Origin of the sequence: Trichocoleus sp. ST-U2 (genome assembly GCF_039961875.1) — a bacterium.
In the GTDB taxonomy this organism is placed as follows: Bacteria; Cyanobacteriota; Cyanobacteriia; order Cyanobacteriales; family FACHB-T130; genus FACHB-T130.
In genome coordinates, this window is sequence record NZ_JAMPJY010000041.1 from 1 (window position 1) to 54,859 (window position 54,859).

The following is a 54,859-nucleotide window of genomic DNA, read 5'->3' on the forward strand; positions in this document are numbered from 1 at the left end:
GTATTTCATTAGCTTTACTTATGAATTACCAGGGGTGAGCGTAGAAGACAGGTGAGCGAGCGCATAATTTCAGACCTCATATTACCCCAGCGACGACTTTTGCAAGAGGTCTAATAAAGCTGTTGCTAAGTGTGTTAAAGAAGCAGTGATGTAAAGTTGGGATACTCCGGCATCCAAATTCTTCACGCTGAGCCTCGAAACCAGGAAACTGGCTCCCATTGGTAGATAGGCGCTTTCCCAAGGCGCGATCGCTACGTCGAGAGTTGATCTAAATTCAAAAACGCGATCGCTCTGAGTAACAATTTGGATAATTTACGACTTTCCTCGCCAGCAACTACACTGTAGATTTTGAGGGTCAGACGTAAATACCTGCAACAGAGGTGAGCCATGTATGTATTGATTGGTGGAGCAGGACTGGTCGGGCTGGACTTAGCCCAACAATTAGTAGAATTAGGACACACGATTGCCGTCATCGATACCGATCCCACCGCCTGCCGGTATGCTCGCGAACAAGTCGGAGCGATGGCTTTTGAAGGCAGTGCCGTCAGTACGCAAGTGCTAATAGAGGCTGGAATTCGCAAGGCAGATGCGGTTGTTGCTGCCCTCCGCGATGATGCTTTAAATCTGGCAATGGTGACACTTGCCAAGCACTATGGGGTTTCCCATATTGTGACTCGGATGCGCCAAGGTGATTTTGCCGAACCTTATCGGATTGCCGGAGCGCATCATGTCATCAGTACGGTTGACCTAGCCGTGACCACAATGGTGAATGCGATCGAATATCCCCAAGTGGAATCGATGATGCACTTTGAGCAGGGTCAGGTAGAAGTCTTCAAACTCAAAGTTCCACCGGAGTCTGACATTGCGGGACATACCGTGTCACAAGTCGCTCAGGATTCTCGATTTCCCAGTGGTTCTTTAATTATTGGCTATCAATCCCATTCCCACACCGATCTCGTCATTCCAAATGGAAAGACCGTGTTAGAGGCGGGAGCAACCGTGCTAGTTGTTACGAAATCGGAAAAGTTACATCAAGTGATTGATTTCTTAGGATTGTGTTCTAGTCATCTTCCAAACTTAGAAGTTGCTCGTTAATGGTTTTGATGCGTTCTTGCACCACTTCTTCTGAGAGAATTCGTCTGCGGAGGGCGTCATTGAGTACCTGCTTTTCTGCCAATAGTAATTGCCGACGAATCGTGTCTAATTTTAGGCGATCGCTACTTTCATCAGCAGAGTCTTCGGGACGCTGATTATATATCTCCCGCAAGGTTCTTTCAGAAGCTGCCACCCGCACCTGATAAGCGGCTCGCATCTCTTCGTAGATTGATTTTGGTAAAACTCCCGATTTCAGGAGACTCTCCAATTCATCCTGCGCTGCTTTGGCAGTCATCAATTGAGCTTGCAATTCTTCGATCTGCTGCCGTGATTCGGAATGGCGATCGAGCTTTAACCGTCGTACAAACCCCGGTAAACTTACTCCCTGTCCTACTAACGACAGCAGCACAATCCCTAAGACAATCACAACCAGCTTATCTCGTCCTGGCAAATTAGCCGGTAAGCTTAACGCCAAGGCAGTGGAAAGCGAGCCTTTAATATTGCCCAAAAAGAGAACGTGCCGCCATTTCACCGGAATGGGTTTGTCAAAAAAACGCACTAAGTCCAAGAGTGGATAAACGGTGAGCGCCCTCCCGACTTGGTAGGCAATCAGTGCGAGAAGAACGGCTGGAAGCGTCTGCCAAAGGGTGATGAGATTAATCTCTAAGCCGATGAGTAAGAAAATAAAGGTATTAACACCAAACCCGGCAAATTCCCAGAAGCTAAACAAGGTGACTTGAGTGGAAGCAGAGGTGCTGCGAGAAACCCCCAGGTTGCCCACAATCAGTCCTGCTACCACAACCGCAACCACACCGGATACGTGGAAAAATTCGCCTAATTGGAAGGCTCCCAGCGCTACGGCAACCGTGAGTAGAATCACGCTGAGGGGATCGTCTGCTTGGCTAAATAAACCAATACTGAGATAGCCCAAGGCTAAGCCAACTAAGATTCCGCCGACAATTACGAACAAAAATGCTTGTACGACATCGAGGGGCGTTAATGAGCCGGTTGAATTTGCAGTCAAGATTAGGCTAAATAAAACCAGCGCCACATCATCGTTGACTAAGCTTTCACCTTCTACGAGCGTAACCAGTCGGTGGGGAACAGATACTTCCTTGAAAACCGCAATGACTAAAGCGGTGTCTGTAATTGACAAAATAACCCCAACCAGCAAGGCGGGAACCCAATCTAAGCCGAGTTCTAGTTTCAGCAAGACTGAGGTGATGGCAGCGCAGAAGGGAAATCCCACTCCTGCTAATAAGGCAATGGGTTTAAATGTGCTGCGTAGACGACTGACGTCGGTATTAATTGCCGATTCAAACAGTAGAATCGGCAAAAAAAGATTAAAAATCAGAGAGGAATCGAGACGGATGCGACCTGGCAAAAGCTCTGTAATCGCTAACCCTGCCAATACTAACCCTGTAATGTAGGGAATCCGAAATCGTCGAGATAGTAAGGCAACTCCTGTGGCAACCAACAACAAGACGATCAGAAAAATCACTAATTCAGCAACATTTCCCTGATTCTCGCTGCCTGTGACCGTTGGGACTGCCATGAGCGATCGCTCGCTTAGCCACTGCATAGCGCGTACTCACAAGTGATGAACGATACACCAAGGGTCAGGTTCTACAAAACTGCCCTTAGTATCTTAAAGGATGAGCTACGATGCTTTTGTTCTGAGTTAGCAGTCGTCACCTTTAAAGGTACGGCTTTCGCGGGCTTTGGCTGCGGTTGATGCTTCCAGAGATTTTCGCCTGCGATCGCAGGCTTGGTTGGTTTAGCCCCTGGCAGAAGCTTGTGGGTTTATATGACAGGTTTGGGAATCCGATGAAAAAACTCTTAGTTACAGGTGCCAGTGGTTTTTTAGGATGGCATCTTTGCCAGCTAGCACAACCAGAATGGGACGTTTATGGAACTTATTTTTCTCATTCTCTAGAGATTCCTGGCGTAAATTTGCTGAAAATTGAGTTAAAAGATTATCAGGAACTCAAGCATCTGTTCCAAGAGATTCAGCCAGATGGAGTGATTCATACCGCCGCGCGATCGCAACCTAATTTTTGCCAACAATATCCTGATGAATCCTACCCGATTAATGTTACTACATCTTGTAATATTGCCGGACTTTGTGCGGATGCTTCGATTCCTTGCGTTTTCACTTCAACTGACTTAGTTTTCGATGGCTTAAACCCTCCCTATCGGGAAACAGATCCAGTGTCTCCTGTCAATGTTTATGGAGAGCAAAAAGTGATGGCGGAACAAGGGATGTTAGAACGTTATCCGATGACCGCTGTTTGCCGAATGCCTTTAATGTTTGGGATGGCAACGCCTACCGCTACAAGTTTTATGCAGCCATTTATCCAAATCTTGAGAGAGGGGAAAGAACTCAGTTTATTTATCGATGAATTCCGAACGCCAGTCAGCGGAAAAACGGCAGCAAAAGGGCTTTTATTGGCATTGGAGAAAGTAAACGGAATCCTTCATTTGGGCGGGAAAGAGCGGATATCGCGCTATGAGTTTGGACGCTTATTAGTGGAAGTTTTGCAACTTCCTGAAGCGGGGCTTAAATCTTGCCGACAAGAAGATGTGAAAATGGCTGCGCCAAGACCAGTGGATGTTTCTTTAGATAGTTCCAAGGCTTTTGAACTAGGATACTCGTCTTTATCTGTGCGGGAAGAGTTAGCGGCATTACGGGAGAAGGTTTGAGATTAATTGTTTTTTAAAAAGTTGTCATTTGGAACCTCACCCCCAGCCCCTCTCCGCCTGCGGAGAGGGGTATCGGAGGCAGGGAGGAATAAGTTTGAGGTGGCTTATGAAATGTACATACTGAGTATTAAAAATATTCACTAACGAGCCTGATATGCTTGCCAAAAATACAGCCCATTGGTGGCAAGAAACAGTGGCATTACTACCGAAAAAAAATCTACGCTCAATTCAGCAGAATGTCCCAAACTTACCTGGATAATCTGCCATTCTATAAATGCAAGTATCCACATAACTTCTGCCTTATTCCAGTCTAATAAATTAACGGCTAGCTGATATTGTTTGGCGACATTTTGCTCTGTAATTCCCCAAATATAATTAAAAGTATGGGGAAACTGACGCAGCACTGTAAACGCTACATAAACTAAAATAGATAAGCTGGGGAAAAGCCAGATTAATTGTTTGCTACCCGTAGCATTTGGTTTGCCTCCCATCTTAAAATGGATGGGAATACTGTTGGGTAGATTTGGCCAAGATTGTAGGGTAATTACAATGATGCAGAAAAGCCCTGCAACTGCGGCTATTTCTAACATCCAACTAATAGGCGATCGCGCTATTGTCAAAATCGGTCGTTGATTTGATGGATTCCTCGTCATAGGGTTAATTGCTAGGCGAGAACGGCATATATTTAACACACAGTTTATCTCTAAAGTCAATCGCTATAATTGGATAAAAATTAGTAAAGCCATCAATCTTAACATTGGCAGATAGAGGGTTGATGGGCTACAACCAAAAGGCAAGCATAGCCAACCTGTGACAGATGGTACTTGGATTTACAGCAGCAAAGATTGCAGAAATTGCCTTTGGCGGAATCATAGAGGGTGGCGCTGGTAAGTTGACGGAAATCGCCATTAAAAAGTTAAATCTGCTACGCCAGAAGATTTGGAATCAATTATGGGGTAATCCGGAGGCAGAAAGAGCCATTAAAGCCGTTGAGCAAGGCTCGAAGTCCGAATTAGTACAGGTTACTGAATTATTTGCAGGCTTGCATGGATAAAGAGCCAACCTTTGCCCAAGAGATTCAAGCACTTGCCAGGGAAATTAATGACAGCAACCTGGAAGACAACAGCAGTATGAATCAGAGTAACTACGACAGCAGTAAAGGCTATCAAGTCAAAGCTGATACAGTTGGGCATATTGGTGACGTTATCAATAACCCCTGACTGCTTGTAGTCAACCAGGGAACAAACCCTCCACCAGTTCAAAACTCACCTAATCTTGATGAAATGCGCCCCAGCTTGAATTGTTGGCAAGGGCGCACGGAGGAACGGCAGAAAATCGGAGAATGGATAGCGGATGGAAATATCCGGCTGATTGGCATTACGGGTTTGGGTGGCTTTGGTAAATCTACCCTGGCTGCGAAAATCTATGATGACGATAGCGCTGAGTTTGATAAAAAGTTCTGGGTAGATGTCAGTCGCCGCGTGACTTTTACTGAGTTGGCGCGGCGAGTTTTGCTGCGGTTGGGACTTTCCCCGCCAACTGTGGAGGCAATTCCAGAATTGTCGCTGGTAGATGCGTTGGTGAACCATCTGCGGGAGGGGCAGCATTTACTTGTCATTGACAACCTGGAAAGTCTGCTGCAACACGATGGGCAATGGTTGGATGCTATTTACCAGCAGTTTTTTCACGGTTGGCTGGGATGTGGCGGTAAGAGTGTGATTCTGGTGACAACGCGGGAACGCCCGGATTTGCCAGAGATTAACTTGAAATGGCTTCCTTTGCCGGGATTGTCCCCAGCAGAGGGGGCAAATTTGTTAACGGTTTTGGGGATTCTGGGGACTGAAGCAGAATTGCTAGAGTTTGCGAAAAAGGCAGAGGGACATCCCCTACTGCTGACGCTGGTTGCAGGTTTTTTGCGGGCAGAGGAGGAATCAGATCCGCAGATTAGCTACTTACAGAGGTATGGTTTGGCTGACGTAGCCCAGCTAGTGACTGACGAGAAGCTAAAAGGGTTGCATCGGGGCAAAATCGATATTTGGATGCGTCAGGTGTTAGATGCCAGCTTTACCCGACTCAGTGACAAGTTGCAAAGATTGCTACTAAATTTGAGTGTTTATCGGATTGCCTTTAATGGGGCGATGGCAGATGCCCAGTTACCAGGAGAAGAGGTATCGGAACGGGATTTAAGGCAGTTGGCTAGACGTTCGCTGTTGCAGGAGGAAAGGGACAAGAATAGGGGGCGATGGTTTCAGTTTCACCCGTTCATTTTGGCATATGTCAAGCAAAAGGCGGGCGATCTAACCGAGGCGCACCAAAAAGCGATTAACTACTATCTCTTAAATGTTAAACAAGGCGCTTGGCAGACGAAAGACGATATAGCAGAATACCTAGAAGTTTTTTATCACTGGTATGAACTTAAAGAGTATGCCTCAGCCTTCGACATCCTTCGCTTCTGCAACGATTTTCTAACTTTACGAGGTAACAACACTGTCCTAGTTGAACTGTACGGGCAGCTAGTTGAAGCATGGCAGCAAAATAACTCCGACAGTTGGGAAATTGCAGCTTCTTTTAATAATTTGGGAAATGCTTACAATTCCCTGGGAAAATACCCGCAAGCAATTGATTACTATCAGCAGTCCCTGGCAATCACACGGGAGATTGACGATCGCAATTGGGAGGCAACTTCTCTGAATAATTTGGGCAATACTTATGGTTATCTGAGACAACACCCACTAGCAATTGATTACCTTGAGCAGTCTCTGACAATATTCCGGGAGATTGGCAATCACAAGGGCGAAGCGAATTCTCTCAATAGTTTAGGCAGTGTTTCCAATTCTCTGGGGCAGTACCCACAAGCAATTGATTTCTATCAACAGTCCTTGGCAATAAAAGAGGAGATTGGCGATCTCAATGGGAAAGCTGCTTCTCTGAATAATTTGGGCAATACTTACGGTTGTCTGGGACAACACCCGCAAGCAATTGATTACCATCAGCAGTCTCTGGCAATATTCCGGGAGATTGGCGATCGCAAGGGTGAAGCGAATTCTCTCAATAGTTTGGGCAATGCTTCTGATTCTCTGGGGCAGTACCTACAAGCAATTGATTACCTTCAGCAGTCTCTGGCAATAAAACAGGAGATAAGCGATCGCAATGGGGAAGCGAATTCTCTCAATAGCTTGGGCAATGTTTACGGTTCTCTAGAACAATACCCAAAAGCAATTGATTACTATCAGCAGTCTCTGAAAATATTCTGGGAGATAGGCGATCGTAATGGAGTAGCTGCTTCTCTCGCTAATTTGGGTAATACTTCCAATTCTTTGGGACAATACCCACAAGCAATTGATTACTATCAGCAGTCTCTGGCAATAACACGGGAGATAGGCGATCGCAATGGGGAAGCGAATTCTTTATTTAATTTAGGATATGCCTTGGCAAAGCTAGGGCGAAAATTAGAAGCCATTGGTGCTTACCAAGATGCCCGCAATCTGTATCAAGCAATAGGGCTGGATGCAGATGTCCAAGATGCTGAGAATGCAATTCAAATCCTTTCCAAAAAAACTAAGATTTGGATGAATTTTCCAAAAGCTATAGTCAGCTTTGTATTGCGATGGGTTTATCGCCTATGGCGACTGCTACACACCTTTCTCAGGCAGCGATGAGTCAAGGACTATACCCCTTTTACGTCGTCTACGCCTATGTCGTTCAAAAAAGATGCGATCGCACTCATCACCAATCAACAAGTGCGATCGCGTTTTCTTTCAAACAAGACTAGCCTTGTGAATAAGCTTCCATCGGGAGACAAGCGCAAACAAAATTGCGATCGCCAAAAGCATTATCAATGCGTCCGACAGTAGGCCAGAACTTGTGTTCTCTCGTCCACGGCGCAGGATAAGCAGCTTGTTCGCGGGAATAGGGATGATTCCACTCGGAAGTCATTAACGCTTCTGCGGTGTGGGGTGCGTTCTTCAAGACATTATCTTGAGCGTCCATCTTACCCGATTCAATTTCCGCAATTTCCTGACGAATTGAGATCATGGCATCGCAGAAACGATCCAGTTCTTCCTTCGATTCGCTTTCTGTGGGTTCTACCATCACCGTACCTGCTACAGGCCAAGATACAGTCGGGGCGTGGAAACCATAGTCCATTAAGCGCTTGGCGATGTCATCCACTTCGATACCCGCAGACTTTTTAAGCGATCGCAAATCTAAAATACACTCGTGCGCCACCAAACCATTCTGCCCTTTGTACAAAACCGGATAGAAAGCTTCTAAGCGACGGGCGATGTAGTTGGCATTGAGAATCGCTACTTTTGTCGCTTCTGTTAAGCCTGCCGACCCCATCATGGCGATGTACATCCAAGAAATGGGGAGGATGCTGGCGCTCCCCCAAGGGGCGGCTGCAACGGCACCGATGCCTTGTTCGCCGCCAGTTGGGACAACCGAGTGCCCCGGTAAAAATGGCACAAGATGCGGCATTACCCCAATTGGCCCCATTCCTGGCCCACCGCCGCCGTGGGGGATACAGAAGGTTTTGTGCAAGTTTAAGTGACAAACATCTGCCCCAAAGTCTCCCGGACGGCACAAACCGACTTGGGCGTTCATATTCGCCCCGTCCATGTAAACTTGTCCGCCGTTGGCGTGGACAATATTGCAGATTTCTTTAATCGGTTCCTCAAAGACGCCGTGAGTGGAGGGATATGTCACCATCAAAGCGGCGAGTTCATTACGATGCTTCTCGGCTTTGGCTTTGAGATCGTCTACATCAATATTGCCTCGATCGTCGCAAGCGATCGCGACCACTTTCATCCCACACATGACCGCACTGGCAGGATTTGTCCCGTGGGCAGATTGGGGAATCAGACAGACATTCCGATGTTCTTCCCCGCGACTTTCGTGATACTGACGAATGACTAACAGTCCCGCATATTCGCCTTGAGATCCGGCATTGGGTTGCAGAGAAATGCCCGCAAATCCGGTGATTTCAGCTAACCACGCCTCAAGCTGCTGGAACAGAATTTGATAACCCCGCGTTTGCGAATGGGGGGCAAAAGGATGAATTTTGCCAAATTCCGCCCACGTTACCGGAATCATTTCCGCCGTCGCATTCAGCTTCATCGTGCATGAACCCAAGGGAATCATCGATGTTGTCAGCGACAAGTCTTTCGCCTGGAGACGGTGCAAGTAGCGCAACAACTCGGTTTCTGAGTGATAGCGGTTAAAGACGGGATGAGTTAAATAGCTGCTTTTACGGGCAAAAGGTTCCTCTTTTAGGGACGAGGTTACGCCCTTACCCAAATCTTCCACCGTAAAGGGCAACTCATGTGTCCCAGCGAAAATTTCAAATAGGTCTTGCAAGTCCTGTACGGTTGTGGTTTCGTCCAAACTGATTCCGACCGCATTTGCATCCAGAATCCGCAAGTTAATCTGACGAGCTTGGGCATCTGCGAGAATCTCTTCGAGAGTACGTTTGCCCAACTCTACCCGCAACGTATCAAAAAATTGCTCTGCACCGATGCTGTACCCCAGCCGCTTCAATCCTGACGCCAGAATTCCCGTTAGCTTATGAATATTCTGGGCAATTTTTTTCAGTCCCGCTGACCCGTGGTAAACGGCATACATACTCGCCATTACCGCTAGGAGAACTTGAGCGGTACAAATATTACTGGTCGCTTTGTCGCGCCGGATATGCTGTTCGCGGGTTTGCAAAGCTAAACGCAGCGCTGGCTTGCCGTTGGCATCCTTGGAGACTCCGACAATTCGCCCCGGCACCTGCCGCTTATACTCTTCCTTAGTGGCAAAGTAGGCTGCATGAGGTCCCCCGTATCCGAGGGGAATTCCAAAGCGCTGAGTGCTTCCTACCGCAATATCTGCCCCAAATTCTCCCGGTGGTGTCAGCAAAGTTAGGCTCAAGGGATCTGCTGCCACGGTGACTAAAGCACCCACGCCATGAGCTTTTTCGACAAAACCCCGATAATCGTAAATCGTGCCATCCGTGGCAGGATATTGCAGGATTGCCCCAAAGATTGCTTGCTCAAAATCAAAGCTCTGATGAGTGCCGACAATAATCTCAATGCCCAGCGGTCTCGCCCGTGTTTGCAATACTTCAATCGTTTGGGGATGGCAGGCACTAGAGACAAAAAAGGCGTTCGCCTTGGTTTTACAGAGGCTATAACTCATCGTCATCGCTTCTGCGGCTGCGGTTGCTTCATCGAGCAAGGAAGCATTGGCAATTTCCAGACCTGTCAAGTCAATAATCATTGTCTGGAAATTCAGCAGCGCTTCTAGTCGCCCTTGGGCAATTTCTGGCTGATAAGGGGTGTAGGCGGTGTACCAGCCGGGGTTTTCTAAAATATTCCGTTGAATGACTGGCGGGGTAATGCAGTCGGAATAACCCATGCCAATCAATGAGCGAAACACCTGATTTTTGGAAGCGATCGCTTTCAATCGACTTAGCGCTGCGTACTCACTCTGGGCTGGGGGAAGCTGGAGCGAATCTGTTTTCCCAGTTGCCCCATTCAGAGAACGCGATCGCCGGATTGCCTGCGGAATCGTTTGGTCGATTAAGGCATCTAGGGTCGAGATCCCCAATACCTCAAGCATTTGCTGGACTTCATCCGGGCTAGGGCCGATATGTCTCTGTACAAAAGAAATCGGCTCTCCCATTTCTTCTAGCAGATGCTGACGGCTAGACTCGGTATGAGGGATAGAAATTACCACAGGTTGCTCTCCAGACGCGACTATTTCATATTTTGCAATAATTTTTCGGGGTCAGGCGCTGTAGAAACACCGATTTGCCGCGTCTCGAAGATACTGCAATTTTAGATTTTAGATTTTGGAAGGAATTACCTATAGGACTTACGCAGAGATCCCCCTTGCATCCCCCTTGAAAAGGGGGACTTTTCCGGTTCCCCCTTTTTTAAGGGGGGTTAGGGGGGATCTAGGTTGCAAGCTTTCAGTGGGTAAGTCCCGATCTACTCTCCTTCTACCTGGGAGCGATACTCATCCGCCGATAACGCCTCATCCAGCTCATCCGGGTCGTTAATCCGAACTTTCAAAAACCATCCTTCGCCGTAGGGATCTTCAGATACGTGTTCCGGAGCTTCCACGATGGCAGTATTGCGTTCTATAACAGTCCCGCTGACCGGGGCATACATATCTTCAACGGCTTTCACCGATTCAATTGTCCCAAAACTCTCTCCCTTTGAGAGGGCGTCTCCGATTTCTGGCAAATCCAGAAATACAATATCGCCCAGCTGATCGATTGCAAAGGCGCTGATGCCAATAGTGGCAATTTCACCCTCCAGTCGCACATACTCGTGAGAATCCAGATATTTTAGGTCTTCAGGATATTCCAGAGCCATTGCACTTCCTTCCTCAAATACGCGCTCAAATAGCTTTAACCAGCCATTAAGTTTACAGCTTCAAACCGTAATATCAGAAACATTATGGATAAGAAAAAGCTTAAACGCCTGCTTTTCGGTGAATTTTCTGTTAAAAGACTTATGCGCTCTGCCATTTTCATCTACGCTTTTCTTTGCTTCTACGCCTATTTCTTTTCCGATAGGATGATTTTTGTGCCCCAGCCGTCCAGCTATCGGGACAGTAGCGAGATTCTCAAGCTAACCACAACGGATGGCGTGCAAATCTCGGCAGCTTATCTGCCCAATCCCAATGCCACTTACACAATTTTATATAGTCACGGTAACGCCGAAGACTTATTCGATGTGCTGTCGGTGCGTCAAGGTTTGCGGGACATGGGCTTTGCTGTCTTCGCCTACGATTATCGCGGTTATGGAACCAGTCAGGGAACGCCTACCGAGCGCAATTCTTATCGAGATATCGACGCGGCTTATACTTATCTGACTCAGCAACTAGGCGTGCCACCGAATCGAATTATTGCCTATGGGCGTTCGGTGGGAAGTGGGCCAGCGGTGGATTTGGCTTCTCGTCAACCGCTTGCGGGTTTAATTGCGGAAAGTGCTTTTGTTACAGCATTTCGAGTCCTGACGCGCATCCCGATTGTGCCGTTTGATAGGTTCCGCAATCTCGACAAGATTAAAAAGGTGCGTTGCCCAGTCTTGGTCATGCACGGGAGGCGGGATGAAGTGATTCCCTTTTGGCACGGGGAGCAACTTTTTGCGGCTGCTAACGAACCGAAGCGCTTTTTGTGGGTGGATGAAGCCGGTCACAATGACTTTGGCTGGGTTGCAGCACAGAAATCTGAGAAAGCTGTACGGGAGTTTGCCCAGTTGGTAGAGCAGTTTCAGCGCAATCTGCCCAGAGGCTGAAGCTTGGGGATAGGCATACTCCCCGCAGGCTTGACGGAAGGAGCGCTTGAAGCCGTACAGATAACCTGAATTACTGACTCCCCGCCAAGTCGGCAACCACGCCCTCTAATCCAGCCACCACCCGCGCCAAGCGGTCGTAATCAATTTTATCGGGGGTATCTTGTGAAGTGTGATAGTTGGGGTAACGGGAGGGTGCGGTGTCTGTGACGATGATACCGGGATAACCTTGCTGCCAGAAAGACCATTGATCCGACCAGCCGACGCCGGGAATGCTTTCTGGGAGGGCGGCTCCCTCGGAGGGGAATTTGGCATGACGACGGAAAGATGCGATCGCTTTCCTTAACAAATCAGCAGAGGTTGGGTTGCTCACAAAGGCAATAAAGTTACCCTGCGAGGGATAAAACAGGCTTAAGGGAAATGGGTATTTCTGGGTTCCTGGCTTGTCGGAGTAGTAGCCGATTGTTTCCAAACTGAGCATGGCGACAATATTTTCACCGGCGTTGCGGCATCGTTTGGCATAAACGACGCTTCCCATCTCCGGCGTCTGGAAAAATGGCGGTTCTTCATTCACAAACTCAACGAAGCGCAGAGTTCGGGAGGTCTTTTTTCCCGCAAAGGCACGCGCCAACTCTAGGACGGCTGCGGCACCCGTGCCGTTATCATTGGCACCGGGACTTCCAAATACAGAGTCATAGTGACCCCCAATCACCACAATCTCGTCGGCTCGATTTGTCCCGGCAATCTCGGCTTCTAGGTTGTAGTAGGTATTCTCAGCAATTTTGTATCCTTGCCGTTGAACTTTGTAGCCAGCACTGCTCAACGATGCTTCCAAGAAATCAGCCGCCGCCGCCAGATTCTTATAGTTTGAGAAGTTGTGTTCTCCCAGTTCACCGGCAATCTTTTCCACATCCTGTCGGAGGGCATCTCGCAGCGTTTCCTCCTGGGGAGTCAGCGGCGGCAATGCAGCTTGGTAACTGACTCCGGGCATCCAAATCGCGCTAAACCACGCCCAAGCGATCGCAATGCCCAGAAGAATGCCAATGATGGCGAGTCCGATCAATGCTGCCCGATTCACCAGCCACCTTCTCCATCCACCTCGGTTCGCCATAAATTTACTTGCTAGGAAGACGGCTGGGGGAGCGATAAAAAGGTTTTTTAACCACAACGGCTGGATAAGCTTTGCCCCGGATTTCTACCTCCAATTCCTGACCTATCTGAGCCAGATTCGGAGGAACATAGGCGAGGGCGATGGGTTGTCCTACCGTTGGTGCTAAGGTGCCGCTGGTGACAACGCCGATGGCTTCACCTTTGGATAGCACCGGGTAGCCATGACGCGCAATAAAACGCCCCTGCATTTGCAGCCCTACCAAGCGTCGTTCTACGCCATTTGCCTTCTGCTTTTCTAAAACTGGACGCCCGATAAAATCGCCTTTCGTATCCAGATGAACCAGCCAACCCAATCCAGCTTCTAAAGGGGTGGTGCTTTCGTCCATATCTTGCCCGTAGAGGCCCATTGCCGCTTCCAGGCGCAGGGTGTCTCTGGCACCGAGTCCGCAGGGTACGACGCCAGCAGTGAAGAGACTGCGCCACAAGTCTACTCCCACTTCTGGGTCTACCATGACTTCAAATCCATCCTCTCCGGTGTACCCAGTCCGGGCGATGAAAGCTGGCTCATTCAAGACGGTTGCTTCCAAATGTCCAAATGCCTTAATCGGCGTCAGGTCTTCCTTGACAAATTCCTGAAGATATGCGACCGCTTGTGGCCCCTGAACGGCAATCAAAACTTTTGCCAGGGAAAGATCCTCGAAATCAACTTGAGAAGATTCCAGTTGGGCAAACAGCCATGCTTTGTCTCTGGATCGAGTGGCGGCGTTGACAATCATCGCTCCTCGCTGCTCGCCGTCTGCATCTTCGCCCTGATAATAGAAGATAATGTCGTCTAAAATGCCGCCTTGAGAATTCAGCAGGACGGTGTACTGAGATTCACCAGCTTTCAAGCGGCCCAAATCTGAGGGAACGAGAGGCTGTAAGTACGAAATCAGCTGTTTCCCTTTGAAGGTAAATTTCCCCATGTGGGAGATGTCGAACATTCCCGCTGTGGTGCGGACTGCCAAGTGTTCTTGTCCGATTCCGGTGTATTGTACGGGCATTTCCCATCCGGAAAAGGCAGTCAATCGGGCTTTTTGTTCTAGGGCAAGTTCATATAGGGGAGTACGGGCAAGCGCAATAGCCGTCTCTGGATGCAATTCATCTGACTTAGCCACAGATAGTCATTCCGTCGCAGGTGGATATCTTTTATCCTACGGGATGCTTCTTACTTGAGCAGTATAAAACGGCAGGTAGCGATCGCGAAGCGCTGACTTGTCAGTTCGCACTCTCTTGATGTGTCGGATGCGATCGCGAAGCGCTGACTTGTCAGTTCGCACTTTCACTCAGTACCTCTAATTTTTGTAGCTTGGCGATTGGAAATCGCAGCTACACAGACGAAACCCGCCTTCGCGGGTTAAATAAAATTTATTAGTCCGCGCAGGCGGACTTTGTTTGTATAGCCGCGAATTACATTCGCCAGGGCATATTTGGTTCCCAGGATGTCCCAGATGCGATCGCTCTCATCCTGACGAATTATCCTCTGATTCTTCCATCATTGCTATCATTTGCGCTAATATTTCCTGACCTAGAGGATGCTCCCGCAACGCCTCTATACTCAACCGATTCTCCATAATTCCCTGCATCCAAAAAATGGCTAAATTTTGTTTAATTGTCACCGTATTAGGATGATTTTCTCCTAAACTACGCTGACAAATTTTAATTACTTGCAGATATAAAGGCTCCGCTTCGCTGTAGCGTCCTTGACTCCGGTAGAGACCCGCTAAGTTGTTGAGACCGCCGGCAATTTGTGGATGGTCGGCGAGGAGACTTTTTTTATCGATGTCAATTGCTTGCAAATACAAAGGTTCCGCTTCGCCGTAGCGTCCTTGACTTCGGTAGAGACCCGCTAAGTTGTGGAAGTGGGTAGCAATTTGTGGATGGTCGGCGGGGAGACTTTTTTTATCGATGTCAATCGCTTGCAGATACAAAAGTTCTGCTTCGCTGTATTGTCCTTGACTTCGGTAGAAACCTGCTAAGTTGTTGAGACCGCTGGCGATGTGTGGATGATCGGCGGGGAGACTTTTTCGCTGGATGTCAATTGCTTGCAATAACAAAGGTTCCGCTTCGCTGTATCGTCCTTGACTTTCGTAGAGAACAGCTAAGTTGTTGAGACCGCCGGCGATGTGTGGATGGTCGGCGGAGAGATTTTTTCGCTGGATGTCAATTGCTTGCAATAACAAAAGTTCCGTTTCGCTGTAGCGTCCTTGAGAATTATAGAAATTAGCTAAGTTGTGGAGACCGCTAGCAATATCTGGATGGTCGGCGGGGAGACTTTTTTTATCGATGTCAATTGCTTGCAGATACAAAGGTTCAGCTTCGCTGTAGCGTCCTTGAGAATTGTAGAGATTAGCTAAGCTGTGGAGACTACCGGCGATGTGTGGATGGTCGGCGGGGAGACTTTTTCGCTGGATGTCAATTGCTTGCAGATACAAAGGTTCAGCTTCGCTGTAGCGTCCTTGAGAATTGTAAAGATTAGCTAAGTTGTGGAAACTGGTGGCCACATTGGGATGGTCGGGGGAGAGACTTTTTTTATGGATGTCAATTGCTTGCAATAACAAAGGTTCCGCTTCGCTATAGCGTCCTTGACTTCGGTAGAGTTCGGCTAAGTTGTTAAGACTGGCGGCGACAGTGGGATGTTCTAAACCAAGACGGCTTTCAGTTACTTCTACACACTGCTTTAACCAAGGTTCTGCCTGCTGATAAAATCCTTGACCTTGATAGAACCAACCTAAGCCTGTGAAAGACCAAATTAAATCCTTATCGCTAATATATTCAACCAGATAGTTAGCCGCTTCTTCAATATGGGGAACTACTGGACTGAGATTGATAATATCCCCGCGAGTTGGTTGGTATTGAATATCCCTTACCTCTGCCACCATTGCCGCTGTAAATTGGCGTTTCATCTCCTTAGCTTCCGCTGACTGATTTAGCTTCTGCTGGAAAAATTGACGAATCAACGGATGCAAACGGTAAGTTTTATCACTTATGCTTTGTAACAAATGGAAACTTATTAAATCCCTTAGCGCTTTTTCCCAGATTTCTAGTTCTTCATCATCCTCTATCTCTAAAGTTAGTGGAATTGGAGCCAAAGCATACAAACTTAACCAAGCACCTTTAGATTTTGCATTCTCATCCAACTGTTCCCAACTTAAATCAAAAGCCGCCGCCACTCCCGATTCGTACCGCATTAACGGATCAGCTTTTTGGATTGCTTCGTGTTCCAGCCGCTTTTTTTCCAACCGTGCCAACAGTTTTTCTAGAGATAAATTTGGCTGTCGATCCAGATATCTCCCGACTAACTCCAACCCTAACGGCAGATATCCCAACCATTTACACAGTCTTCTCGCCACCCAAGCTTCGCATTTTAGCCGTTCCCTGCCAATTATTGATTCTAATAACTTCATCGCCGCCAATGGTTTCAGCACATCTAGCCGTAACTGTGGCAAAAATGACCCAAACTGAAATCTCGTCGTCAGCAACACTTTAAATCGAGATAATTCCTGTGGTAAGTAAGGCTTGACTTGTTGTTTGTAGTCGGTGACATCATCTAACACAATTAAAACATCGCCGGGAAGCCATTTCTCCCAACAAAACTCCAATTGTTCCGCTAATTCCCAATCTTGCGGTGGGTTGATATCAAATTTCAATTGGAAAAATCTAACAATGCCAGTTCCCGTATTTCCCTGTGCAGATAGCCAGCAAACGCCACCCGCGTAACTTGATAAATACTGTCTTGCATACTGAGTAGCGAGTTCAGTTTTACCTACACCACCCATCCCAGCCAAAGCAGCGATGGCGACTTGCTTATTTTCCTGCAATAACTTGTGAAGTTCTAACAATTCTTCTGTGCGTCCGACAAATTCTTTGGCACCACTGGGAGGAATATTATTCGCAACAGATTTCGATTCCCCTTCCACGTTTTTAAGGGCAGTAGACGTAGCGGTTAGGTTATCGGTTTGCAGCTTAATTTTCTTGGCAATAGTTTTAGATTTTGGCGGTCTTTTCTTTTCCCACTCAATATCAAATTGCCTCAGATTCGCCTCTTTATCTTTGTGCCATAGCTTCAAAGTAAAGTGCCAATCTTCCGAACCTTGAGTTGAGACACGGTTATCTTCTAAAACTTCTAAATAATTTTCCAGAAGATTTAGCGCTTCCCTAACTTGCTCTGGGGTTAACTTACCTTTGTATTTGTCTTTTGCGGTCAGTTCTTCCAGATATCGGCGCTTTGTCCTAATTACCAACTGCGTCTCGCTTTGCGGTTTGAAATCAATTCCGAGTTTATCGCCATCTTCAAATTCATCATTCACATAAGCTAGCAACGCCTCAAACAGACGCTTCACCCGCGCCTTGACATCATCACCCAGAGAACGTCGCGCCATAGATTAAGTCCAAAGATTTTGCCACAAAGTTTGGGGATAACCCTAAACTTCCCACCTACCCCAAACTGCTTATCGCTTATTATAACTAGCTTTCAGCAGTTGCCCAGTCTGCTTTGCTTTCAGCTACAGCCCCAAAAATACCTTGCATTCAACCCCAATAAATGCAGGTTGAATCAAGATGAAACTTTCCCCAAAGCAACGCCGAGACATTGTTCTTTTTGTGATTGCAACAGCAATTGGACTAATCAACAACCCATTGGGTATTGTCCTTGATATCTGCTTCCTAATCTGGCAACTGATGGAAGACGACGAATAAAAATGAGTTTTGTGGAGTACGCGATCACCTTCTTCCCTCTCTTCCTTCGCGTCCTCTGCGTCTTTGCGGTTCATTAAAAACGCGCGAGCGCAAAACTCTTACTCCCCTCTCCGTTAACGGAGAGGGGTTGGGGGTGAGGTTTATTCTTATGGAGCTAAGCGGATTCGAACCGCTGACCCCCTCAATGCCATTGAGGTGCTCTACCAACTGAGCTATAACCCCTTACGGTGCTTTATGATTATGCCTTAAAAATTCGCAAGTCGTCAAGTAAAATTTCCGCAACGATAAATTAATAAAACGAGCAAGGGTGTTGAGCCAGATGGCTGATATAACCCATGTAGCTGTTCATCAGGAAATATACGACTAGCATGGCGGCTGCCGATAGCGCCACCAGGGTGCCAGCAAGCATTAAGGAGAACTCCTGTTGGTCGAAGGCTTCCTGCATCAGGTGCAGCGACCACGCCACCAGAGCCACATCAAAAATTAAAATACCAACTAACATAATTTACGTTTTGTAACACTTCCTTTATTCTAATATATACAACCGAACAGATTGATGCTACAAAGCCAAAGCCGCTTCTTCCAGAAGGAAGAAGTTTCGCCTTTACAAAAGCCGCACCGGCACCTGATGCTCTGCGAGATAGTTTTTAATTTCTGATACAGTGAGTTCTCCGTAATGCAGGAGAGAAGCCAGCAGAGCCGCTTCCGCTTTCCCTTCCGTTAAGGCGTCATAAATGTGACTCGTGTTACCAGCACCACCGGAGGCAATTACTGGAATTTGTACTTGTTCCGCTATAGTGCGCGTAAGCTCTAAGTCATAGCCAGCTTTAGTTCCATCGGCGTCCATACTTGTAACGAGCAGTTCGCCCGCGCCGCGTTGCTCGACTTCTTGCGCCCAATTGATCGCATCGATGCCTGTGTTTTCCCGCCCACCCCGCACGTAAACATCCCAACCGGGATTGCTGGGATCTTGCCGTTTCCGTGCATCAATTGCTACAACGATGCACTGGTTGCCGAAGCGATCGCTCGCCCGATCGATCAACTCTGGATCGCGTACCGCCGCCGAGTTAATGCTGACTTTGTCTGCGCCAGCCCTTAACAATTGTTTAATATTTTCTAAGGATTGAATTCCCCCGCCCACGGTAAGGGGGATAAACACCTGCTCAGCGGTGCGATATACCACATCCAGAATGATGCCCCGGTCTTCGTGAGTGGCAGTAATATCCAGAAACACCAACTCATCCGCACCCGCCTGATTATAAGCTTGTGCCAGTTCCACCGGATCGCCAGCATCCTGGAGATTGACAAAGTTAACCCCTTTGACAACTCGCCCCGCTTTCACATCTAAGCAAGGCAGTATTCTTTTTGCAAGCATGACAATCCTCTGGTTCCCCGATGTAATGATAATGAAAGCCTATACACTCTAGACCTTCTGTGTCTTCATGTCTTGGTATTGTTTTTAAAATAAATTTTTAATCATGGCGATAATTTCTTCTAAACAGCAGCCTCAAGAACCCAATGGGAAACCCCAGGAACGCCGGAAGCCAGGGGGACGCCGCAAATCTCAGCCAGAAGAGACGGTTGAAGAGTTATTACAGCCAACTGTCGCAATGGACGAAACCGAGAAGCAAGAAGAAGGTCTGCGACCCCAGCGACTAGCTGAGTATATCGGGCAAAAAGACCTCAAGGGCGTTCTAGAAATTGCGATTCAAGCAGCAAAAGGCAGAGGCGAGTCGATGGATCACTTGCTGCTGTATGGTCCGCCGGGTTTAGGAAAAACCACAATGTCGTTGATTTTGGCGACGGAGATGGGAACCACTTGTAAAATCACCTCTGCACCCGCTTTAGAGCGTCCCCGCGATATTGTGGGGATACTAATGAGCCTGAAGCCGGGAGATATTATATTTATTGACGAAATCCACCGCTTGAGTCGGATGACCGAGGAATTGCTTTATCCGGCAATGGAGGATTTTCGATTAGATATTACGATTGGCAAGGGTCAAAGTGCGAAAACTCGCAGCTTGCCGCTACCGCCGTTTACGCTAGTGGGAGCAACGACGCGGGTAGGTTCGCTGTCGTCACCGTTGCGCGATCGCTTTGGTTTAATTCAACGGTTACGCTTTTATGAGTTGGATGAACTGATTTTGATTGTGCAGCGGACGGCTGAAGTGATCCAAGCCCCGGTTACACCAGATGGTGCTGAAGAAATTGCGCGTCGTTCCCGTGGAACCCCCCGAATTGCTAATCGCCTTTTAAAACGGGTGCGAGATTTTGCTCAGGTAAAAAAAGTTGGGGAAATTACTAAACCTGTTGCGGTGGAAGCTTTGGAAGTCTTCGGTGTAGATCCAATGGGTTTGGATTGGGCAGATCGGTTGATGCTGACCGTCATGATAGAACAATTTAATGGGGGACCTGTAGGCTTGGAAGCGATCGCCGCCGCCACAGGGGAAGATGCCCAAACGATTGAAGATGTCTATGAGCCGTATTTATTGCAGATTGGCTATTTGCACCGAACGCCTCGCGGTCGCATTGCCACTCCCGCAGCCCGAAAGCACTTAGGATATGATTCGTCATTATTCTAAGGATAATAAGCTAAAGACAAATGACGAATACAGCAGTAGTAGGATGGGCATTGCCCAGGAATTAGCTTTCTGCTGGGCAGCGCCTATGCTACCAAAATCTAAAAGCCAAGATAATATGATTCGTTGGATTCTGACTTTACTGAGTGTTCTGTTTATTACTGTTTCAACTGGGTTCGTGAATGTGCCGCTAGCGATCGCCCAAGAACAACCTTCCACTTACACGGAAACTGAGTTGCAGGAAGGAGACGAACTAGCGGCTAAAGCATTTACTGCGACAAATGCCGGTGATTTTGTTACGGCTGAAGGGCTTTGGACACAACTGATTGAGCGATTTCCCGCTAATCCGGCTATTTGGAGCAATCGGGGAAATTCCAAGGTAAGCCAGAATAAATTGTCAGAGGCGATCGCTGACTTCAATAAATCTATTGAACTCGCCCCGAACGCCACCGATCCCTATCTGAATCGCGGTACGGCATTAGAAGGACAGGGAAAATATTTGGAAGCGATCGCTGATTACAATCGGGTGCTGGAAATCGATCCCAAGGATGCAATGGCTTACAACAACCGAGGAAATGCCAAGGCAGGATTGGGTGAGTGGGAGGAAGCGATCGCTGACTACAAAAAAGCAGCCGATCTCGCTCCTAATTTTGCGTTTGCCAGAGCCAATTATGCGATCGCGCTGTATCAAATGGGCGAACAAAAAGAAGCGATTCGCACTATGAAGAATATTGTTCGTAAATATCCCCAGTTTCCTGATATGCGAGCTGCCCTTACCGCTGCTCTCTGGGAACAGGGAAATCGGGGTGAAGCCGAAAGTAACTGGGTTGCGGTTGTCGGAATCGATCGTCGCTATAAAGATATTGACTGGGTGAAAAATGTCCGCCGTTGGCCTCCAGTTATGGTTGCCGCCTTAGAGAAATTTCTGAGTATACAATAAAGGCGATTGCAATTAGCGCCAAGGTTTGTGCCACAAATATCAGAAAACCGCCTTCTTTAAGAAAGCGGTTTTTTGATTGAGGAATTTTCCGTATAGAGTTTCTGTATAGAGATAGCGATCGCGTTTAGTGAGAAAGGGCGATCGCGGTTTTGATTCACTTCTAGGGATGACCTGGAAGCAAATCAAAACTTTTCTACAGTTCCAAGGTAATCTGCTTTGCCACGGTTCCCCCTCACCCTACCAGGTAAAAAAGAATCACCCATTCAGGTTAGCGATCGCCTTTTCTAACAATCGATAGACGCCGGAGGAGTCATCACAAAAAACAAAAGCTCGAAGAAAGAACTTTTACCTTTTGTCTTTCTACCCAATCCCCCCCATGACTGGGTGGAAGTAAAAAGCCAACGCCAAAATTGCATAAGCAGCCAATAGCAGCGTACCTTCTAACCAGTTCGACTTGCCATCAGAACTAATCGAATTGGCAATGAGTACCGACACCGCTACTGCTACCAATTCAAAGGGGTTGAAGTCCAAATCCATCGGTTTGTGCAACGCCCAACCTGTCAGAACGAGAACCGGAGCCACAAATAAGGCAATTTGCAAGCTAGAACCCACCGCCACTGAGATAGAAAGATCCATCTTATTTTTCATCGCTACGGTGACAGCGGTGGCGTGTTCGGCAGCATTGCCAATAATCGGAACCAGGATCACCCCTGTAAACAGCGCCGTCAGACCCAGTTGGGAGGTGGCTTCTTCCAAGGAGGAAACCAATAGTTCCGACTCCGCCGCAACCAGTAGTGTTGCGCCTAATAGCACTCCAATCCATAGGGGCAGGTTAACTTTATGTTCGGGATCTTCTGGAGCGAGATTTGACTCAGCTAACTCAGTGAGTATCTCCTGTTCTGCCACACCCGCATCGTAGAGATAGCTGTGGGTCTTCATCGAAAATAGCAGCGTCAACCCATAGACTCCGATTAACACTACGGCAACGGCGACCGAAAGTTGCTGGACGATGGCTTCATCAATCCCGGTGGAGGTATAGTCCATCGCGGTTGGTAACAGCATTGCAATCACTGCTAGGTTCATTGCCGAGGCATTTACCCCTGCCACCATTGGCTGAAATTCCTGCTCTTTGAAGCGCAAGCCCCCCAATAGCATGGAAAAGCCCATGACCAGGAGTAAGTTGCTGATAATAGAGCCGGTGATACTCGCTTTGACGACATCCACCAGCCCCGCGTTGAGGGCAACGAGGGAGATAATTAGTTCGGTGGCGTTGCCAAAAGTAGCATTCAGCAGTCCTCCCAAGGAGGGGCCAAGAACAACCGCGATTTCCTCTGTGGCGGTGCCCATCCAAGCGGCAAGGGGAATGATCCCCAGACAAGCGGTGATGAAGACGACTGACGATCCCCATTCCAGAAAGTGGGCCGTAATGGAAATAGGGATAAACAACAAAAGAATGGAAAAAAGCGTGTTTAGAGACAGCATCCAAATTATTCGTATTTAGCTCGTGTCTAGGATAGCCGCTTGTTGAGTGTTCTGGCTTCTTTCAGTCTTTGAGTATGTAACAGAATATTTCTTTAGATGCAGGATTCCTTAAGCAAAGTTAATTTACTATTCATTTGCATGAAGTTAGTGTTCCAAGCATGGCAGCATTACGCTTGAATCATGTAAGTAACAAGTAACTATCCTGGCTTTTCAATTTTGTTCATTGACCGTTACCGGCATGGGGCACAGGCAGTTGCTCATCGGTACGGGCAAAATAATTGGATGTTAAACCGATTGCTTTGATCCCCCCATTTAAGGAGAGAAGGCTTCGCCCCCAAGAGTCTTTACCATGTTTGGGTGGTGAGTCTTCGCCTTCTCCAGATGGACTGATTTAACTTGCTGTTTCCCTGGCGTTCAAGTAAACGCGGGGATGCTCAGTCTATCTAGATAAGTTATTGACCCTAATTTTTTACTAATTTTGGATGCGATCCTATGACTTCTGCTGCTGAAAGACCAGCTTCACAGTATTCTGCTGAGGGAACAGCAAACACCAGTGTAGCAACCGATCCCCTGCAAACGGCTACCGGCGTTTATGTTACGGTTCACGGTCATTTTTACCAACCGCCCCGCGAAAACCCTTATTTAGATGCGATTGAACGGCAGCCGAGTGCGTCTCCGTTCCATGACTGGAATGAGCGGATTCACCATGAATGCTATCGCCCGAATGCCTTTGCCAGAGTGCTAAATGACCGGGGCGAAGTCGTGGGGATCGTGAATAACTATGAGTATTTCAGCTTTAATATTGGTCCCACATTGATGTCGTGGCTGGAACGCTACGACGTGGAGGTATATCAGCGAATTCTGGAAGCGGATCGCAAAAGTAGCGATCGCCTAAACGGACACGGCAATGCGATCGCGCAAGTTTACAATCACATCATCATGCCGCTTGCCAACGAGCGGGATAAGTACACCCAAATCCGCTGGGGTAAAGAAGACTTCCGCTCCCGGTTCGGGCGAGATCCCGAAGGAATGTGGCTGGCTGAGACTGCCGTAGACTATGCAACTTTAGAAGCATTAGTTGCAGAAGGAATTAAATTCATTGTTTTAGCACCTTCTCAAGCTGAACGTTGCCGCCCGATCCCCACAGACGAGCAGCCCGTGACCCAGTGGTTGGAAGTGGGCGGTTCTCAGATCGATCCCACCCGTCCCTATCGCTGTTATCTGAAACCCACACTCAGCACGCAAGATTCACCCCTCAGTGCTGAGTATTCATTCCCCACCAATCAAACCTCCGATACCCCTTACATCGATATCTTTTTCTACGATGGCCCGATTTCGCGGGACATGGGATTTAACGATGTACTGGGCTGGGCGGGTACGCTAGCTGGGCGCATCGGTTCAGCAGTGCGCGGGGATCGCCGGACTTCGCAGCTCATCTCTGTTGGCACAGATGGCGAAACCTTTGGACACCACAAAAGCGGTACAGAGAAAACCTTAGCCTTCGCCTTTGTAGACGAGTTTCCCCGGCGCGGCTGGACTGTCACCAACTATGCCCATTACCTGAGTCTGAATCCTCCCACCTGGGAAGTGGAACTGAAGCCAGTCACGGCTTGGAGTTGCGCTCACGGAGTGAATCGATGGCAGGATGATTGCGGTTGCGGTGGCGAAGGTGGCGTTTGGCATCAGAAATGGCGGCGTCCCCTGCGGAATGCCCTAGATTGGTTGCGGGATCAGTTAAGCAAAGTTTATGAAGAAACGGGTCGCCAGTTCTTCCGCGATCCCTGGGCTACACGAGATGAATATATCCACGTAATTCGCGATCGCTCTCCTGCTAATGTAGAGCGCTTCCTCGCCCGCCATCGCACCCGCAAACTAACACCATCAGAACAAGTAGACGCCCTGCGCCTATTAGAGATGCAGCGCCATAGTCTGCTGATGTACACCAGTTGCGGCTGGTTCTTTGAAGAACTCTCAAGACCCGAAGGAACGCAGATTCTCCGCTACGCTGCTAGAGCCTTAGAACTTGCCGGTGATGTCTCTGGTGTGCAGTTGGAAAAAGGATTTATCAAACGCCTCTCCCAAGCTCCCAGTAATGTTGATTTATTCAAGCACGGAGCTGAGGTGTATCGGCAGCTGGTAGTCAGTGCCCAGATTGGTATAGAGCAAGTGGCAGCGCACTATGCCATCAGTTCCCTATTCACTACCTATCCCCAACAACAGCGGGTCTACTGTTACGATGCCCATCAGTTGGATTACCAGATGCAACGCATGGGATCGCTGACTCTAGCGGTGGGGCAACTGCGACTAACTTCAGAAATTACCTGGGAAAGTACTCATTTAGTCTTTGCCGTTCTTCATTTGGGCGGCTGGGATTTCCATTGCTGCATTCAACCATTTGGCGGTCGCCGCACTTATAGCCAGATGAAGGAAAAGCTGTTTGCGGCGCTGCAACAGGCTAGTGCTGCTCACGCGATCCTGGCGATGTCCCAACTATTTGGGGGTAATTCATTCAATTTGCAGAAATTATTTGCTGAAGAACGGCACCGGATTATGCGGCTGCTCAGTCAGAAAACTTTAACGCGCCTAGACCAGCTTTATACGCAGGTTTACCGGGATAACTACGGCATCTTGATGGCGTTCCAGCGCGATGAGCTGCCCGTTCCGCAAGAGTTGCAAGTAGCCGCAGAAGTGGCAATTTCTAACCGCGCCCGGATGTCTCTACGGGCACTGGAGCAAGAAAACGGTGAACCCCAGCAAGGTTTGAATCAGCTGGCAGAACTGGAAGCGATCGCGAAAGAAGCGAATCAACTGCGCTGTCAGTTGAATATCCCCGATGCCAAGCAAACTTTAGAGCAGTTGATCTTGCGATCGCTCTGGAAGCTTCTGCACGACTCTAACCCAGCCACTCTAGAAGCAGATATCCAACGCTTAGAGCGGATGATTTCTGTAGGCAATCAGCTACACCTCGGCTTATCTTTGCATCGCCCTCAAGAACTCTACTTTAGCTGTCTCCACAGCCAAATTGTGCCTCTGCTGGAGTCAGAAACTAACGGCAATTCGTCTCAGCTACGTCAGTTGCTATTACTCGGTCAAAAGCTAGCTGTAGATGTCAGTCCCTGGTTGAACCAACTGTCATAAATGTCACGGGTAATGGGGAATTGTCCGACGAATCACCCATTACCTGAATCGATTAGCTGCTCTCAAATATTAAGGGGTAGGTTTTGTAACCTACCCCTTAATATTTACACTTGAAGCGTTTCACCCATTATTTCAGATTCAAAAGGGTGTATCCTCTACGCGATTAGATGCGATCGCGATCGGTGCGGATGTTTTGATCCCGAATGGGCAGATCGTTACTATTCACATCCAGTTCTTCTCGACGAAGCTGTTCTTCAGCATTAACCGTTTCACGATCTACTTCTTTTCTGATTCTGACTTCCTCACGTACAAAAGCTTCCTTTTGAATGTTAGGAGTTTCTTCGTAGATTTCCACCCGTGCAGCTTCCCCTTCCTGGAAGGCAGCTTCGCCCGGAGTAACAGCTCTTCCCGCATCTGCTGGAGTCACGCGCTCAACGATCACTCGCTCCCTTTCAATGGGGACTGAAACTCGCGCTGTCTCAGTTTCAACGTGTTTACCAACCGCTACCTCGCCTGTTTTCTGGCGGGTTTTATTAGCAATCAACCGTTCTTCGTACAACTTGAGGGTTTGATGATCCCGATCGTTCATATCGTACAAAGATGGCTCTTGCTGATAATTGTAGCGATCGCGATCGTAAGCTTCGTAATTATCCTCAACAGGTACAGCACCTGCCATCGGAGCGGCGTAACTAGGTTCCACAACAGGTGCCCCCAAAGGTGTAGATGCATCTAAAGGTGTTGCTGTGTTTATCGGTGCCGATGTTTCCACAGATGGCTCTACCGCCGAGTTGCGATAAACTCCTCTCACCTGCTCCTCGTAATCGTAATCAACCTTGAGCTCGTCGCCAAATTCCGGTAAATTTTCTACTTGCTCTTTGGTAAGCCCAACAGCGTAGACGTGCCGATTATCATAGTCGATCCGAGAACGACCCACTGGTAGCAATACTTGCTTACCGAAAACCCAGAAGCCTGTATCAACAACTAAATAGCGGAAACGCCCCGATTCATCAACTAAGATATTTTTGACGCTACCAACCTTGTCATCGCTGATATCTGAATAGACGTCAAATCCCTTAACGTCTTCACCGCCAAAAGTGTCTTGATAGTCTGTGTCGAAATCTTCAAGCTTGTATAAAACCATGCTTTTCTTTTCCTCCAAATTTCTTGTGTATTTCTATATGTATCTATGCTAAAAGTCTCTACGCTGGCTCCATCTGGCTAGCGACTGACTTCAATAAATTCAATACATAAGCCCTAAAGAGGATGCACAATTATGAAGCATTCGCTCAGATTTTGTCAGTTAATTATTAAGTAGAAATAAAAATAAGTTTTTTTTACAAATGATTACCAATTATCTTTGTATATTTGCTATAACAAGCAGCAAGTTTTGATTTTCTATCTCCCCGCAGACAGGTATGTATATATTTCAATGGATAGATATAGAATTTAATTAATAAACTCTTCAAAAGATTAAATTATTCTTAACCTAAGAGAAGCATCTAACATTTTTTGAATGAGATGAATTGCTCCTGCAATCTTAGATTCAATATTTTGTAAAACTAATAGACTGCTTCTGAGCTTTCCTTGGCCTTCTTTGCGCCTAAAGCGGAGATTGTGTACGTCAGCATCGCTTACGAAGTTTTTTTATTTCACAAGTCGAATAAGGTTGCTACAGCAGTTCTAAATGATTCCCGAAGGCAAGATACCCAACTTCTAAGAAGTTGGGTATCTCAAGCCCTGAATTATCACAACTTGAGTAGGATTGCTGTATCTTGTGAACTTAATTGAGGTTGTAGTCGATCTTTGCAGATTAAAACTTACGCAATTTACTAGCCTTGGTGCCCCTGATATTTTAAGATTTGTAAATTTATTTAAGCCTGCTCGCCTATAAATTTTTTCTATCTTTGGTAGTAGTAGAAAATCTCGCTACATCTATTAAGTATAAGTACCTAAGATTCAATTGTTGAGCTGCTCCTTGAAATATCTTGACACGGTCTCTAGAAGAGCGCTTACATAGCGCTTACGCTCTAGTAGCAGAGTACCCTAACTGGGCAGTTCAACAGCGCATCCGTGGAAGTACAGAGTTTGCAAAAACACTTTCTGGAGATTCCGTAATCTAACCCAAGCAAATTTGTAGTAATCTTTGGCAAGGTAATATTAACCAAGCAGATGTCACCATAGATAGATGCACGGTGCCCCTGTTTTGTACTACTGCTATCTGGAATTTTCAAACTATGGCTCCCCAAAACGGCAAGATTCGGTTCCCTCTGTGGCAGTTTCTCAATCAGCCCCTGTTTAGTTCCAAAACTAAATTAGTGCTCAATCCCCGCCGCTTCTCGTATTGTTACAGAATTCACCTTTTGGAACGCTGCTGGGTTAAAGATTACCAGCCAGGAAACCGCCGTCAGCACTAAACCGCCAAATTGCATTCAGTTGTCAGGAGCCAAGTTGAGACTGACCACCACAAGGTCTCTACAGAATCCAGGAGCCAGAATCTATCCTCAGTCTGACCCCTGGATTCTAAATAAGGCGAAAATTGTTATTTTAATTTATTAAGTTTAAACGCACTTCAGGTTCTAAGTGACGCCGCTGAACAGAGAAAATTGACTTTTGCTCGATCCGGAATCTAGTTCCCGCTTGCCGAATACTTTACTCAGATAGCTCAAACAGCCTGCGAATTCACCGTCAGTTATGGGTGAAAAGCCCCTGTAACCGTCGTGGGGAGCCGTTTTAGGCTCTCAGGAATGCACGCTCGCGAGCGATCGCATAAGTTTGGTTTTCCTCAAGCACGCTCGACAAGAAAAGTCATGGCATTACAATCGGCATATGGTAGCGGTATTACCGAAAGCCCAACCATTGAAATTTCTCAGGAAGTATTACGGTCTATCCTTAGCCGGATAGAATCTGAACTCCATAGCAGCGAAGTCTACAATCGTGCCTTGGCTGGGTTACAGACAATCTTGGGAGAAGCTGCTGGGAGTGCCCAGATTATGGTTAAGGCAGTAGGGAGAGAAGCCATCCGGCTAGCGTTCCAGCAGTTTGCGAAAACTTATAAGGTTGTCCCAGTCACATCTCCAGAAATTGGTAACAATCAACAAGAGCCGCAAGCCAGCACTCAGCCTCAAGAGTCATCAGTCCATAGCGAACAGTCATCCGTTAATCACCCAGAATCAACGACGAATGACTTAACTTTAACGAATGACCAAGGACGCAGTATGAATGCCTCACCTGCCGATTTAGTAGACATTACGCCACTGCCTCTGCCAACCAGACCAGATCCGGTTTTTCCCAAACCACTCAAAAAGCTCTCTAAGGCGGAACTGGCAGCGCAAATCGCAGATGAGCAACGGCAAGAGTGCCTGCGTCAAATTGGTCAGCAATTAGGGCAAGCACGTCATGCACAGGCAATGACTCTGCGGCAACTTCACAATCAAACACTCGTGCCGCTTCATCACATTCAGGCTTTGGAAGTCGGTTGCTTCGAGCATTTGCCTGAGGATATCTATGTCCGAGGTTTTATTCGCCGGATGGGGGTCGCCTTGGGGTTAGATGGTGCTGCAATGGCTGCTTCCTTACCCGCGCCCGATCCTGCAAAATCTGTACTGCCTTCTTGGTACCGACCGAAATCAGTGCCTGGGTTTGGATTTCAGCTCAATACAGTTCATTTGTATGTGGGCTATGCTGCGCTAGTGGCAGGGGCAGTGGGGGGACTCGCGTTGATGTCAAACCATTCACAATCATCAGCGTCTGCTGATTCTCCACCGGATGTTCCTAACAACTCATCTGCTTCTGAGTCGCATCGTCCTGTGAAACCTGCTGCGAAACCCGGTTTAAAGGCGGGTCAGAAAGGAGTGGCGGTTGGGGCTGATATTGCTCCGCCTGAAGCAATTAGTCGTAATTAGTCATTTGTTATTAGTTATTGGCAGAAAAAACAACTGACTGCTGACTAACTAATGACAAGATTATCTCGATGGACGACGGTTTCTGCACCGGCGTAGCCTAAAATGGCAGGAATTTCTTCGGAACGGCGTCCACTAATTTGCTGTAGCTCGTCGCTGCTGTAGTTCACCAGCCCTCTAGCTATTTCCCGTCCTTGAGGGTCGCATAACTGCACAGCGTCTGACGCCTGGAAGTCTCCCTCGACGAGGGTAATCCCAGCAGCTAAGAGGGATTTTCCTGCCTGACTAATTGCCGCGATCGCTCCCTTATCCAGATATAGCTTCCCAGCGGGAATCAACCCGTGGGCAATCCAGCGCTTACGGGCATTGCCCATCGTGTCGCGGGGTTCAAACTGAGTACCGAGGGGTTCTCCTTGCAAGATTTTTTGGATGTTGCGGGGAAATCGCCCTTCGGTGATGACTGTCCGAACTCCGGCGCTGGTAGCGATGCGGGCGGCAGTAATTTTTGTAACCATGCCACCTGTGCCCCATTGAGAGCCGCGATCGCCTGTTTGCACTTGTAATTCTTCCAGCTCATCAATGTGGTTTACTAGAGCGATCGGCTGAGCATCCGGAACTTGACGCGGATCGGCGGAGTACAGTCGGTCTACATCGGTCATTAAAAATAGCCAATCCGCCTCTATCAAGCTGGCGACTAGGGCTGAAAGCGTATCATTATCCCCAAATTTCAGTTCCTCTACGGCTACGGTGTCATTTTCATTCACCACGGGGATGACGCCCAACCGCAACAGTTCCCGAAAGGTGTTGGAGGCGTTGATATAAGCTGAGCGTTCTTTGAAGCTACTGCGAGTCAGGAGAACCTGGGCAATGGGTTGTTCTAAGGTTGTAAAAAAGTCATCGTATACGCGCATCAGGCGTCCCTGACCGACTGCTGCCACTGCTTGTTTGAGTGCTAGGGTGCGCGGACGTTGCACGAGTCCCAAGCGGGCGCAACCCACTCCGACAGCACCCGAAGAAACTAGCACCACTTTATGACCTTGCCGCCGTAAATCTGTGAGGGTTTCTACTAAGGCAGCGATAGTGGAAAGAGCCAGATGACCTGTTTCAGGCGATGTCAGGCTGGAAGTACCAATTTTGATGACAAGGGTTTGACTCACAAAAGAGAGGGGGCGCAGGGGAGTAGAGGGGAGGGGGAACAGATTGTCCAGACGCGATAAATCGCATCTGATTTATCGCGTCTGGAGGCTGGGAATTGGCAATGAGTGATTAGCTTCAGCCGATTTCCCATTCCAAATTGTAAAACGCCAGCTCCTCCATCGGGGAACTGACGCTTCACACAGGTATTCACGGGGATTAATGTTTAGGGTCTTTATATTGGCTGACCCCATTTGAACCATATGTATAATGCCAGGGATTTTTGACAATCGAGAATCTCATAATTATTTCTTTATATTTTGGTTTTTCAGGATTTGTCTGGATTTTTTAAGTTTTGTTGCTTTGCGGTGAACGAGACGCCCAAGGCTTGGGACACCCAGACTTCAAAGGTACGGACTGGATAAGAGCGCACGGCAAGCGCTGGGTCAAGCATCGGCTCGACGAGAATGGTAAACATACCGAGTCGGTTGCCTGCTAAAACGTCTGTAAATAAGCGATCGCCCACCATTCCTACTTGTTCGACAGGAAGGTTCATCGCGGTGACAGCCTGCCGCAGCTTGCGCCGCGATGGCTTAGCAGCGCTGGTAATGTAAGGCAAATTTAACGAGCGAGCGATGCCACTAATTCGGTTTTCGCTCAAGTTATTACTCACCAGCCATAGCGTCGCCACCTGTCTAATTTCCTTCACCCATTCCACGAGTTCTTCAGACGCCTCGGCTGCTTTTAGGGGTACCAGCGTGTCATCGACATCCAAGACTAAACCTTTGAGATGATATTGCTGGAGAAGATCGGGGGTCAGACTCACAATAGGTCTGCCCAGAATTAAGTCAGGCTGTAACCGTGTTACCCAGGACATAAGCAGTTTTTAATTGTAAGTGTGAGTTGTTAGGAGAACTCCCAGGTAAGAGCTTTTTCAACCCGGCAAAGTTATCAATGGGATTGCTAGTAGTTGCAAGTCCAACTTCCCCGATCTTAATTAGACTGATTGGCAGCTTGGCGACTAGACCAATCTAGGTACTGTTGTTAGCGGCTTTGTTGCCGTTGTTGGCGAATCGCGTTTGTAGCGGCTTGGTGTTCTTGTAGCGTCCGACTAAACACATGGGTGCCATCGTAGCGAGCCACAAAAAAGAGGTAGTCTGTTTTTTCAGGATTGAGAGTGGCTTTGAGACTTCCTAAGCCAGGGCTGGCGATGGGAGTTGGGGGCAATCCTGCGTTGAGATAAGTATTGTACGGGGAGGCTGTCCTCACCTGAGCCAAAGTTAAGGGCTGATCCGCTGTTTGCCGAATGCCGAGTCCATACTCAACTGTTGGATCGGATTCCAGTCTCATCCCTTTCTGAAGGCGTTGTGTAAACACACCAGCAATCTGAGGGCGTTCGACCGGAATCACTGCCTCTTTTTCGACAATACTAGCCAATGTCACCCATTGAAGAAGAGGTATCTGGGTTTTGTTTGGCGCTTGTTGATAGATGGGGAGTGCCACCTGTTCAAAGCGATCTAGCATTTGTTTGATGATGGCTTGGGGGGTGATGCGATCGCTATTTAGCTTGTAGGTATCCGGGTACAAAAAACCTTCTAAATAAGGCAAATCCGCAGGTAGCCAAGGATACTGGTCTTTGGGAATCTGAGTGGCGGCAGTGAGAAATTCTTCGCTTTTGAAAAATCCCTGAGATTCAAAGTAAGCCGCCATTTGCTGAAGCGACCATCCTTCAGGGATTGTGAAGGAAAGCTGCACGACATCGCCCGTCCAAATTTTATCAGCGATCGCTGGCAGCGGCTGGGTGGGTGACAACTGGTAAGTCCCAGCTTTAAACCCACCCGGTCGCTTTTGCAAGTCCAACCAAAACGTCCATAGCTTCCAAGCATCAGCGGAGCGAATCAACCCTGCTGCTTCTAGATCGCGCCCTATCTGCTGCGCCGAGGTTCCTTGAGGAATCCGGATTAGCACTGATGTATCTTTTCCAGCATTCGCTGACGGTTGAGTTTCGGCAACGGGGGGCGCACTCGCCCAGCTCCACCACGCCCAACCCTGCCATGCACAGAGTCCAAGCGTTGCTGGGATTAAGGCGAGATAAAACGTCCATTTGGAGATGCGTTGGATTGCTTTCATCTTGATTGCGGGTAACAACCGCTGTCATGGAATTAAGAAGGCAAAATTAAAAATTAAAAAAAGAAAATTCTTCATATTTAATTTTCAATTTCTAATTTTTAATTCTTTACCTATTCCATTTCATCAAATAGCTGATCTTCCAGCAGCGGTTGCACTTTTTTAAATTCCTCAGGGGAAAGTAGCACTGGTTCACCCGCACTATTAATCCGCGCAAACAGTAGCAGCGGATCTAGAGGCGTGTATATTGTGTATTCTTGTTCTTTGTGATAAAAGCTGGCTAGAAACTGAAATTCCTCTGGTTCGAGCTGAGTATCGTCATCTTCGATTTCCAAGGTGAGGATTTCTTCCTCTTCAACCGCAGGCAGTTCACCGGCAACAGTCAGAGCAAATGCGGTTCGCTTTAAGGCGAGATTCCGCTCTGCCAGGACTGCTTGAGCCGTGGGAAAAACTTCGTCAATTTCGGCGTCGTCTTCGACTAAGGTGGCTTCTTCCTCCTCCTTCTCCTCGTCCCACGCCACAATTTCTACAGGTGAATCTACCGGCAGGAGGATGACGTATTCTTCACCATCTACTTCTATTGAATGCTCAATGTAACAACTAAGCGATCGCCCGGATTCATCCGTCAACGAGACGGTTTGGACGGAAGACCCATTCTCTTCAGGGGGTTGGGATGAGAACATTGCAGATATGCTGCTATCAACGTGAGATTGTGGACTAAAAAACTCCAACCCCAAAGTTTGCACACCGTGGGGAAGTAGCTTGCAAAAATCAGGATATCACGGCATAAGAGTTGTAGAGACGCCATACGTCAAGGAGGGACAATTTATCAATTGTCCCTCCTTGAGTTGAAAGATTCTTCCAAGCAATAGATTGGGTTACTGACAGACAAACACCTTCGCTTCGTACTCTGGCAAGTCAACTAGAGAGCCATCCTCTCCAGCTTCGATGCGGGAGTTATTCATCCAATCCTGCCACGTCCCAGAGGATGGGAAGTTAGAAATGCGATACCCTGACAGAGACTTATCTGAGAAATTCGCCACAACGACAACGCGGGAACCTTGTTCGTTCCAGCGGCAGTATGCCAACACTTTTGCCTCTGGATTTTCGTGAAAAAACTCAATGTTATCGCTAGAAAGAGCTGGATTTTCTTTCCGGAGAGCGATTAATCTTTTGTAATACTCAAACAAATCTTGATTTAAGTCTTGTGACAACAAAGGCCAAGCAATTTTCTTTGGCTGAGTCACGTTTTCACTTTTGCGCTGGTATTCTCCAAACTCTTCTCCCATCCAGAGCATTGGCACACCTACCGCCGTCATTAACAAAACAGCTCCTAACTTCGCTCTGCCAAATGCGGCTTTGTCAAAAATCCCGCGCTCGCCTAATTCTCTCATCAAACGTTGGCGGTCGTGAGTTGCCAAATAATTCACTACATTCGTAGCAGCCGTATAACCCTGCCTTCTGGGATCTAAAACTTCCTTCAGTTTTTCTAATTCAAACATTTCGCCACAAATATGTGGAAGCACAAAGTAGCGAAAACTTTCATGCCAACAACCATCCAGCGGACCTTCTGGATAAACTACGGTTTTGGTATCGGGAATATGTTCGGCAATGTTGTAGAACGGCTTAAGAGCAGTATTTTTCTTGGCTTGCTTCGCAAGCCAATCCAAAAATTCATAATTTGCCAATTGGCGCACGGCATCAAAGCGAATCCCATCAATGTGATATTCCTGAACCCAGAAACGCACCACATCTCCGACGTATTTCCAAGCAGGCTTAACATCCAACTTTTCGTCGTAGTTGTCGTAGTTAAATTCTGGTCCCCAGTAATTACCTGGGTCTTCTGGATAATGCATATGCTCGTAGTACCAGTAATTCCGGTCAATCAGCATTAACGGGCATTCTTCATCTGTGTGGTTATAAATCCCATCCATGAAAACGCGAATGCCGCGACCATGACACTCGTCAATAAACCGCTTCAAATCTTCTGTGGAGCCGTAACTGGATTCTGTAGCGAAGTAGTGGCGGACTGTATAGCCCCAATTGTAATCACCGGGATACTCATTTACTGGCATCAATTCGATGGCATTAATTCCGAGTTCGCTCAAATGATCTAACTTAGCGATCGCGTCTTGGTATTTGCCTCGCTGGTGTGGGTCATCTTCACCACCGGAAAAATCTGCAACGTGCATTTCATAGATGACTAATTCGTGATTGTCTGGCAAGAGCGTATCGTCATGCTGCCAAACGTAAGTATCAACAATTCGCTTCCCATCTTTGATCCGCGCGACACTGTGGCCTCTTGCTTCATCAACGTCTGTAGCGTATGGGTCGATTACATCCACCCATTGATCGGGTTCAAATTTTGGGCTTTTCGATTGAACTCGAAATTTATATTGATAAATGCCATCCTCCAAGTCTACCTGGGTTCGGAAATAGCCATCCTTACCTTTTTCCATTGGAATGTTTTTCCAGTTAGAAAAAGAGCCGATTAACGCCGCTCCTTGGTTGCGAGGAGCGAATAAATTGAATTCGACTGCTGCCATAAAACCTTTTAATGAAGTAGATTCGCTTACTTAGTTGACCAATGGTTCTTTGCAAACATTTTTGAAGCCTGCATTTATAATTTTAAAGTTTAGTAATAAATTATACTGAATTATCCATCTTGAGAAATAGCAGAACATTAATAAAGTTTGTATCTTCAAAAACAAAATTAACTAACTTCCGGATTTTTATATCTGGAGTAGTAGATAAAAACTTTTTTCTAAACTTTAAGAGATAGGTTTAAAAAGACTGCAAATAAGGCTAGCGAGAGATGTCAATTCAGAAATGAATAGGGAAGATCGGGTCATAAATAACAGCTCAAAGGAGCTGAAGATGAGTACATTACAATGGATTCCCCTACTTTCTACTCTTAGTCTCGGTCTTGCATTTATCATGCTTGCTTACTGCTTTGCAGCAGTTACTATCTAGTTTTTCCTAGAAAGAGATTGTCTGATTAATCAATTATTTCTAAGTTGAATTAAGGAGTTTCAAATGTTGAAACAAATGTGTTGGTTGCCAGCGATGGGAGTCAGTGGAGAAAAGTTGTTGCATTTACGAACTGCACCCAATCAACCGTGGCGACCTTATACGGCTTTTCCCGAATATGCTGTACCAGACTATCCAGTTCCAGGCGGTTCTAAGGGTTGGGCAACCTACCAAAAATTAAGATGCGAAGGTTGGGCTTTAGCACCCAGTACGCAGAGTCAGCAACTGAAAACTGCTTAAAATTCTCCACTGATTTTTAGGCAATGTATCTAATAGAGTTGTTGCTTCATTAGCCTTATGGGTTTCGGCTCTCACGTCTAGTAAGGGTTGAAACTTCGCTTCTTAAAAAACAAGGCTCTCATCAATACTTATTTTAGGAAATAATTGTTTTCCTAAACCTATCCATTTAATACCGTTCGAGTTGTGAGGCAGTATATTAACGAATAATTCAATTCCCCAATCCACGCTGCGCCATAGCAGAGCATTAGCGCAGCGGCTAACGGGGAGTAAAACGAGACTGGCAGGTTCACTGTATAGACACAGTAGTTTTTTGCTTTTTTAAGGGCGGCAAAGAGAAGCTACTGTTCAAGGCTTTAGGAAGTTTCGATTACTGCCAAACTAATACTTTGGCTTCGTAACTTCCTAAGTCGAGCTGGATGCCATCCTCCCCTGCTTCGACATCATAATCGCCAGTCCATTCGTGCCAGGTTCCTGCTTCGGGGAAGTTAGGAACGTGATAGCCTCCTAGGAAATTGTCAGAGAAGTTTGCAACAACGACAACACGAGAACCCTCGCCATTCCAGCGGCTGTAGGCTAATACCTTTGCTTCTGGATCTTCATGGATAAAGTCAATATTTTCGGTGTAGAGGGCATGATTATTTTTACGGAGATGAATCAAGCCTTTGATAAACTCAAACATCCCGCGATTGAGGTCATGACCTAAGAGCGTCCAATCAATTTTTGCTTGTTCAGTTGTTTTGTATTTATACTCTCCGAACTCTTCACCCATCCACAGCAGAGGTACGCCGACAGCGGTCATATTGATGACAGAACCTAACTTTCTCCGCTTAAATGCTTCTTCATCCAAAATGCCGCGATCGCCTAACTCAGCTAAAACATGATTGTGGTCGTGATTCGTCAGGTAATTCACAACATTCGTAGCACCCATGAAGCCTTGCCGCTTGCAGTCAATGGCATCCTTGAGACGCTCTAAGTCAAAGGTATCGCCGCAGATATGTTCTAGAATGCAGTGATAGAAACTGTCATGCCAGCAGCCATCCATTGGTCCATCTACATTCGTAATGCTGGGGGTTTCAGGAATGTGTTCGGCAATATTGTAAAACGGCTTTGGCCCAGCTGCATTTTTTGCTTCCTGAACAATCCAGTGCATGAAATCGTAGTTGGCAATTTGTCTGGCTGCATCGTAGCGAATGCCATCAATGTGAAATTCCTGAATCCAGAAGCGCACGGTATCGCCAACAAACTTCCATGCAGGCTTAAGATCTAGATTTTCATCATAGTGTTCATAGTTAAACTCTGGCCCCCAGTTATTATCAGGGTCGCGCGGAGAATGATGGTACCAATAATCGTGGTCTATTTGTGTCAGTGGACTTTCTGCTTCTGAGTGGTTAAAAATTCCGTCCATAATGACGCGAATTCCACGACCATGACACTCATCAATTAGGTTTTTTAACCCTTCAGTTGTGCCATAACTGGATTCTGTAGCAAAGAAGTGACGAGGATTATAGCCCCAGCTATGGTCCCCTGGATACTCCTTCACTGGCATTAACTCAATGGCATTAACTCCTAACTCGCATAGGTAATCTAATTTTTCTACAACGTGTTCGTATTTGCCCCGGGCGTAGGGATCATCTTCACCACCGGAGAAGTCGCCAACGTGCAATTCGTAAATGACTAATTCGCGATCGCTTGGCAGTGGCTTATCGTCATGTTGCCAAACGTATGTATCCACAATCCGCTCACCATCTTTAATTCTCACAACACCGTTTTGGGTGGGATTATCAATATCGGTGGCGTAGGGGTCAACTACCTCTATCCATTGATCCGGTTCAAAGAACCAAGATTTGGATTGAACACGGAATTTGTATTGATAAACTCCATCTTCCAGTTCAACTGTGGTACGGAAATAACCATCATTACCTTTTTTCATTGGGATGCTTTCCCAGTTAGAAAAATCCCCAATTAAAGCAGCTCCATTGTTATAGGGAGCAAATAAATTAAATTCAATCGGAGTTGCCATAGAAGTGTTTGGAGTTTGATGAAAAAAATGCTTAGAGCAGTATTTTCTCCTTTTCATCCCGCTGAGGTATCGTTCTTGAGAAATAAAGTTGCCTCTGGTGCCCTAATTCCCAGGAGAGAAGTGGTAATGAATGCTAAAGGTAATTTAAGCTGAATTTCAGCGATTAATAGCGATTAATACCGAATTTAGCGTTATTGTTGCGATCGGTTGTAGAAAAAATTTACCTATTTCAGTTGGCTGAAATAGGGGAGAACCCTACCCCTGCGTCCCTTTGCAAGCGACTACTGTGTATACACATCTAGGCAAGAAGCTAAAGACCAACCGAGACACAGAGAATCAAACTGTCGCAGATCCTGAAAAAGAGTGGCAATTCCGGTAGTCCGTTGGCTCTACTAGCCGAGTCAACCGTCTAGTAGAGCAATTAAGTTGCCTAAGCCAACCTTAGGGGAGGACAAGGGTTCGTTGTTTTGGGATGGGGCTATTAAGTGACCATTAAGTGTGGGTGCAAGCTCTGTGAGGCAATACTGCTGGGAATCACAGAAGATGACTGTTGCTGATTGAGTGACATATTCAAGCCTTTGAGCAATTGAAGCAGACGCACAGCAGCAGACAACGCCAACACACACAGACGTTGAATGGCTGCTCCAGATTCGAGTTGGGTTGCTTCCTGATTCAACCGGCTTTGTTTGAGAGTGGCAAACAGTATATCTCTAGCGATCGCTATGGATAGAAATTAAGCTTTCACACAGGTAATTTGTACATCATGCAAACCATAAAACGAGCAAAATGCCGGATGCTCTGTTTATGCAGGCTAAAAACCCAAAATTTTCCCTAATTGTTCGCCTTTTAAAGCTGATAGCCAATCGCTCGCAGTTACAATGAAAATCATGAATAAAAATTAAGCTTTTTCTCATTTTTCCTGTTAACCTCCATCAATGAGCGCCACTCCATTGTCAGATGTGCTGTTGGCGGAATCATCCGCACCAACTTCTCCGGCTTCTCGTCTTACTAAAATTCTCAATCGACTCGAACCCTCACCCGAAAGCGTCGTCCTGCTGTTGGCTGTACTAATTGGCACCGGCACCGGGATGGGCGTTGTCACGTTTCACTATTTAATCGCTGTCATCCACAGCTTGATGCTGGAAGGGGTGATGGGGATAATTGGAGGCTGGGGTGCCTGGACTTTAGCTTGTATTCCCATTTTGGGAGGATTAATCGTTGGTTTAATGCGTCTTGCTTGGCCCGATTTTGGGCCGAATATTTCTTCGCTGATTGCTGCTGCCCAAGGCGTCCGAGAGTTGCTACCCCTGCGACCCGTCACCAAGATGGTAGCGGCTGCTGTTTCCCTCGGTAGTGGAGCCTCTTTAGGCCCAGAAGGGCCGAGCGTGGAAATTGGCGGCAATTTTGGAATGCTGCTCGGTCAAGTGCTGCAAGTCTCCAGAGAAAGGCAGCAGTTACTCTTGGGTGCTGGAGCAGCGGCGGGTCTGGCGGCTGGTTTTAATGCCCCGATTGCCGGGGTTTTCTTTGCCTTAGAGGTGGTCTTGGGAACCACCTTTGCAACTTCAGCGGTTAGCGTCGTATTGCTGGCAGCAGTTGTGGCGTCTTTAATTGCTCAGATTGGTTTGGGTGCCCAACCAGCTTTTACGCTGCCCGTCTATGAAGTCCGTAGTCCTCTAGAATTACCGCTTTATCTGGGATTGGGGGTATTAGCAAGTTTGGTGTCGCTGACTTATACCCAGTCGATTCAACTGGCTCGAAGTTTCTTTCGGGGACAGATTGCCGGTTTTGAGTGGCTGGGAAAGATACCGCGATCGCTTTGTCCGATAATTGGCGGTGCCTGTTTGGGCTTGGTTGCTTTGCAGTGGCCCCAAATTCTGGGCATCGGTTACGAAACGATTGCCGCCATGCTTCAGGATGTGGATTTTCCGTTAGGCTTACTCCTCGTCCTACTAGTGGTCAAGCTGATCGTGACGGCGATTAGTCTGGGTAGCGGTTTGGTGGGGGGTATCTTTGCCCCTGCCATGTTCCTCGGTGCTTCTTTGGGGGCAGCGTATGGAAAAATTCTGGCAGCGATGCTTCCAGGCGCACCGATTCAGATTGCCGCACCTCCGGCTTACGCAATGGTGGGAATGGCAGCCGTTCTTGCTGGCAGCGCTAGGGCACCCCTGACAGCGATACTGTTAATGTTTGAGCTAACGCGCGACTACCGGATTGTTTTGCCGCTGATGGCAGCAGTCGGTTTGAGCATTTGGCTGGTGGAGCGCTTTAAGTCAGCGCCAACGAAAGGTCAAAATCTCCAACAGCTGGAACTCAATGTGGAGAAAGACCAGCAGTTAGAAATTTTGCAACAAATGTTAGTTGCAGAAGCAATGCAAGTACCAGGTTTGATGCTGAGTGGTTCTTTATCAGTATTAGAGGCAGGTTTAGCTTTAACCAATGGTCGCTGCCGCAGTGCTTTAGTCATTGATGATGCCGAGCAGTTAATTGGCATCGTCACTTTACAGGATATTAATCGAGCAATGTCTACAGCTCGAACGCCAGTTACCGCTCCTACTGAAACCGTAGAAACAAACAACGTTCTTTGCAATGTCTCGAACAATTTAACCAGTCATCTGGCTTATCAGCCAGTTGCTGACATCTGTACCACTGAAATTCTGTATGCAAACCCTGATGAATCGGTAGCAGAAGCGATAGACCGGATGGCAGCACGCGGTCTCCACCAGTTACCCGTCGTTGACCGCGATCGCCCCCAACAAGTGTTAGGTGTGCTGGAACAAGAGGGAATCGCTTTAGCTTATAGTGTCGCTGCCACTCGCAAGACACTGCGCCGCTATCTTCCCCTCAATCCAGTGTCGAAAGAGTTAAATTTACCGCCCCTCAAGCAAACAGTTTGAAAATTTAGAGAATCGTTAATGAGTCATTGGTTACAAATCAATGACTCATTACGAATAACTGCTAACTAAAACTAAAGTTTTAGGATGCCTCTTCCAATTCTTCGTCTTCAGCGCCTTCTTCTCTATCCAGTTGCCGCAGATGAATGTGCTTCCGTCCCAGAGAGATTTCAAACTCATCCCCTGCCCTTAGACCCATTTGTTTGGTGTAGGCAGAACCAATCAGTAAGTTGCCGTTCGATTGCACGCTAATTTTGTAGCTGGCACTTCGACCGCCACGTCCGTTACCATTTTGTTTGCCGTCTAACTCAATTCCTTCAGCATCAATGAGAGCATTCAGGAACTTCATCATATTCACCCGCTCTACACCGCTTTTGGTAACAGTGTAGTAACCGCAGGCTCTAGCCTTTTCTTCTTTGCTGAGGTTTTCTAGCTCTTTAACTTTCTTGACTAGCGCTTCCCCTGTTAAGGGATCGATCTTTTTCTTTTTATTCATCAACTTGGAGCGAAAAGTAAGGAATAGCGAGTGTGTACAGTGTTTTCGACTGACTGTTTCTAAGCTAATTTTAGCTTAGCTTTATATCAGCTCATAAAACTATATCATACGGATTGGGGAAAGCTAGTTCAATAAGATCGATAATTTATTCACTACTAACCTTTTTAATCCAAGTTCTTGCTTAAGCATAAATATCTGTGCCTTGCGAACAACCGATGCATCTCGATGATCGGAGTTCCTCACAGCATCAACCTGAGAAAAAATGAAGGGGGTACGCTGTAGGGTAGTCGTTAGTCTATCAGAAGCGATCGCTTCTGAGCTGTTTTTTTTCCATTGACTACCGCCTCATGACCACTGACTAATTATCCATTACCCTAAGGAATATTTTCCAGTATGAAGCTGACAACCCGCGGACACTACAGTGTTAAAGCACTGCTGGATTTGAGTCTACAACCTGGGTATGGACCAACTTCTGTAAAAGCGATCGCAACTCGGCAAGACTTACCTGCACCCTATCTGGAAAAATTGTTGATAGAGTTACGTCGATCTGGGTTAGTCCAATCAGTTCGAGGTGCCCAGGGGGGGTATCAACTATCCCGCGTCCCAGCACAAATTTCTCTAGGACAAATATTAGAAGCAGTCGGTGAAACAATTGAACCGCTGCCTCGCCATACCCCAGATGCAGAGCTTGCTGAGGATTGGGTAACGTTTACACTTTGGCACCGATTGCATCAAAAACTTAAAGAAGCGTTGTACAGTATTACACTGGCAGACCTTTACTATGACGCTCGCAGTTGGCAAGCAGCCCAAGGCGAAGAAACCAGTTTTGTTGTATAGAAACTGTCAGCGGATCTCTAGCAGCTTTGGTGTTGTGAATTTCCAAGATTTATTTGCCGCAGTCCTGCTTTCTCATTCCTCAGTCCTATCATTAGCGATCGCTTCCCTTTTTGATTACATCATCGGCGATCCTTGGGGTTGGCCTCACCCAGTCAGAGTCATGGGCTGGCTAATTTCTCGCTACAGCCAGATGGCTTTCCAATTATTTAGTCATCCTCTCACGCTCCGATGGGCTGGAGTAATTTTAGGAATTGGGCTGATAACTGGCAGCTACGGGATGGGGTGGTTAATCGTTCACGCAGCGAACTGGGTGCATCCTTTTTTAGGAATTGCGATAGAAAGTATTTTACTCGCCAGTTGTTTCGCCGGTCGAAGTTTGAGAGCTGCTGCTGAAGATGTCTTGCAACCTCTAAATGAGAACGATCTTGTCGCGGCGCGTTCTAAGTTAAGCCAATATGTAGGGCGTGATACCGAAAATCTTCATAAAACAGAAATTCTTCGGGCTGTTTTGGAAACCGTCACAGAAAATGCTACCGATGGAGTAATGGCACCCCTTTTTTATGCGATTATCGGGGCATTTTTACCTTTACTAGGAACGGTTCCTCTCGCCCTTGCCTATAAAGCCGCCAGTACCCTAGATTCAATGGTCGGCTATCGAGAAGCACCCTACACCGATTTGGGTTGGTTTAGTGCCAAATTAGAAGATATCCTGACTTGGTTGCCCTGCCGATTCACGGTGATTACCTTGGCTTTACTATCTAGAAAACCTGGGTATGTTTGGAGTATTTGTCAACGCGATGCGACGAAAGATCCTAGTCCCAACTCTGGCTGGAGTGAGTGCGCCTATGCGGCAATTTTGGGCGTTCAGGTGGGGGGCACAAATTGGTATCGTGGCGTTGCTAAACACAAAGCCTTACTGGGAGATGACCTCCAGCCTATCAATGCAGAATGCATTCAACAAGCCTTGCAGTTAACACGATATAACTTTTTGATTTGGTTGGGGATAGCGATCGCTATCTTGCTGCTGTTGGGGTTTAGAAATGGGCGCTCGATTGGAATCAACTTGATGACTTTTTAATCGCCCTATCAGGTGAACTCAACGGGCGATGGCTACTGAATAGGTGTAAGCATATCTTTGAATATAGAGCAACCAGTTGAAGGGTAATCAATCACTGATTCATCGGGGAAAGCGATCGCACTTTTTAGTGATTGGTCAAGTGAAATGCCAATGAGGAGATGCGACCCAAAAACTTAACCCCCGCTAAACCACGGAAGCGATCGCCTAAGTCTGAGCTACGAAGTTATCATCTGCGACTAAAACGATGGAAACTCTTGCATATCTTCATTTATCTGCCAATTACGAAGACCCTAACTCGGAGCCTCACCAATTTAAATTGTTCCAAAATCGGAACCCGCTTCCAAGTTCAGCCTGGATTCGGTTATTATCAGTTGCCCTTGCCTTATCCGTCATCGGTACAGCCGGTCATGCATTAGCACTCCAGAGAGGGAATAGCGGTTCTCAAGTCGCCACACTTCAGAGAAATCTGAAAATCGCAGGCTTCTATAACGGCCCGGTTACTGGATACTACGGTCAATTGACGCAGGCATCCGTCAGCAGTTTTCAGCGAGCGGTTGGACTGAGAGCCGATGGCGTTGCAGGCTCTCGAACTCTAGCAGCTCTAGAAAATCGGGGTGGTAATTATGATGAACCGATTACGGGGGGTGGTTTTGGCAGCAGCACCCTGAAACGCGGCAGCAGCGGTTCCTCCGTAACGAGGCTTCAAAATACTTTGAAAGCCTTAGGCTATTACAACGGGCCAATTACTGGATACTATGGTCGGTTGACTGAGACCTCCGTTACAAGATTTCAGCAAAGCAGAGGGCTATTCGCTGACGGAATAGTTGGGCAAAGAACGAAAGCAGCACTTGCCGCGGACTAATCTTATATAGCTTGATGAGATTGAGCTATCTATAACTCAATGACATAACTTCCTGTTCCTGGTAGGAACAGGAAGTTATTTTTGTTGAAATGATAACGATGATGGTTTAGGTGAACTTGTACACTGAGGCTGTAATTTGTCCGTAGTTATCATCGGATTTTCCTAAACCATGTCTCCCGAAGTTGTAGAAATTCTTTCCGCAGACGAAATCCGTCGAACCCTCAATCGTATCGCTTCCCAGGTGGTAGAGAAGTCACGCGACTTGTCTGAGTTAGCGCTAGTAGGTGTTTATACCAGAGGCGCTGTATTAGCCAATCTCTTGGCTCGTCAGATAGAAGCGCTCGAACAAGTGCAAGTGCCCGTGGGAGCGCTAGATATTACCTTCTATCGAGATGATTTGGATCAAATTGGCATTCGCACACCCGCCAAAACTGACATCCCTTTCGATCTCTCTGGCAAGACGGTAGTGCTGGTGGATGATGTCATTTATCGAGGGCGTACCGCTCGTGCTGCCCTGAATGCGGTGAATGATTATGGTAGACCGGCGGCAATTTGGTTAGCGGTTCTGGTGGATAGGGGACAGCGGGAGTTACCCATTCACCCGGATTTCACTGGCAAGAAGTTGCCAACGTCCAAAGAAGAACAGGTGAAGGTTTACTTACAAGAGATTGATGGACGAGATGCTGTGGAATTATTAAAGGTTTAAGCGGTCTGTCTTCGGTTTCCCTGGTGTGTTGGTGGGAAAATCGAGATTGTTAATAAACCAGTCTGTGCAGATTTGTCAGGCGCTGTCTATGCAGAACGTTGGAGATAGTAGATTGATTAATAACCCGGCTCTTACCAAAGAAACCCAAACGAGAAAGGCAGATCATCTAAAAATTTGTCTCGATGAGGATGTACAATTTCACTCCACAACGAATGGATTGGAAGGCTACCGCTTTAGTCACTGTTGTTTGCCGGAGTTAGATCGACGTGAAGTTGATATCTCAACAACTTTTTTGGGAAAACAGCTTGGTGCGCCTTTGCTCATTTCTTCGATGACGGGGGGAACGGAACTGGCGAGGATGATTAATTATCGTCTAGCTGCTGCGGCGCAACGCTATAACCTAGCGATGGGCGTGGGTTCCCAGCGGGTAGCGGTGGAGAATCCCCAGGTTGCTTCAACTTTCGCCGTGCGATCGCTTGCTCCTGATATTCTCCTATTTGCGAACTTGGGCGCGGTGCAACTTAACTATACCTATGGCGTTGATGAATGTCTGCGCTCAATTGACTTGTTAGAGGCAGACGCCTTGATTTTGCATCTCAATGCCTTGCAAGAGTGCATTCAACCCAGAGGTGACACCAACTTCCGAGGCTTGCTTGACAAAATCAAAAATCTGTGCAATAAGTTACCAGTACCCGTGATTGTCAAAGAGGTGGGAAATGGCATCTCCGCTGCGATCGCGCAGAAGTTGATTGATGCGGGTGTGAGCGCCATTGACGTTGCCGGTGCCGGTGGGACATCATGGGCAAAGGTGGAGAGTGAACGGGCTGAAAATGCCCAGCAGCGCCGGTTAGGACTAACTTTTGCTGATTGGGGTTTGCCCACAGCAGAATGCATTACCAGTATTCGAGCCATTGCCCCAAATATTCCCTTGATTGCCTCTGGGGGATTACGCAACGGTCTGGAAGTGGCAAAAGCGATCGCGCTAGGAGCCGATCTCGCGGGTCTGGCGTGGCCTTTTCTCCAGGCAGCCGTAGAATCGGAAGACGCCCTTGATGCTTTGGTTGAAGTATTAGTCGCTGAAATCACCACTGTATTATTCTGCACTGGCAATCCCACCTTGTCTGGTCTGAAACAGTCTGGCGCGTTGCAACCATTACGATAACTGTGTTGGAAATGGGAAAGCGATAAGTGAATTCAAAGCTTAAAACTTTTACCCATTCCCAATTACCCATTACCCTAACCCCAGCCTAATGCGTAGTTTCCTAAAACAAACTTTTGCTAGCTTGCTTGGAAGCCTATTCGGACTCATCCTATTTTTCGGTTTGGGAACGAGCGGGCTAATCTTGTTATTGATTGTGGTGGCATCTAAAGATACAGGGCCGGAAGTTGAGGATAAATCGGTACTGGTAATCGATCAGTCTTTGACGATTACGGATAGCGATCCGATATCCAGCACCAGCGAAGCAATCAGCGAAGCTTTATCTGGTGAGGAAAATAATAGCGTGCGGCTGCGAACGGTTTTGAATGCCCTTGAGCAGGCAACTAAAGATAAGCGGATTGTAGGCGTATATCTAGACGGCAGTGGTTCCTCTAGTTCTAGCAGCGGGTTTGCCACGCTCAAAGAAGTCCGTTCGGCGCTGGAAAAATTCCGTAAGTCTGGCAAAAAGATTATTGCCTACAACATGGATTTGGGGAAACGGGAATATTATTTAAGCTCAGTGGCAGACACCATTGTAATGAACCCGTTGGGAACAATCGAAATGAACGGTTTGCGTTCTGAGTCGATGTTCCTAACAGGAGCCTTGCAGAAATACGGGGTTGGGGTTCAGGTGATCCGGGTCGGGAAATTTAAGTCAGCGGTGGAACCTTATGTACTCACGAAACTGAGTCCGGAGAACCGACAACAAACTCAGAATTTGTTGGGCGATTTGTGGGGAGACTTTTTGACAACAGTGAGCCAGGGTCGAAAATTAAACCCGAAACAGCTACAAGCGATCGCAGACACTCAAGGAATATTAACCGCACCGGATGCGAAAAAGCGTGGCTTTGTGGATCGGGTGGCGTATTTAGATCAGGTGGTGGCAGACCTGAAAAAGCTAACTGGCAGAACCGAAGAGAATAAAACATTCCGTCAAATTAGCCTTGCTACTTACGCTAGAGCGACTCAAACCGAAGGGAAAAATCGCACTTCTGACAACAAAATTGCCCTACTTTACGCCGAAGGGGAAATCGTAGACGGCGAAGGTGGCTCTCGGCAAGTAGGAGGCGATCGCTTTGCCAGACAGCTGCGACGGCTGCGGCTTGATAAAGATGTGAAGGCAGTCGTGCTACGGGTAAATAGTCCCGGCGGTAGCGCCTCGGCGTCTGAGGTGATTCAGCGAGAGGTACGGCTAACTCGTCAGGTGAAGCCAATCATCGTTTCTATGGGAGATATGGCAGCATCCGGTGGCTACTGGATTTCCACCTATGCTAACCAGATTTACGCCGAACCAAATACTATTACCGGCTCGATCGGTGTCTTTGGGATGTTGCTCAATTTCCAAAAGCTTGCGAATAATAATGGCATTACCTGGGATGTCGTCAAAACTTCCAAATTTGCGGACAGCAACACGGTTTCTCGTCCAAAAACGCCTCAAGAATTGGCAATTCATCAACGATTTGTTAACCAAATTTACGGTCAGTTCCTCAACAAAGTGGCGGATTCTCGAAAACTCTCAAAGCAGAAAGTCGCTGAGATTGCCCAAGGACGAGTGTGGTCGGGTCAAGATGCCAAGCAACTGGGATTGGTTGATGAGATTGGCGGTATTGATGATGCGATCAAATCTGCTGCCGTTGCCGCTAAACTGGGTGAGAATTGGGAGTTAGAAGAGTACCCCAAGGTTCGCAGTCTAGAACAACGCATTCTGAAACAGTTTGCGGGTGGGGACAATGCCCAAACCAAGCAGCCATCCGATCTGCTGAGTGCAGAACTCCTCAAGTTACAAGAAGAATTAGTAGCGCTCAAAACAATGAACGATCCTAGAGGTATTTACGCCCGTTTGCCCTATAATTTGCGAATTGATTAGTGCAACGTCCGGAATAGGCAGTTGAAAATGTGGAATATACGGTAACAGTCTGCCGATAGGTAGAGTAGACTGAACGGAATAGCTAACCAAGTACTTAAAAGCCTCTATCTATGGATAGAAAATCCAACCGCTTTGTCCTGCTGATCGTTTCTTGTAGTGCTGCTGGTATCCTTGTGGGAGGCGTCTCCAACTGGATAGATAGTAATCAATGTCTGCAAGCCAAAACGCCTACCAGTGAATGCTTGATGCAAGACCCCACGAGTCAAACGATTCAAGGAATGTGTATGGGTTTGATAGCTGGAGCTGGAGCAGCACTGGGTGCTACTTTGCAGCTAAAGCGGCAAGAAGATTAGAAAGTTTGTTCTTAGTAATGAAAGTATCGCTAATTGATAAGATATCTCGAACAATTAGCCATACTTTCATTCCCCTATTAAAATTCCACTATTAAAATTGATAACGGCGATCGCTTACCCAGAAGCTAATCGGTACTGCACGACCTTGGGCATCCACCTTGGCTTCCACCACAATCGCTTGCCGTTGTCTGTCCGATCGGGCTTGATAAATATCTTGGTTAATTTCATCCCGCCGCGCTTCTGGCATATAGTAGCTTTCTAAGCCGTAGTCGATGGAATTACCGCTAGATTTGCCCTTTAACGCTATCTGATTTGCTGGCAAAGATTTGGGCATCTTGCTACTCACCCGCACGGGTTTCCATGCTTGGGGAGAATTTGTTTTAGCAGCAGGCGCTTCTAAAATCACGTAGAAGCGAATTCCTGTTGGTAAAGAATTTAAAGGCGGTACGGACGGTGGCAAATCCGTTGCTTTTGCTTCGAGGTGTTGTTTCACTAAGGCTTTCCAACCCGGCAGCGATCGCAAATTCTCTTGACGCGAGATGTCATAGCTTAGCGTCTGCGAATAGCCACGCAAGAAGTCGTAAGGGTCTACGGGAACTGTCTTGAGAATCACCGTTTTCCCTGTGAGGGTCGTATAAAGTGGCTGGGCAGGTGCGGCAAGAACAATTGCCGTTTGCAACAGGAGAGGCACCCAGAGCCTCCAAGCAGGCATTCGCTTTTGTGGCTCTATGAGAGTCGGAGCGATTGAAGATGATTGAGAAGTGTGCCTCATTAAAAATCCTCTGAGTCAATTTTTAATTTCCAGCGTGCGGACATAGCGCTCGAACCAAAGCCCGATAGCGATCGCTGTGACACCGCATAGAATAAACAGCAGGGATTTGAAGACTAATCCCGTTGCAGACAGCACAAACCAAGTCAGGATTCGCAGAATTAATAGCATCATGCCCCCCCAGAAGGCGCTGCGTTCTGCTTGTGCTAGCCCTTGCCGCATCAACCCCGCTGCCAACAAGAACAACAGCACATTGCCAATAAAAGTGGCAAGCAGGGGAATTGGCTGGACGGTGAGATGCCAAACAGGTATCCCTGCCATGAAGCAGATGAAGACACCGATGGCAATTGTGGTCAGAATTTCCTCCCGACGAGTGCGAGGGCTTCTAGTAAGCCACAGCAGACGCAACCACGCAAAGATTGCCAACCCACTCAAAATCACTACATCTACCAGGGGAAACCAGGTAACTCTCGCGGATTGCTCCGCAGAAGACATTTTGGATAAAACACCCCAGAACCAAAGCGAGGACGACAGATAAAGTACAACGCCTAGAAATACCAGCGCCAAACGACGGGCGAGGGGTCGAAAGGAACCTCCCCAGCTTCCCCCTTGCCAAGAGGCGGGAAAGATTTGGTTTGGCTTCGGAACCCGATTTAAGTCACTGTAGACCCACAGCGAGTCATCATAGCCCCACAACAGTGCGGGGGGCAGTGCCAAGGCGATCGCTAATACGATACCCGTAGACTTCAGGGAAAATAGATTAAATAGTCCTAAGCTGAGCGGTCGGAGGTTTGCTTCCAAAGAAGAAATAACTGCGATCGCTGCCAGTCCAAAAATAACGCGCGAACGACACCAGTATGCCAGCGGCACAAACATCAAGCTTGCCAACAGCGGCATATGTTGCCCCATCTGGGATGACCAGGAAAACTCTTCATAATAGTAGGAATTTGACCAGCTTGCCCCTTCCCAGTTCCACCAAAAACTCCAGTAACCCAACCCGATAATGATGATTGCCAGAACGCTTAAGGAAGTCAAACGCAGGCTGTAAGCCATTGCTAGTACACCGACTCCCCACGCTAGCAATAACTCATAGAAGGGACCGCTGATGTGAAACATCTGACCCATCAGCCCCATATTTGCCCCTAAAATGATTGCTCCTAAGAGCAAGAATCCATGACCGAGACGTTGTTGCGCCCCATTCGGACGCCGCCACAAGTAAAAACCAGCAATATTCAGACCGATAAACAAACTCAATAGCAGCGTTACCTTGCCATTTCGCGGCAACTCCTGCCAGTTCGCTGCGACAAAACTAATCGTCCCCAAGCCAATGAGGATACTCCCCAACCCTAACAAGATCATCACAAAGCGATCGCGGGCAGCAGTCTCCAGCCTATTAAATTGATAACGCTCTGATAACTGTTCGTATAGTTGAGCATCAATCAGCCCCTCAGTTCGCCAAAGATTTGCTTCCTGACGTAACTGACGGCGAAATTTATCTGAAACCATAACCCTCAATTACAATCCGCTCTGTAGTCTAATTTTTTTGACTATAAACTTAGTTTTAACGCCCTCCCATGATTCAATTCAAGGGGATGTGACAGTTAGATTCACTATCTACAGATGGGAAAACCTTCTACGTTACTGCTTAAACTCAGTCGGCGTCTATTCGATGACTTAGGCGAACAAGCAAAGTTTCTTGAACTCTTAATTCATCCTTAACCTTTTCCTCCTTACTTTCTTTGATGTCAGGAAAAAACGGGGAATTTGTCCTTGGCTATTCTTATGCCGACACTTGGCAATACATTTTTGTAGACTGCTGACCTCTTTTACTTTAAGTAATTTAAGGCTAAATAGCATTTAGTTAATCATTAGGATTTGGAAAAATCTCCAACTCTTTATAGCCTGTCTGCTCATCCATTGTTCTTAAAAAAGTTAATTCTTCGCTAGCTCCGATGACAATTTCAGCAGTTGTATAGATAATACAGCCTTCCATGAGATGTCCGCCGATGGTTTTTCCTTCTTTATTTGCAATGGCGATATGCAGGTGAATGCCAGCCGCTTCCAGAGTGCCATTGAGAGAAATAATTTCAAAATTGTCGTTAAAAGCTGTACTATACCTGTGATTTGCAAAGCGAAGAGTCGCTTTTTTCAAGCTGCCAACTCCGGTTAAGATAAAGCCCGATTGAAGATTTTGCTTGATTGCAAAATCTTGTAAGCTTTTTTTTAAATCTTGATCTGGCTTCAGACGAATAGCAAATACTTTCATTAATTAAAGACTGGTAAATCTACTGGGATTATGCGGATAATTACTAATTGTATCGGTAATTCCATCATACCCATCATGAATTGCCATTCCTAAAATATGCGTAAAGGCTTCTACTTTATATTGATAGGATGCAAATTGTGCCTGAATTGCCGCCTCAGTGTCAAAATCTGAAAGAACAGGTCGAGACTATACTACAACTGTTGTATCAGGAGCCGTCTCTGCGATCGCAAGATGTTACACCCGTACAGACATCTCTCGGTAAAGCGATTTCCCCTAAGTTTGAGATTGTATTTGCGGGAGCTTTTAGTGCAGGGAAATCGATGTTAATTAACGCTCTGTTAGAGCGGGAATTGCTTTACAGTGCGGAGGGACACGCTACAGGTACGGAATGTAAAATTGAGTACGCCGAACCGGATAAAGAACGAGTGGTGCTGACGTTTCTGAGTGAGGTAGAAATTCGGGAGCAGGCAAGTGCGGTATCTCAGATGCTGGGGTTAGGGACAGCTAGCAATATTAATCAATCTGAAGTGATTCAATTGCTAAGCGATGGATGCCAAGCAATTATCGAGATTGAGGGTGGAGAAAGTAAATCAGAAAGAGCAAAACAAGCGAATGCGCTGATGTTGTTGCTGGAAGGATTTGTTGCCAATCGCGATCGCATCAATACAGTTAATAATGCTACATATTCAATGGAGCAATTTAACTTCTCCAACCTCAAGGAAGCGGCTGGTTATGCTCGTCGTGGCAGCAACAGCGCGGTTTTGAAGCGAATCGAGTATTACTGTTACCATCCGCTGTTGCGGGATGGGAATGTGATTATCGATACGCCGGGAATTGATGCGCCAGTGGAGAAAGACGCACAACTGACCTACGCTAAGATTGAACATCCGGATACGTCAGCGGTGGTGTGCGTTCTCAAACCCGCGTCTGCTGGCGACATGACGAAGGAAGAAACGGAACTGCTGGAGAAAATGCGCTCAAATCCGGGGATACGCGATCGCGTATTCTTTGCCTTCAACCGTATCGATGAAACTTGGTATAATAGCCAGTTAAGGCAACGTTTAGACGGTTTGATTAGCGCTCAGTTTCGAGATACTACTAGGGTTTATAAAACGAGCGGACTATTAGGATTTTACAGCAGTCAGATTAAACAGACCAGTGGACGCGATCGCTTTGGTTTAGATTCTGTCTTTGCTGATAGTGTTAAAGGCTTGGATGAACGAGAAGAAACACCACAATTTGTTACAGCCTTTAATAACTACTGCGCGAATTCTGGAAAATTACCTCCTAACAAGTTCCGAATTTCCGTTAATAGCTACGAATCCCCAAATGAAAATTACGTGCGGATTTTAGCTGAACAAGGTACACCTATCATTCAACAGTTAATTCAAGATAGTGGAATAGAAGAGTTTCGCGCTGCTATTACAGACTATCTTACCAAAGAGAAGCGTCCTCAACTGTTCAAGAATCTGGCTGACGATCTCGAAGATGCCTGCATTAGTCTGAAGAAACATTACCAATCTGCGCTGCGCGACTTGGATAGCCAACCCCGCGAAATTGAGGCAATGAAGACGCAGGAATTACAACGCCTTAACCAGCAGTTACAGCAAATTGGTCAAGAATTTCACCAGCATATTACAGAAGAATTAAATCAGGTTGTAACAGGTCAATCTAGCGCTTTCGAGGCAGATTTTCGCCAACTGCAATCTCGAATGGTTCGGCGTTTAGATGAGTTGCTGGATACTTTCTCGGTTGCAGATGCTTATAGTCGCGCTATCCTCAGCCATCCTCGCAATTCTACAGCACCTTTGATTGCTGTTTTAGTTGAGGCGCTTTATTACTTGGCAAATCAACTAGAGGATATTTTGAAAGAGTCTTGTCAGGAAGTAGTTACTAACCTATTCCAGCGTTTAGTGGAACAAGTTCATAAATCTGACTACTATCGCCAGCTTTATCGTTTGCTAGGCAATGATGGTGGGATTGAGCAGCAATTAAAGGCGATAGAAAACCAGGTTCATCACGCTTTAATCAATGCGGCAAGTGACGAATGCAATCGTTATGTCCGCGAAAGTCCTCGCTTTTACGATGAAGGTACTTTCTCGATTTATCAATTTCGGCAAACGTTGCTGCAAACTTCCCAGACCTACGGTTGCGAAAGCATGATAGCAGCAGAACCGGCAATCCGTCAGTTGTTGAAGTTAGATTTTGAGCCAAAAGTTAAAGCAACAATTAGCAGTGGTTTCCCAGCAACTGTTAATCAAACTCTCACAACTAATTTATTGCCAATGGCAGCGCATCAAGCTGATGAGATATTACAGCAATATACTCAAGCTCGTGCTTATTTAGAGCAAACACTAGAACAAGAAGCTGAGGAAAAAATTGCTACTAATCGCCGTTTGCAAAGGACAGTTGAGCAAAAAATAGCGGCTTACAACTCTGCGGTTGCCAGTATCAATGGTTGTTTGCAGGCGATAGGCTTGTACGATCGTCAACTGCCTGTAATTACTGATTCTGATGTTAGCTCAATTGAGCCTAATTTAGAAGCTGCCAAGGTTAGCGCTATGGGTAATGGACTTGTTCCTTCAGAAGTATAGTTCATCATAGTCTTGGCGATTGGAAATCGCGGCTACACAAACGAAACCCGCATACGCGGGTTTCAAATCTATTAGTCGGCGTAGGCGAACTTTGTTTATAGAGCCGCGAATTGTATTTGCCACCAAAGCTTACGATGCATTCCCGTAATTAGTAATTGAATTTTAAGGATAAAGATTAATATGTAAGATAATTTACCTTTACAAAACTGGAATAATGATGATGCTTTATTCTTTAAAAGTAATATGTTTAAAGTAAGCAGAATTAAGCAAGCTTGGCAGCAATCCTTAAAAGGTGCAATCGCTAATGCACTAAGTAGCTGGGACTAATTAAATATAAGATGGCATAAAGCCCCTAAACGAAGTTTTCCATTAATCTATGCCTGCTCCCATTCGGATTATCTTAAGCGAAGCAGAGGACTCAAT

General features: G+C 46.9%; 44 protein-coding genes and 1 tRNA gene. 21 read left to right on the forward strand and 24 right to left on the reverse strand.

Features of this window, described 5'->3' with window-relative positions; genetic code table 11:
- Positions 1-387 precede the first annotated feature (387 nt).
- Complete coding sequence (locus NC996_RS21780; protein ID WP_190682749.1) at positions 388-1,095, forward strand: TrkA family potassium uptake protein; 708 nt, start codon at positions 388-390, stop codon at positions 1,093-1,095.
- Here the strand turns inward: NC996_RS21780 and NC996_RS21785 are convergent.
- The gene (locus NC996_RS21785; protein ID WP_347277155.1) at positions 1,061-2,650 is read right to left on the reverse strand and encodes a Na+/H+ antiporter; all 1,590 of its coding nucleotides are present in this window, start codon (positions 2,648-2,650) and stop codon (positions 1,061-1,063) included. The two genes, NC996_RS21780 and NC996_RS21785, sit on opposite strands and share 35 nt — an antisense overlap.
- Positions 2,651-2,922: 272 nt before the next feature.
- Here NC996_RS21785 and NC996_RS21790 point away from each other — a divergent pair, with 272 nt between their 5' ends.
- Positions 2,923-3,798: an NAD(P)-dependent oxidoreductase gene (locus tag NC996_RS21790; RefSeq protein WP_190682831.1), complete on the forward strand. Its 876-nt coding sequence runs from the start codon at positions 2,923-2,925 to the stop codon at positions 3,796-3,798.
- A gap of 140 nt (positions 3,799-3,938) precedes the next feature.
- On the opposite strand, the gene NC996_RS21795 is transcribed toward NC996_RS21790, so the two are convergent.
- Positions 3,939-4,451, reverse strand: a complete 513-nt coding sequence (locus tag NC996_RS21795) for a DUF1648 domain-containing protein (protein ID WP_190682752.1) — start codon at positions 4,449-4,451, stop codon at positions 3,939-3,941.
- Positions 4,452-4,615: 164 nt separating this feature from the next.
- Here NC996_RS21795 and NC996_RS21800 point away from each other — a divergent pair, with 164 nt between their 5' ends.
- The 3 genes from NC996_RS21800 (at position 4,616) to NC996_RS21810 (ending at position 7,457) form a co-directional block, all read left to right on the forward strand.
- Positions 4,616-4,852 carry a hypothetical protein gene (locus tag NC996_RS21800; RefSeq protein WP_190682755.1) on the forward strand — a complete coding sequence of 79 codons (237 nt, stop codon included), beginning with the start codon at positions 4,616-4,618 and terminating at the stop codon, positions 4,850-4,852.
- Positions 4,845-5,018 carry a hypothetical protein gene (locus NC996_RS21805; RefSeq protein ID WP_190682758.1) on the forward strand — a complete coding sequence of 58 codons (174 nt, stop codon included), beginning with the start codon at positions 4,845-4,847 and terminating at the stop codon, positions 5,016-5,018. The genes NC996_RS21800 and NC996_RS21805 overlap by 8 nt, the downstream gene beginning before the upstream one ends.
- 75 nt (positions 5,019-5,093) lie before the next feature.
- The gene (locus NC996_RS21810) at positions 5,094-7,457 is read left to right on the forward strand and encodes a tetratricopeptide repeat protein (RefSeq protein WP_190682761.1); all 2,364 of its coding nucleotides are present in this window, start codon (positions 5,094-5,096) and stop codon (positions 7,455-7,457) included.
- Positions 7,458-7,566: 109 nt separating this feature from the next.
- On the opposite strand, the gene gcvP is transcribed toward NC996_RS21810, so the two are convergent.
- Together gcvP and gcvH are read right to left on the reverse strand one after the other, a co-directional pair.
- Positions 7,567-10,515 (reverse strand): aminomethyl-transferring glycine dehydrogenase, encoded by a 2,949-nt coding sequence (gene gcvP, locus NC996_RS21815; protein ID WP_190682764.1) that lies wholly within the window; start codon positions 10,513-10,515, stop codon positions 7,567-7,569.
- 254 nt (positions 10,516-10,769) lie between these two features.
- Entirely contained in the window at positions 10,770-11,159 is a 390-nt protein-coding gene (gene gcvH / locus NC996_RS21820; RefSeq protein ID WP_190682768.1) for a glycine cleavage system protein GcvH, read from the reverse strand.
- An 84-nt stretch (positions 11,160-11,243) separates the two neighbouring features.
- Here gcvH and NC996_RS21825 point away from each other — a divergent pair, with 84 nt between their 5' ends.
- Positions 11,244-12,086: an alpha/beta hydrolase gene (locus NC996_RS21825; protein WP_190682772.1), complete on the forward strand. Its 843-nt coding sequence runs from the start codon at positions 11,244-11,246 to the stop codon at positions 12,084-12,086.
- A gap of 70 nt (positions 12,087-12,156) precedes the next feature.
- On the opposite strand, the gene NC996_RS21830 is transcribed toward NC996_RS21825, so the two are convergent.
- The 4 genes from NC996_RS21830 to NC996_RS21845 form a co-directional block, all read right to left on the reverse strand.
- Positions 12,157-13,194, reverse strand: coding sequence for a M28 family peptidase (locus tag NC996_RS21830; protein WP_190682775.1), 1,038 nt, complete (start codon positions 13,192-13,194; stop codon positions 12,157-12,159).
- Positions 13,195-13,198: 4 nt separating this feature from the next.
- Complete coding sequence (gcvT, locus tag NC996_RS21835) at positions 13,199-14,350, reverse strand: glycine cleavage system aminomethyltransferase GcvT (protein ID WP_190682778.1); 1,152 nt, start codon at positions 14,348-14,350, stop codon at positions 13,199-13,201.
- A gap of 36 nt (positions 14,351-14,386) precedes the next feature.
- On the reverse strand, positions 14,387-14,518 hold the full coding sequence (locus NC996_RS21840; RefSeq protein WP_277879720.1) for a hypothetical protein: 132 nt from the start codon (positions 14,516-14,518) through the stop codon (positions 14,387-14,389).
- A gap of 177 nt (positions 14,519-14,695) precedes the next feature.
- The gene (locus tag NC996_RS21845) at positions 14,696-17,614 is read right to left on the reverse strand and encodes a tetratricopeptide repeat protein (RefSeq protein WP_190682781.1); all 2,919 of its coding nucleotides are present in this window, start codon (positions 17,612-17,614) and stop codon (positions 14,696-14,698) included.
- 178 nt (positions 17,615-17,792) lie between these two features.
- On the opposite strand from NC996_RS21845, the gene NC996_RS21850 reads away from it, so the two are divergent.
- Positions 17,793-17,930, forward strand: coding sequence for a hypothetical protein (locus tag NC996_RS21850; protein WP_190682784.1), 138 nt, complete (start codon positions 17,793-17,795; stop codon positions 17,928-17,930).
- Positions 17,931-18,079: 149 nt separating this feature from the next.
- Here NC996_RS21850 and NC996_RS21855 read toward each other — a convergent pair.
- The 3 genes from NC996_RS21855 to hisF all read right to left on the reverse strand — a co-directional run bounded on the left by NC996_RS21855 (position 18,080) and on the right by hisF (position 19,305).
- Positions 18,080-18,152 (reverse strand) — tRNA-Ala (locus NC996_RS21855).
- Between the two features lie 67 nt (positions 18,153-18,219).
- Positions 18,220-18,432, reverse strand: coding sequence for a hypothetical protein (locus tag NC996_RS21860; protein ID WP_190410773.1), 213 nt, complete (start codon positions 18,430-18,432; stop codon positions 18,220-18,222).
- Between the two features lie 102 nt (positions 18,433-18,534).
- Complete coding sequence (gene hisF, locus NC996_RS21865; RefSeq protein ID WP_190410774.1) at positions 18,535-19,305, reverse strand: imidazole glycerol phosphate synthase subunit HisF; 771 nt, start codon at positions 19,303-19,305, stop codon at positions 18,535-18,537.
- 103 nt (positions 19,306-19,408) lie between these two features.
- Between hisF and ruvB the strand changes: the two genes are divergently transcribed.
- Complete coding sequence (gene ruvB / locus NC996_RS21870; protein ID WP_190682787.1) at positions 19,409-20,512, forward strand: Holliday junction branch migration DNA helicase RuvB; 1,104 nt, start codon at positions 19,409-19,411, stop codon at positions 20,510-20,512.
- Between the two features lie 115 nt (positions 20,513-20,627).
- Positions 20,628-21,449: a tetratricopeptide repeat protein gene (locus tag NC996_RS21875; RefSeq protein WP_190682834.1), complete on the forward strand. Its 822-nt coding sequence runs from the start codon at positions 20,628-20,630 to the stop codon at positions 21,447-21,449.
- Between the two features lie 360 nt (positions 21,450-21,809).
- Here NC996_RS21875 and cax read toward each other — a convergent pair whose 3' ends face one another.
- Positions 21,810-22,931, reverse strand: coding sequence for a calcium/proton exchanger (gene cax, locus NC996_RS21880; RefSeq protein ID WP_190410779.1), 1,122 nt, complete (start codon positions 22,929-22,931; stop codon positions 21,810-21,812).
- Between the two features lie 492 nt (positions 22,932-23,423).
- Between cax and NC996_RS21885 the strand changes: the two genes are divergently transcribed.
- On the forward strand, positions 23,424-26,069 hold the full coding sequence (locus tag NC996_RS21885) for a DUF3536 domain-containing protein (RefSeq protein ID WP_190682790.1): 2,646 nt from the start codon (positions 23,424-23,426) through the stop codon (positions 26,067-26,069).
- Positions 26,070-26,232: 163 nt separating this feature from the next.
- Here NC996_RS21885 and NC996_RS21890 read toward each other — a convergent pair whose 3' ends face one another.
- On the reverse strand, positions 26,233-27,210 hold the full coding sequence (locus tag NC996_RS21890) for a DUF2382 domain-containing protein (RefSeq protein WP_190682793.1): 978 nt from the start codon (positions 27,208-27,210) through the stop codon (positions 26,233-26,235).
- Between the two features lie 1,603 nt (positions 27,211-28,813).
- On the opposite strand from NC996_RS21890, the gene NC996_RS21895 reads away from it, so the two are divergent.
- Entirely contained in the window at positions 28,814-29,971 is a 1,158-nt protein-coding gene (locus NC996_RS21895; protein WP_190682797.1) for a helix-turn-helix domain-containing protein, read from the forward strand.
- 44 nt (positions 29,972-30,015) lie between these two features.
- Here NC996_RS21895 and proB read toward each other — a convergent pair whose 3' ends face one another.
- From proB to NC996_RS21920, 5 genes are all read right to left on the reverse strand, one after another.
- Positions 30,016-31,125, reverse strand: coding sequence for a glutamate 5-kinase (proB, locus tag NC996_RS21900; protein WP_190535598.1), 1,110 nt, complete (start codon positions 31,123-31,125; stop codon positions 30,016-30,018).
- A 305-nt stretch (positions 31,126-31,430) separates the two neighbouring features.
- Positions 31,431-31,979: a YqeG family HAD IIIA-type phosphatase gene (locus tag NC996_RS21905; RefSeq protein WP_190682799.1), complete on the reverse strand. Its 549-nt coding sequence runs from the start codon at positions 31,977-31,979 to the stop codon at positions 31,431-31,433.
- Positions 31,980-32,146: 167 nt separating this feature from the next.
- Complete coding sequence (gene mltG / locus NC996_RS21910; RefSeq protein WP_190410786.1) at positions 32,147-33,232, reverse strand: endolytic transglycosylase MltG; 1,086 nt, start codon at positions 33,230-33,232, stop codon at positions 32,147-32,149.
- A 110-nt stretch (positions 33,233-33,342) separates the two neighbouring features.
- The gene (locus NC996_RS21915) at positions 33,343-33,912 is read right to left on the reverse strand and encodes a DUF3727 domain-containing protein (protein WP_190410787.1); all 570 of its coding nucleotides are present in this window, start codon (positions 33,910-33,912) and stop codon (positions 33,343-33,345) included.
- 195 nt (positions 33,913-34,107) lie between these two features.
- Complete coding sequence (locus NC996_RS21920; RefSeq protein ID WP_190682802.1) at positions 34,108-35,775, reverse strand: alpha-amylase family glycosyl hydrolase; 1,668 nt, start codon at positions 35,773-35,775, stop codon at positions 34,108-34,110.
- Positions 35,776-36,265: 490 nt separating this feature from the next.
- Between NC996_RS21920 and NC996_RS21925 the strand changes: the two genes are divergently transcribed.
- A complete protein-coding gene (locus NC996_RS21925) occupies positions 36,266-36,499 on the forward strand; it encodes a hypothetical protein (protein WP_190682806.1) in 234 nt (77 codons plus the stop codon).
- A 367-nt stretch (positions 36,500-36,866) separates the two neighbouring features.
- Here NC996_RS21925 and NC996_RS21930 read toward each other — a convergent pair whose 3' ends face one another.
- Together NC996_RS21930 and NC996_RS21935 are read right to left on the reverse strand one after the other, a co-directional pair.
- On the reverse strand, positions 36,867-38,519 hold the full coding sequence (locus tag NC996_RS21930; RefSeq protein WP_190410790.1) for an alpha-amylase family glycosyl hydrolase: 1,653 nt from the start codon (positions 38,517-38,519) through the stop codon (positions 36,867-36,869).
- 481 nt (positions 38,520-39,000) lie between these two features.
- The gene (locus tag NC996_RS21935; protein WP_190682807.1) at positions 39,001-39,195 is read right to left on the reverse strand and encodes a hypothetical protein; all 195 of its coding nucleotides are present in this window, start codon (positions 39,193-39,195) and stop codon (positions 39,001-39,003) included.
- A 259-nt stretch (positions 39,196-39,454) separates the two neighbouring features.
- On the opposite strand from NC996_RS21935, the gene NC996_RS21940 reads away from it, so the two are divergent.
- The gene (locus NC996_RS21940; RefSeq protein WP_190682810.1) at positions 39,455-41,413 is read left to right on the forward strand and encodes a chloride channel protein; all 1,959 of its coding nucleotides are present in this window, start codon (positions 39,455-39,457) and stop codon (positions 41,411-41,413) included.
- Between the two features lie 79 nt (positions 41,414-41,492).
- Here NC996_RS21940 and NC996_RS21945 read toward each other — a convergent pair whose 3' ends face one another.
- Positions 41,493-41,906, reverse strand: a complete 414-nt coding sequence (locus NC996_RS21945) for an AbrB family transcriptional regulator (protein ID WP_190410793.1) — start codon at positions 41,904-41,906, stop codon at positions 41,493-41,495.
- Between the two features lie 393 nt (positions 41,907-42,299).
- On the opposite strand from NC996_RS21945, the gene NC996_RS21950 reads away from it, so the two are divergent.
- The 7 genes from NC996_RS21950 (at position 42,300) to NC996_RS21980 (ending at position 48,807) form a co-directional block, all read left to right on the forward strand.
- A complete protein-coding gene (locus NC996_RS21950) occupies positions 42,300-42,743 on the forward strand; it encodes an Rrf2 family transcriptional regulator (protein ID WP_190410794.1) in 444 nt (147 codons plus the stop codon).
- Complete coding sequence (cbiB, locus tag NC996_RS21955) at positions 42,688-43,821, forward strand: adenosylcobinamide-phosphate synthase CbiB (protein WP_190682813.1); 1,134 nt, start codon at positions 42,688-42,690, stop codon at positions 43,819-43,821. The genes NC996_RS21950 and cbiB overlap by 56 nt, the downstream gene beginning before the upstream one ends.
- A 244-nt stretch (positions 43,822-44,065) precedes the next feature.
- Complete coding sequence (locus NC996_RS21960; protein ID WP_190432696.1) at positions 44,066-44,683, forward strand: peptidoglycan-binding protein; 618 nt, start codon at positions 44,066-44,068, stop codon at positions 44,681-44,683.
- 169 nt (positions 44,684-44,852) lie between these two features.
- A complete protein-coding gene (pyrR, locus tag NC996_RS21965; protein WP_190410797.1) occupies positions 44,853-45,389 on the forward strand; it encodes a bifunctional pyr operon transcriptional regulator/uracil phosphoribosyltransferase PyrR in 537 nt (178 codons plus the stop codon).
- An 88-nt stretch (positions 45,390-45,477) separates the two neighbouring features.
- Positions 45,478-46,551 (forward strand): type 2 isopentenyl-diphosphate Delta-isomerase, encoded by a 1,074-nt coding sequence (fni, locus tag NC996_RS21970; protein WP_190682817.1) that lies wholly within the window; start codon positions 45,478-45,480, stop codon positions 46,549-46,551.
- An 88-nt stretch (positions 46,552-46,639) separates the two neighbouring features.
- On the forward strand, positions 46,640-48,454 hold the full coding sequence (sppA, locus tag NC996_RS21975; protein WP_190682820.1) for a signal peptide peptidase SppA: 1,815 nt from the start codon (positions 46,640-46,642) through the stop codon (positions 48,452-48,454).
- Between the two features lie 110 nt (positions 48,455-48,564).
- Positions 48,565-48,807, forward strand: a complete 243-nt coding sequence (locus tag NC996_RS21980) for a hypothetical protein (protein WP_190430108.1) — start codon at positions 48,565-48,567, stop codon at positions 48,805-48,807.
- Positions 48,808-48,898: 91 nt separating this feature from the next.
- Here NC996_RS21980 and NC996_RS21985 read toward each other — a convergent pair whose 3' ends face one another.
- The 3 genes from NC996_RS21985 to NC996_RS21995 form a co-directional block, all read right to left on the reverse strand.
- Positions 48,899-49,579, reverse strand: a complete 681-nt coding sequence (locus tag NC996_RS21985; protein WP_190682823.1) for a GDYXXLXY domain-containing protein — start codon at positions 49,577-49,579, stop codon at positions 48,899-48,901.
- A gap of 15 nt (positions 49,580-49,594) precedes the next feature.
- Positions 49,595-51,082, reverse strand: a complete 1,488-nt coding sequence (locus NC996_RS21990; protein ID WP_190682826.1) for a DUF2157 domain-containing protein — start codon at positions 51,080-51,082, stop codon at positions 49,595-49,597.
- A 355-nt stretch (positions 51,083-51,437) separates the two neighbouring features.
- On the reverse strand, positions 51,438-51,842 hold the full coding sequence (locus tag NC996_RS21995) for a PPC domain-containing DNA-binding protein (RefSeq protein ID WP_190682828.1): 405 nt from the start codon (positions 51,840-51,842) through the stop codon (positions 51,438-51,440).
- 137 nt (positions 51,843-51,979) lie between these two features.
- Between NC996_RS21995 and NC996_RS22000 the strand changes: the two genes are divergently transcribed.
- Entirely contained in the window at positions 51,980-54,436 is a 2,457-nt protein-coding gene (locus NC996_RS22000; RefSeq protein ID WP_190682838.1) for a dynamin family protein, read from the forward strand.
- Positions 54,437-54,859 lie beyond the last annotated feature (423 nt).

Bases quoted from the DNA above. Each gene is read 5' to 3' on its own strand.
- NC996_RS21990 (WP_190682826.1), bottom strand. From the start codon at position 51,082: ATGGTTTCAGATAAATTTCGCCGTCAGTTACGTCAGGAAGCAAATCTT.
- NC996_RS21780 (WP_190682749.1), top strand. From the start codon at position 388: ATGTATGTATTGATTGGTGGAGCAGGACTGGTCGGGCTGGACTTAGCC.
- NC996_RS21925 (WP_190682806.1), top strand. From the start codon at position 36,266: ATGTTGAAACAAATGTGTTGGTTGCCAGCGATGGGAGTCAGTGGAGAA.
- ruvB (WP_190682787.1), top strand. From the start codon at position 19,409: ATGGCGATAATTTCTTCTAAACAGCAGCCTCAAGAACCCAATGGGAAA.
- NC996_RS21860 (WP_190410773.1), bottom strand. From the start codon at position 18,432: ATGTTAGTTGGTATTTTAATTTTTGATGTGGCTCTGGTGGCGTGGTCG.
- NC996_RS21940 (WP_190682810.1), top strand. From the start codon at position 39,455: ATGAGCGCCACTCCATTGTCAGATGTGCTGTTGGCGGAATCATCCGCA.
- NC996_RS21945 (WP_190410793.1), bottom strand. From the start codon at position 41,906: ATGAATAAAAAGAAAAAGATCGATCCCTTAACAGGGGAAGCGCTAGTC.
- pyrR (WP_190410797.1), top strand. From the start codon at position 44,853: ATGTCTCCCGAAGTTGTAGAAATTCTTTCCGCAGACGAAATCCGTCGA.
- NC996_RS21915 (WP_190410787.1), bottom strand. From the start codon at position 33,912: ATGTTCTCATCCCAACCCCCTGAAGAGAATGGGTCTTCCGTCCAAACC.
- NC996_RS21985 (WP_190682823.1), bottom strand. From the start codon at position 49,579: ATGAGGCACACTTCTCAATCATCTTCAATCGCTCCGACTCTCATAGAG.
- mltG (WP_190410786.1), bottom strand. From the start codon at position 33,232: ATGAAAGCAATCCAACGCATCTCCAAATGGACGTTTTATCTCGCCTTA.
- gcvH (WP_190682768.1), bottom strand. From the start codon at position 11,159: ATGGCTCTGGAATATCCTGAAGACCTAAAATATCTGGATTCTCACGAG.
- NC996_RS21960 (WP_190432696.1), top strand. From the start codon at position 44,066: ATGGAAACTCTTGCATATCTTCATTTATCTGCCAATTACGAAGACCCT.
- NC996_RS21930 (WP_190410790.1), bottom strand. From the start codon at position 38,519: ATGGCAACTCCGATTGAATTTAATTTATTTGCTCCCTATAACAATGGA.
- NC996_RS21805 (WP_190682758.1), top strand. From the start codon at position 4,845: ATGGATAAAGAGCCAACCTTTGCCCAAGAGATTCAAGCACTTGCCAGG.
- NC996_RS21845 (WP_190682781.1), bottom strand. From the start codon at position 17,614: ATGGCGCGACGTTCTCTGGGTGATGATGTCAAGGCGCGGGTGAAGCGT.
- NC996_RS21950 (WP_190410794.1), top strand. From the start codon at position 42,300: ATGAAGCTGACAACCCGCGGACACTACAGTGTTAAAGCACTGCTGGAT.
- NC996_RS21825 (WP_190682772.1), top strand. From the start codon at position 11,244: ATGGATAAGAAAAAGCTTAAACGCCTGCTTTTCGGTGAATTTTCTGTT.
- NC996_RS21895 (WP_190682797.1), top strand. From the start codon at position 28,814: ATGCACGCTCGCGAGCGATCGCATAAGTTTGGTTTTCCTCAAGCACGC.
- sppA (WP_190682820.1), top strand. From the start codon at position 46,640: ATGCGTAGTTTCCTAAAACAAACTTTTGCTAGCTTGCTTGGAAGCCTA.
- NC996_RS21885 (WP_190682790.1), top strand. From the start codon at position 23,424: ATGACTTCTGCTGCTGAAAGACCAGCTTCACAGTATTCTGCTGAGGGA.
- NC996_RS21850 (WP_190682784.1), top strand. From the start codon at position 17,793: ATGAAACTTTCCCCAAAGCAACGCCGAGACATTGTTCTTTTTGTGATT.
- NC996_RS21795 (WP_190682752.1), bottom strand. From the start codon at position 4,451: ATGACGAGGAATCCATCAAATCAACGACCGATTTTGACAATAGCGCGA.
- NC996_RS21800 (WP_190682755.1), top strand. From the start codon at position 4,616: ATGGTACTTGGATTTACAGCAGCAAAGATTGCAGAAATTGCCTTTGGC.
- NC996_RS21995 (WP_190682828.1), bottom strand. From the start codon at position 51,842: ATGAAAGTATTTGCTATTCGTCTGAAGCCAGATCAAGATTTAAAAAAA.
- fni (WP_190682817.1), top strand. From the start codon at position 45,478: ATGCAGAACGTTGGAGATAGTAGATTGATTAATAACCCGGCTCTTACC.
- NC996_RS21920 (WP_190682802.1), bottom strand. From the start codon at position 35,775: ATGGCAGCAGTCGAATTCAATTTATTCGCTCCTCGCAACCAAGGAGCG.
- NC996_RS21890 (WP_190682793.1), bottom strand. From the start codon at position 27,210: ATGGTTTTATACAAGCTTGAAGATTTCGACACAGACTATCAAGACACT.
- NC996_RS21830 (WP_190682775.1), bottom strand. From the start codon at position 13,194: ATGGCGAACCGAGGTGGATGGAGAAGGTGGCTGGTGAATCGGGCAGCA.
- NC996_RS21980 (WP_190430108.1), top strand. From the start codon at position 48,565: ATGGATAGAAAATCCAACCGCTTTGTCCTGCTGATCGTTTCTTGTAGT.
- cax (WP_190410779.1), bottom strand. From the start codon at position 22,931: ATGCTGTCTCTAAACACGCTTTTTTCCATTCTTTTGTTGTTTATCCCT.
- cbiB (WP_190682813.1), top strand. From the start codon at position 42,688: ATGACGCTCGCAGTTGGCAAGCAGCCCAAGGCGAAGAAACCAGTTTTG.
- hisF (WP_190410774.1), bottom strand. From the start codon at position 19,305: ATGCTTGCAAAAAGAATACTGCCTTGCTTAGATGTGAAAGCGGGGCGA.
- NC996_RS21790 (WP_190682831.1), top strand. From the start codon at position 2,923: ATGAAAAAACTCTTAGTTACAGGTGCCAGTGGTTTTTTAGGATGGCAT.
- NC996_RS21785 (WP_347277155.1), bottom strand. From the start codon at position 2,650: ATGGCAGTCCCAACGGTCACAGGCAGCGAGAATCAGGGAAATGTTGCT.
- NC996_RS21875 (WP_190682834.1), top strand. From the start codon at position 20,628: ATGATTCGTTGGATTCTGACTTTACTGAGTGTTCTGTTTATTACTGTT.
- NC996_RS21905 (WP_190682799.1), bottom strand. From the start codon at position 31,979: ATGTCCTGGGTAACACGGTTACAGCCTGACTTAATTCTGGGCAGACCT.